Origin of the sequence: Pontibacter coccineus, from assembly GCF_030546575.1 — a bacterium.
In the GTDB taxonomy this organism is placed as follows: domain Bacteria; phylum Bacteroidota; class Bacteroidia; order Cytophagales; family Hymenobacteraceae; genus Pontibacter; species Pontibacter coccineus.
On record NZ_JAUOTN010000007.1, the window covers coordinates 171784 to 229190 of the forward strand.

General features: G+C 51.5%; 55 protein-coding genes (2 of these 55 only partly in view). 20 read left to right on the forward strand and 35 right to left on the reverse strand.

Annotation, left to right across the window (positions count from 1 at the left end; genetic code table 11):
- Positions 1-77: 77 nt before the first annotated feature.
- Positions 78-791, reverse strand: a complete 714-nt coding sequence (locus Q4E40_RS16290; protein ID WP_303413639.1) for a hypothetical protein — start codon at positions 789-791, stop codon at positions 78-80.
- A gap of 10 nt (positions 792-801) precedes the next feature.
- Entirely contained in the window at positions 802-1464 is a 663-nt protein-coding gene (locus Q4E40_RS16295) for an outer membrane beta-barrel protein (protein ID WP_303413640.1), read from the reverse strand.
- Between the two features lie 684 nt (positions 1465-2148).
- On the opposite strand from Q4E40_RS16295, the gene Q4E40_RS16300 reads away from it, so the two are divergent.
- From Q4E40_RS16300 to Q4E40_RS16320, 5 genes are read left to right on the forward strand one after another with little or no spacing between them, the layout of a single operon-like run.
- A complete protein-coding gene (locus tag Q4E40_RS16300; RefSeq protein ID WP_303413641.1) occupies positions 2149-2922 on the forward strand; it encodes a transporter in 774 nt (257 codons plus the stop codon).
- Positions 2923-2934: 12 nt separating this feature from the next.
- Positions 2935-3807 (forward strand): TIGR02587 family membrane protein, encoded by an 873-nt coding sequence (locus Q4E40_RS16305; RefSeq protein ID WP_303413642.1) that lies wholly within the window; start codon positions 2935-2937, stop codon positions 3805-3807.
- 8 nt (positions 3808-3815) lie between these two features.
- Positions 3816-4250, forward strand: a complete 435-nt coding sequence (locus tag Q4E40_RS16310) for a hypothetical protein (protein WP_303413643.1) — start codon at positions 3816-3818, stop codon at positions 4248-4250.
- Between the two features lie 32 nt (positions 4251-4282).
- Positions 4283-5179: a cyanophycinase gene (locus tag Q4E40_RS16315; RefSeq protein WP_303413645.1), complete on the forward strand. Its 897-nt coding sequence runs from the start codon at positions 4283-4285 to the stop codon at positions 5177-5179.
- 21 nt (positions 5180-5200) lie between these two features.
- Positions 5201-5596 (forward strand): hypothetical protein, encoded by a 396-nt coding sequence (locus Q4E40_RS16320; protein ID WP_303413646.1) that lies wholly within the window; start codon positions 5201-5203, stop codon positions 5594-5596.
- A gap of 39 nt (positions 5597-5635) precedes the next feature.
- Here the strand turns inward: Q4E40_RS16320 and Q4E40_RS16325 are convergent, their stop codons facing one another.
- From Q4E40_RS16325 to Q4E40_RS16360, 8 genes are all read right to left on the reverse strand, one after another.
- Complete coding sequence (locus Q4E40_RS16325; protein ID WP_303413648.1) at positions 5636-6196, reverse strand: tetratricopeptide repeat protein; 561 nt, start codon at positions 6194-6196, stop codon at positions 5636-5638.
- Positions 6197-6261: 65 nt separating this feature from the next.
- Positions 6262-6645, reverse strand: a complete 384-nt coding sequence (locus Q4E40_RS16330) for a DUF3037 domain-containing protein (RefSeq protein WP_303413649.1) — start codon at positions 6643-6645, stop codon at positions 6262-6264.
- Positions 6623-7423 (reverse strand): HipA family kinase, encoded by an 801-nt coding sequence (locus Q4E40_RS16335; protein WP_303413650.1) that lies wholly within the window; start codon positions 7421-7423, stop codon positions 6623-6625. The genes Q4E40_RS16330 and Q4E40_RS16335 overlap by 23 nt, the downstream gene beginning before the upstream one ends.
- A 62-nt stretch (positions 7424-7485) precedes the next feature.
- Positions 7486-7914, reverse strand: coding sequence for a hypothetical protein (locus tag Q4E40_RS16340; RefSeq protein WP_303413651.1), 429 nt, complete (start codon positions 7912-7914; stop codon positions 7486-7488).
- A gap of 76 nt (positions 7915-7990) precedes the next feature.
- A complete protein-coding gene (locus tag Q4E40_RS16345; protein WP_303413652.1) occupies positions 7991-8470 on the reverse strand; it encodes an META domain-containing protein in 480 nt (159 codons plus the stop codon).
- A gap of 56 nt (positions 8471-8526) precedes the next feature.
- Complete coding sequence (locus Q4E40_RS16350; protein WP_303413654.1) at positions 8527-9417, reverse strand: DMT family transporter; 891 nt, start codon at positions 9415-9417, stop codon at positions 8527-8529.
- Positions 9418-9774: 357 nt separating this feature from the next.
- Positions 9775-10125, reverse strand: coding sequence for a DUF779 domain-containing protein (locus Q4E40_RS16355; RefSeq protein WP_303413655.1), 351 nt, complete (start codon positions 10123-10125; stop codon positions 9775-9777).
- Positions 10126-10200: 75 nt separating this feature from the next.
- Positions 10201-11760, reverse strand: a complete 1560-nt coding sequence (locus Q4E40_RS16360; RefSeq protein ID WP_303413656.1) for an aldehyde dehydrogenase family protein — start codon at positions 11758-11760, stop codon at positions 10201-10203.
- Positions 11761-11987: 227 nt separating this feature from the next.
- On the opposite strand from Q4E40_RS16360, the gene Q4E40_RS16365 reads away from it, so the two are divergent.
- Positions 11988-12821 (forward strand): helix-turn-helix domain-containing protein, encoded by an 834-nt coding sequence (locus tag Q4E40_RS16365; protein WP_303413657.1) that lies wholly within the window; start codon positions 11988-11990, stop codon positions 12819-12821.
- A gap of 54 nt (positions 12822-12875) precedes the next feature.
- On the opposite strand, the gene Q4E40_RS16370 is transcribed toward Q4E40_RS16365, so the two are convergent.
- The 4 genes from Q4E40_RS16370 to Q4E40_RS16385 all read right to left on the reverse strand — a co-directional run bounded on the left by Q4E40_RS16370 (position 12876) and on the right by Q4E40_RS16385 (position 17880).
- Positions 12876-13397 (reverse strand): nucleotidyltransferase domain-containing protein, encoded by a 522-nt coding sequence (locus Q4E40_RS16370; RefSeq protein WP_425475181.1) that lies wholly within the window; start codon positions 13395-13397, stop codon positions 12876-12878.
- Positions 13398-13714: 317 nt separating this feature from the next.
- Positions 13715-16048 (reverse strand): ABC transporter permease, encoded by a 2334-nt coding sequence (locus tag Q4E40_RS16375; RefSeq protein WP_303413659.1) that lies wholly within the window; start codon positions 16046-16048, stop codon positions 13715-13717.
- 380 nt (positions 16049-16428) lie between these two features.
- Positions 16429-16803, reverse strand: coding sequence for a hypothetical protein (locus Q4E40_RS16380; RefSeq protein WP_303413661.1), 375 nt, complete (start codon positions 16801-16803; stop codon positions 16429-16431).
- Positions 16804-17007: 204 nt separating this feature from the next.
- A complete protein-coding gene (locus Q4E40_RS16385; RefSeq protein WP_303413663.1) occupies positions 17008-17880 on the reverse strand; it encodes a pirin family protein in 873 nt (290 codons plus the stop codon).
- A gap of 176 nt (positions 17881-18056) precedes the next feature.
- Here Q4E40_RS16385 and Q4E40_RS16390 point away from each other — a divergent pair, with 176 nt between their 5' ends.
- Positions 18057-18428 (forward strand): winged helix-turn-helix transcriptional regulator, encoded by a 372-nt coding sequence (locus Q4E40_RS16390; protein WP_303413665.1) that lies wholly within the window; start codon positions 18057-18059, stop codon positions 18426-18428.
- A 153-nt stretch (positions 18429-18581) separates the two neighbouring features.
- On the opposite strand, the gene Q4E40_RS16395 is transcribed toward Q4E40_RS16390, so the two are convergent.
- The 3 genes from Q4E40_RS16395 to Q4E40_RS16405 form a co-directional block, all read right to left on the reverse strand.
- Positions 18582-19106, reverse strand: a complete 525-nt coding sequence (locus Q4E40_RS16395) for a hypothetical protein (protein ID WP_303413667.1) — start codon at positions 19104-19106, stop codon at positions 18582-18584.
- 104 nt (positions 19107-19210) lie between these two features.
- The gene (locus tag Q4E40_RS16400; RefSeq protein ID WP_303413668.1) at positions 19211-19726 is read right to left on the reverse strand and encodes a GNAT family N-acetyltransferase; all 516 of its coding nucleotides are present in this window, start codon (positions 19724-19726) and stop codon (positions 19211-19213) included.
- Between the two features lie 267 nt (positions 19727-19993).
- The gene (locus Q4E40_RS16405) at positions 19994-21448 is read right to left on the reverse strand and encodes a tyrosine-type recombinase/integrase (protein WP_303413670.1); all 1455 of its coding nucleotides are present in this window, start codon (positions 21446-21448) and stop codon (positions 19994-19996) included.
- Positions 21449-21554: 106 nt separating this feature from the next.
- Between Q4E40_RS16405 and Q4E40_RS16410 the strand changes: the two genes are divergently transcribed.
- Positions 21555-21938 carry a hypothetical protein gene (locus tag Q4E40_RS16410; RefSeq protein ID WP_303413672.1) on the forward strand — a complete coding sequence of 128 codons (384 nt, stop codon included), beginning with the start codon at positions 21555-21557 and terminating at the stop codon, positions 21936-21938.
- Between the two features lie 88 nt (positions 21939-22026).
- Here the strand turns inward: Q4E40_RS16410 and Q4E40_RS16415 are convergent, their stop codons facing one another.
- From Q4E40_RS16415 to cphA, 11 genes are all read right to left on the reverse strand, one after another.
- Positions 22027-22350 (reverse strand): 2Fe-2S iron-sulfur cluster-binding protein, encoded by a 324-nt coding sequence (locus Q4E40_RS16415; protein ID WP_303413673.1) that lies wholly within the window; start codon positions 22348-22350, stop codon positions 22027-22029.
- Complete coding sequence (locus Q4E40_RS16420; RefSeq protein ID WP_303413674.1) at positions 22350-23363, reverse strand: NAD(P)/FAD-dependent oxidoreductase; 1014 nt, start codon at positions 23361-23363, stop codon at positions 22350-22352. Before Q4E40_RS16420 ends, Q4E40_RS16415 begins: the two co-directional genes overlap by 1 nt.
- A 141-nt stretch (positions 23364-23504) precedes the next feature.
- Positions 23505-23783 carry a hypothetical protein gene (locus tag Q4E40_RS16425; RefSeq protein WP_303413675.1) on the reverse strand — a complete coding sequence of 93 codons (279 nt, stop codon included), beginning with the start codon at positions 23781-23783 and terminating at the stop codon, positions 23505-23507.
- An 11-nt stretch (positions 23784-23794) separates the two neighbouring features.
- A complete protein-coding gene (locus tag Q4E40_RS16430; RefSeq protein WP_303413676.1) occupies positions 23795-24085 on the reverse strand; it encodes a hypothetical protein in 291 nt (96 codons plus the stop codon).
- Between the two features lie 53 nt (positions 24086-24138).
- A complete protein-coding gene (locus tag Q4E40_RS16435) occupies positions 24139-24426 on the reverse strand; it encodes a hypothetical protein (protein ID WP_303413678.1) in 288 nt (95 codons plus the stop codon).
- A gap of 36 nt (positions 24427-24462) precedes the next feature.
- On the reverse strand, positions 24463-25704 hold the full coding sequence (locus tag Q4E40_RS16440) for a hypothetical protein (RefSeq protein ID WP_303413680.1): 1242 nt from the start codon (positions 25702-25704) through the stop codon (positions 24463-24465).
- A 51-nt stretch (positions 25705-25755) separates the two neighbouring features.
- Positions 25756-26094: a potassium transporter KefB gene (locus tag Q4E40_RS16445; RefSeq protein ID WP_303413681.1), complete on the reverse strand. Its 339-nt coding sequence runs from the start codon at positions 26092-26094 to the stop codon at positions 25756-25758.
- An 82-nt stretch (positions 26095-26176) separates the two neighbouring features.
- The gene (locus tag Q4E40_RS16450) at positions 26177-26485 is read right to left on the reverse strand and encodes a winged helix-turn-helix domain-containing protein (RefSeq protein WP_303413683.1); all 309 of its coding nucleotides are present in this window, start codon (positions 26483-26485) and stop codon (positions 26177-26179) included.
- Between the two features lie 7 nt (positions 26486-26492).
- Positions 26493-27116: a hypothetical protein gene (locus tag Q4E40_RS16455; RefSeq protein ID WP_303413685.1), complete on the reverse strand. Its 624-nt coding sequence runs from the start codon at positions 27114-27116 to the stop codon at positions 26493-26495.
- A 344-nt stretch (positions 27117-27460) separates the two neighbouring features.
- Positions 27461-28426: an isoaspartyl peptidase/L-asparaginase family protein gene (locus tag Q4E40_RS16460; protein WP_303413687.1), complete on the reverse strand. Its 966-nt coding sequence runs from the start codon at positions 28424-28426 to the stop codon at positions 27461-27463.
- Positions 28427-28558: 132 nt separating this feature from the next.
- On the reverse strand, positions 28559-31201 hold the full coding sequence (gene cphA, locus Q4E40_RS16465) for a cyanophycin synthetase (protein WP_303413688.1): 2643 nt from the start codon (positions 31199-31201) through the stop codon (positions 28559-28561).
- 338 nt (positions 31202-31539) lie between these two features.
- Between cphA and Q4E40_RS16470 the strand changes: the two genes are divergently transcribed.
- Positions 31540-32433 (forward strand): hypothetical protein, encoded by an 894-nt coding sequence (locus tag Q4E40_RS16470; protein WP_303413689.1) that lies wholly within the window; start codon positions 31540-31542, stop codon positions 32431-32433.
- Between the two features lie 50 nt (positions 32434-32483).
- On the opposite strand, the gene Q4E40_RS16475 is transcribed toward Q4E40_RS16470, so the two are convergent.
- Entirely contained in the window at positions 32484-32831 is a 348-nt protein-coding gene (locus Q4E40_RS16475; RefSeq protein WP_303413690.1) for an STAS domain-containing protein, read from the reverse strand.
- 487 nt (positions 32832-33318) lie between these two features.
- Between Q4E40_RS16475 and Q4E40_RS16480 the strand changes: the two genes are divergently transcribed.
- The 4 genes from Q4E40_RS16480 (at position 33319) to glgP (ending at position 40440) form a co-directional block, all read left to right on the forward strand.
- Positions 33319-33975 carry a response regulator gene (locus Q4E40_RS16480; protein ID WP_303413692.1) on the forward strand — a complete coding sequence of 219 codons (657 nt, stop codon included), beginning with the start codon at positions 33319-33321 and terminating at the stop codon, positions 33973-33975.
- A gap of 110 nt (positions 33976-34085) precedes the next feature.
- Positions 34086-34979: a pirin family protein gene (locus Q4E40_RS16485; RefSeq protein WP_303413694.1), complete on the forward strand. Its 894-nt coding sequence runs from the start codon at positions 34086-34088 to the stop codon at positions 34977-34979.
- A gap of 736 nt (positions 34980-35715) precedes the next feature.
- Positions 35716-38457: a S8/S53 family peptidase gene (locus tag Q4E40_RS16490; protein WP_303413695.1), complete on the forward strand. Its 2742-nt coding sequence runs from the start codon at positions 35716-35718 to the stop codon at positions 38455-38457.
- 336 nt (positions 38458-38793) lie between these two features.
- On the forward strand, positions 38794-40440 hold the full coding sequence (gene glgP / locus Q4E40_RS16495; RefSeq protein ID WP_303413697.1) for an alpha-glucan family phosphorylase: 1647 nt from the start codon (positions 38794-38796) through the stop codon (positions 40438-40440).
- Between the two features lie 109 nt (positions 40441-40549).
- Here the strand turns inward: glgP and Q4E40_RS16500 are convergent, their stop codons facing one another.
- From Q4E40_RS16500 to Q4E40_RS16525, 6 genes are all read right to left on the reverse strand, one after another.
- Positions 40550-42202 carry a M28 family peptidase gene (locus tag Q4E40_RS16500; protein WP_303413698.1) on the reverse strand — a complete coding sequence of 551 codons (1653 nt, stop codon included), beginning with the start codon at positions 42200-42202 and terminating at the stop codon, positions 40550-40552.
- A gap of 232 nt (positions 42203-42434) precedes the next feature.
- Positions 42435-43067, reverse strand: a complete 633-nt coding sequence (locus tag Q4E40_RS16505; RefSeq protein ID WP_303413699.1) for a hypothetical protein — start codon at positions 43065-43067, stop codon at positions 42435-42437.
- Between the two features lie 547 nt (positions 43068-43614).
- Positions 43615-47409 carry a PQQ-dependent sugar dehydrogenase gene (locus Q4E40_RS16510; RefSeq protein ID WP_303413700.1) on the reverse strand — a complete coding sequence of 1265 codons (3795 nt, stop codon included), beginning with the start codon at positions 47407-47409 and terminating at the stop codon, positions 43615-43617.
- Positions 47410-47901: 492 nt separating this feature from the next.
- The gene (locus tag Q4E40_RS16515) at positions 47902-50202 is read right to left on the reverse strand and encodes a nitric-oxide reductase large subunit (protein ID WP_303413701.1); all 2301 of its coding nucleotides are present in this window, start codon (positions 50200-50202) and stop codon (positions 47902-47904) included.
- Positions 50203-50275: 73 nt separating this feature from the next.
- Complete coding sequence (locus Q4E40_RS16520) at positions 50276-51175, reverse strand: hypothetical protein (protein ID WP_303413702.1); 900 nt, start codon at positions 51173-51175, stop codon at positions 50276-50278.
- A gap of 63 nt (positions 51176-51238) precedes the next feature.
- Positions 51239-51613: a hypothetical protein gene (locus Q4E40_RS16525; RefSeq protein ID WP_303413704.1), complete on the reverse strand. Its 375-nt coding sequence runs from the start codon at positions 51611-51613 to the stop codon at positions 51239-51241.
- Positions 51614-51802: 189 nt separating this feature from the next.
- Here Q4E40_RS16525 and Q4E40_RS16530 point away from each other — a divergent pair, with 189 nt between their 5' ends.
- Positions 51803-52201, forward strand: a complete 399-nt coding sequence (locus tag Q4E40_RS16530) for a cupin domain-containing protein (RefSeq protein ID WP_303413705.1) — start codon at positions 51803-51805, stop codon at positions 52199-52201.
- A 260-nt stretch (positions 52202-52461) separates the two neighbouring features.
- Entirely contained in the window at positions 52462-52944 is a 483-nt protein-coding gene (locus Q4E40_RS16535) for a c-type cytochrome (protein WP_303413706.1), read from the forward strand.
- A gap of 29 nt (positions 52945-52973) precedes the next feature.
- A complete protein-coding gene (gene nosZ, locus Q4E40_RS16540; RefSeq protein WP_303413707.1) occupies positions 52974-54992 on the forward strand; it encodes a Sec-dependent nitrous-oxide reductase in 2019 nt (672 codons plus the stop codon).
- A gap of 90 nt (positions 54993-55082) precedes the next feature.
- Positions 55083-55685, forward strand: coding sequence for a hypothetical protein (locus Q4E40_RS16545; RefSeq protein WP_303413708.1), 603 nt, complete (start codon positions 55083-55085; stop codon positions 55683-55685).
- Entirely contained in the window at positions 55682-56149 is a 468-nt protein-coding gene (locus Q4E40_RS16550) for a nitrous oxide reductase accessory protein NosL (protein WP_303413709.1), read from the forward strand. The genes Q4E40_RS16545 and Q4E40_RS16550 overlap by 4 nt, the downstream gene beginning before the upstream one ends.
- 31 nt (positions 56150-56180) lie before the next feature.
- Positions 56181-57407, forward strand: partial view of a nitrous oxide reductase family maturation protein NosD gene (locus Q4E40_RS16555; protein WP_303413752.1) — the 5' portion only. It continues 24 nt past the right edge of the window; 1227 of the gene's 1251 nt are visible here — the first part of the coding sequence; it begins with the start codon at positions 56181-56183; its stop codon lies beyond the right edge, outside the window.
- Positions 57394-57407 carry the beginning of an ABC transporter ATP-binding protein gene (locus Q4E40_RS16560; RefSeq protein WP_303413710.1) on the forward strand. Its footprint extends 694 nt past the window's final position, so 14 of the gene's 708 nt are visible here — the first part of the coding sequence; it begins with the start codon at positions 57394-57396; its stop codon lies beyond the right edge, outside the window. Before Q4E40_RS16555 ends, Q4E40_RS16560 begins: the two co-directional genes overlap by 38 nt.

Below are 57407 nucleotides of genomic sequence, written 5' to 3' on the forward strand. Positions count from 1 at the left end.
ACCACAGGTATAGGTATAAAGCAGCGGCCTCACTCCGGAATGGGTGAGGCCGCTGCTTATTTACGGGTATAAAGAATCTACTGACCTATAAAATAGGAAAGCCCGAAGTTCAGGTGCATGCTCGAGAAGTCAAAACGCAGCTCATTTCTTTTGTAGGTATCTTCCCAACGTTGCAGCTCATAAGGCGGGTCATTATAAAGCGTGTATTCTCTAAAGGAATCGGTAACAGAGTGGTTGAAAGTGAGCGCGCCCAGTCCCGCCTGAATCCCCAGCTTTTTGGAGGCAAAAAACGTGATACCCGGCGAGAGAGAGCCACTAACCAGAATGGCATCATGTTCATCTATGCTTGTGTATGGATATTGCCCAACCGTATTACTTGCATAAGAAGTGACCTGGTTGCTGATTCCTGCCGAAAGAGTGCCGTGTAGGGCCAGTTTCTCAGTCAGGTACTTGTATTGCCTGGCATACACGCTCACACCTTTGTTGTTTTCCCTCCGTTCCCAGGTACTTTTGTTACTTTCGAAATAGTTTGCATCCTCGTGATGTAACTTATACCTGTACACTGCCACCCCAATTTCCAGCTTGTCTTTGATCAGAAATCCTATAGAGGGAGAAACAGTATAGTTGTATTGTTCGAACTCAGAACGAGGGGTGTTTCTATCCCTGTCATGCTTGGATTTAGACTGTGAATAGCCCAGTTTTCCCGTCAGCACCAGCGTGCCTTTTGTGGTTTGTGCCTGGGCGCTGAATGCCAGCAAACCCGCAATCGCTAATAAAGTCAGTTTTTTCATCATCGTCGGGTTAGCGTGAAATGAAATAACTTAAACCCAGGCTGATGCTGTTTGGAGAAAGATCGGCCCTGAAATAGTTGCTTTTTCTGCTCCAGTCGGAGGCCTGCCCTTCTTTCGCCTTCTCGCTGCTGTTTTCATAGGAGAGCGAGCCAAATGTGGCCGTGACCCCAAGACGTGGCGTGGCAAAATAGGTGAGTCCGGGGTATGCACCTATACCTATATTATGATGAGTGCTCACAACCTCCGATGATGAACTGTGGCTATTTTTAGCATTAGTATTTCCGATCCCAAACGATGCGTAGGCTGTGCCATGCAGATGAAGTTGCTCAAAAAGCGGGATATACTTCCTCACATAGGGGGTGAGGCTGAGCGTCTTCGTTCTGCTGGTAGTCTTAAGTTCCTCTGTTTTACTTATACTGGTCTGATGCCTCAAACCTATACCTGTACCTATTTCGAGGCCATCTTGAATAAAGTAACCTACTGAGGGATACAGATTGATGGAGCGGTAGGTGTTTTTACTTGCAGGTTCATAGCTCGTATTTTCGGAGTTTTCGTTGCTAAAATTCACCGATCCTGATACAACAATGGACCCTTTTGTTGTTTGTGGAATAGTTTGAGCATAAGCCCCGGCACCCAGTAATGCCAGCATGGCAGTGGTAAAGATTTTCTTCATGTTTGTTTTTTTAAGGTTCGCACACATGAAGGGCAATTAATGTGCCAGTATTGTAATATCGGGATATTCTAATGTTATAAATTCGTGATGGCTGGCCAGTCTACAGGTATGGCCGTTATTGTCTGCGTAAAAACACGTACCCTTAAAGTTGGTAATACTGAAAATGCCTGAATAACAACTCATTAGTAGTCTTGCAGGCTACTTCACCAAGCCATTAGCGTATAAGAATACAAAACACGAAAGGCAGTTTGGAGCTTTGGTTTTTGGTTGGTTAAACCATTTGTTCTTACTCCTAATGAGTTTACTGCTGAAACAAACGCTGTTTTTAACATGATCATGGACTTGCCGCTATCTGGGGTGCGTTTAGCGGTTTGTACATGTTTATAGAGGGAGCCGGTATCTGTTATTTAAAATGCAGGCGGTTGGAACCGGCTCCCTTTTTTTCTCCTCTCTCTTATAACTCCCTGATTCAGTATTTAACCCATTCTCCGGCAGGATAAGCCAGGAGTATAGCTGTTTGTGCTGGCCTGCTCAAGGTGCTTGAGTAGATTTTCGGCCTGTGTCAGCCACTTGCGGTAATATACGGCCCTACTACGTGCAAAACGGTATTTGTGCTAGCCTCAGCCTACTCAAGGCATACTTCAGCGTATAAAGCGCAACAAACGCACGGACACGCTCAAGGCTATGAAATTAACAAAAACGTTAGTGCCGGGACTGCTGATTTTGCTGATTAGCGCACTCATGACCTCGGTACAAGCGCAGGGAGAACAAGAAGAGCTGAATACTGACAGACCTGATCAATCCCAGGGGCCCAGTGTTGTTTCCCGTGGGTATGTGCAGCTGGAGGCGGGTTACAACTATCAGAAGCTAAACGCGACTACCAGAACGCATGCCTACCCCACGGCGCTCCTGCGCTTCGGCTTACTGGAGAATGTCGAGCTGCGTCTGCAGGGTGCCGTGAAAGATTCTGTCATCGAGAACGGGACAGAGCGGCACATCAAAGGATGGGGACCATTGGGCATCGGAACGAAGGTGCGGCTTTGGGAAGAAAGCGGCTGGCGCCCGGAGGCTGGTATAAGTGCTATGCTCACGCTGCCCCTGGCAAGTGAGGTATTCAAACCAGATAATGTGGAGCCCCAGTTCGGTCTGGCCTTTAGCAAAGAACTCTCCCAGAAAATGGATGCGACCGGCAACCTGGGCTATGGCTGGACAGGGGGGCACGCCGTGCGCTCTTACGGTGCCAACATTACCCGACAGTTTATCGATAAGCTGACGCTATACCTGGAGGTCTTCGGCAGCAAAGAAAAAAGCGAGCCTGCCGAGCATCAGGCAGATTTCGGGTTGCTATACCTGTTGCTCCCGAACCTGCAGGTCGATGTAGCGGCGGGAAGACGGCTGAACAAGGCGGCACCCCATCATTTTATCACAACAGGTCTGGCATTTCGGTTGCCCCAATAAAATTCAACAGGTATGGCAAACAAGAAGATAAGGCCGGTCCGTAAATCGCTGCAGGAGTATGCCCGGGGTATAGCGGGAGGGCTCCTGTTCAGTTTCCCTTTGCTGTATACCATGGAGGTATGGTGGGCGGGCTTTATTGCCTCACCCGCTCAGTTGCTGATCATGGTCGTTGTCACCTACCTGTTACTGCTGGGCTATAACCGCTACGCCGGTATGCGGCCGGGGGTCTCGTGGCGCAGCGTCTTCATCGACTCGGTAGAGGAGATGGGACTGGGCATTGTGCTGGCCTTCGGCGTGCTGTTTGTGCTCAACCGCATCCAGTTCGGCGGGATGTCCATCGATGAGATCATGGGGAAGATCATTGTGGAGGCCATGGCCGTGTCAATCGGTGTTTCCATTGGAACGGCGCAGCTGGGCACCTCGGATGATGAGTCGGAAGAAGAGAACCAGGTGCAGGCAGAAGCAAAGGAATCGGGCTGGCGTACCGGGCTGCGGAGCAAGGGCAGCCTGGTAGTGCTGGCGCTTTGCGGTAGCATCATAGTGGGCGGCAACGTGGCCCCTACAGAGGAAGTTGTTGTGTTGGCAATTGGGGCCAGGCCTGTGCATATTTTATTAATGGCTGTGCTTTCGCTGGCCATGAGTATGGTGGTGGTCTATTTCAGCGATTTTAAAGGCACGGGGCATCACCAACAAAAGAACCTGGCCTTCGCCATTACACTCGACACCTGCCTGAGTTACCTCACGGCGCTGGTGGCTTCGGCCTTTCTGCTCTGGTTTTTCGGGCGCTTCGAAGGAGTGAATTTTGAGGTAGCCTTCGCGCAATGTATTGTGCTGGGGGTACTGGCCAGTCTTGGCGCTTCGGCAGGTCGACTGCTTATTAAGTAACCGGAAACATGAGAGAACAAAACGATATAAAAAAGGAACAACAGTCGGACAGGGCAGGAGATGATGATGATAAGAATGGACTGGAGTGGACGGTGTTTGGCGTCAGCCTGGTGCTGGTGCTGGCTATACTGGTATACCTGAGTTACGTGGCTATTACCCACAAACCCTCCACGCCCGACCTGGTGGTCACGCATTTTCATGACCCTTCTGCCAACGCGCCGCACCGTTACCGGGTGGTGGTAGAGAACAAGGGCGGTGAAACTGCAGAGGAAGTACAGGTGGAGCTCACCCTAGAAAGTGGAGGAAAGGAAGTGGAGAGCGCCGAGCTAAGCATCGCCTTCTCACCGAAGGAATCGAAGCGGGAAGGCTGGGTGAATTTTAAAGAAGACCCGGCCAGCGCCGATACCCTGGTGGCCCGTGTGGTGAGTTACAAAAGACCTTAACGAGTAATTGCTTTAAGAAAAGGAGAAATATAATGGCGAAGAAAAAAGTATCGGACCGATACAAGCATCACAAAGAGTCTCCTATACCCAGGGGCTGTTTACTGGCCATAGGGGGCCGTGAGGACAAAGGGGAGAAAGAGCTGTCGGAAGAGCAGCACAAAAACACGGACTTCGAAAGCGAGGAGATTCTCAAATACTTTGTAAGCTCGCTCAAAGGCAAAGAACCGATGGTGGCCGTGGTGCCGACAGCCTCAAACGAACCCGATGAAATCTCGAAAGATTACATCGAGGAGTTTCACAAGCTGGGCGTGAAGAACGTGGAAATCCTGGATATACGGAACCGCATGGATGCGTGCAAGCCTGAATTCATGGATATGGTCGAGCGGGCGTCCGGCATCATGATAACGGGGGGCGACCAACTCCGGCTCACCTCCATACTGGGCGGTTCGCCGGTGCTGCAGCTCATAAAGGAACGCTATACCTACGACGAGGGCTTTATCATAGCCGGCACCAGTGCCGGAGCCGCCGCCATGTCCACGCCGATGATCTATGAAGGCGAAACCCAGGGTGGTTACATCAAAGGCGATGTGCGCATCACTACCGGGCTGGAGTTTCTTAAAAACGTAGCCATCGACACACACTTTATACAGCGTGGGCGTATTATCCGGGTGTCGCAGTGCATTGCCACCAACCCAGGCTGTATTGGCATCGGACTGGAGGAAGACACGGCAATTTGTGTCACCAAAGGCTTTGAGGTGAAAGTGCTGGGCTCCGGTCTGGTAACGATCGTAGATGGCATGGGCATCACGGAAACCAACATATACGATATTCAATCGGGCCAGCCCTTTTCGGTGCGGGATATGAAAGTGCATCTGTTGGCGGCAGGCGAGACCTATACCTTGCCCACCTACGACCAGTTGCATATTTAAGAGGTAAATACGTGTAAGTGTTTGGACAGACTTTCGCTCATATCAAAAATACAAGGCGCCTACTGGGCGATTACGGGTATATGGCCGCTCGTGCACATGCCCAGCTTCCTGTGGGTAACTGGTCCAAAGGAGGAACTGTGGCTGGTGCGCACGGTCAGTATTCTGATCACGGTGATCGGTCTGGCACTGTTGGCGGCAGGTATAAAGAAACGGGTGACGCCCGAAATAAAGTGGTTAGGTATAGGCGGAGCCGCCGGGCTTGGGTTTATCGATGTGTACTACAGCCTGAACGATGTGATCCGAAACGTATACCTGCTCGATGCTGTGGGGGAGCTGGTACTGATCCTGCTCTGGATCTGGGCCGGGCAGCGCGGGCTGGTAACCACTTCAGGCAAGGCCCATAGCCAACACGGGTAAATCCAGGCGCCCTGTCTGGTATTCAGAAAGCATAGACTTCTACTCCTTAAAATACACCGCATACGTCTGCAAGGTATCCTGCGTCAGGGCCTGCGCTTTTACACGATCTGCTTCCGCCTCTTTCTCCTGCCCAAGCTTATACCTGGCGGCACCACGGCCGTAAAGCGCGTCGTAATAAAAACTTTTGCCATCGGCAGCAGGTATAATCGCATTGTAATCCTGGAGCGCCTCCTCATACTTGCCTAGCTCCAATCGCATTTCGGCGCGGTGATACAGAAAGCCGGGGTCATCGGGATAAACCTCCAGTGCCTCGTCCAGGGTTTCTTCGGCCAGGGTGAAGTTCTTGTCGTAGCGGTAGCTCCAGTAGAGCAGGTCGTAGGTTTGGCGGTCGCCGTGGCCCTGGTCGATCAGGGAACTGAAGAAATAACTGGCTTCCTTGAACGCGTTTGGGTTGCCCATGATACCTTCCTCCAGCTTCGACTCCGCGTTCTTCCGCATTTTTTTTGTATTCGCGAAAAAGTAAGGGTCGGAGAGGATCAGAACCACAAACACGATAGCGCCGATGGTCAGGACGATTGTGATGATGCGGGGTATGTTCATAAGGGGCCGTTTGGTCTATGCGAATATAACAAAAAGCAGGGCAAGTTGAGTTGCAGCCAGGGTGCCTATAATACCAGTTCCCGGTGCAGCTTATTCAGGGTCTCGGCAGGGTCAAGGCACAGGCCGGGGTGCACGGCCGAAGTCTGCACAATGGTGCTGCGGTTGGCCGTAAGCCAGCGGAAACGGGAGGCCGTGCCCAACTGGCCGATCGGGCCGCCCTCGCGGCGACCGGCGCATACCTTCTCAAAAGCCTGCAGGCGCGCCCGCAGCTCTTCCATGTCCAGCTCACCGAACACAGCCTGCAGGCGTGCCTCGTTCAAGGTATAGCGGATCTGTAGAAAACCCTGGGAACTACAAAGCAGAATAACGCCGACATTCAGAAACTCCTCGCGCTCCACCCGTGGCACCACCCGAATCACGGCGTACTCAAATAAGTGTCTTTCTTGCATCTTGGGCGGCTTTCACAAATATGTCTGATTGGGCTAATCTGATCTCGAAGAAGCGGGCGTAGGCCTGGCGGTGTTCCCCGGCTGTCTCGAACGGCGATTCCACACCGGTCAGCCACTCGTCCGGTATGAGGGCCAGGATTTCGTGGATACGGGCAGGGGTAAGGGTTTCCCGGCCGGCCCTGTCAGCTGCTTCCAGTTCGCTGGCCCGTGGCAGGAGCACATGGTCCTTGATCATGGCAAACGGGCGGTTGGCCTGCTCTTCCCAGTTGTCCCAGGAGTGATGGAAGAAGAGGGAAGCGCCGTGGTCGATCAGCCAGAGCTCTTTCTTCCACATGAGCATGTTGGTGTTGCGGGCAGTACGGTCCACATTGGTCACCAGCGCGTCGAGCCACACGATTCGCGAAGCCAGGCCAGCGTCGATGGTCGTGACCACGGGATCGAAGGTAATGGCGCCTGACAGGTAGTGCGAGCCCAAGTTGAGGCCTTCGCTGGCGCGGAGCAGGTCCTGAATCTCCTCGTCTGGTTCGGTGCGGCCAAAAGCCTCGTCGAGGTGCATGAACACGATCTCTGGGATCTGGAAGCCCAGTGCCCGGGCGATTTCCCCCACGATCAGTTCGGCTATCAGTACTTTAATGCCCTGGCCCGCGCCCCTGAATTTAAGGACGTACAGAAAATCGTCATCTGCCTCCACAATGGCGGGCAGCGAGCCCCCCTCGCGCAAGGGTGTGACGTAACGGACAACGTTGACGGTCCGGATCTCTGGTGATCTGTGATTCATAGGTGCAACTTACGAAATTTCTAAAGCCCCGGCCAGATATAGCGGCGGCAGATGCTTATGCGTTATCGAACTCGGGCTAAAATTAACCGACGAGAAAGCCAGTACGCTATATAAGCCATCGGGAGGTAGGCCACCGTCAGATCCAGCACCGTGAACCAGACAGGGGAGGGGAGCATCAGCACACTGGCTATACCTCCGGCCAGGAAAAAGAGCCCGATGGCCATGGCAAACTTAAACCTGTGCGTAGCCGCAATCGTGGCGGCCAGAAAAGCGCCTGCCAGCGTACCCAGTGCATGGGCCAGAAAGGGAAACAAAAAGTGCTTCGGCTCAAACAAATGCATGGTCGCTTGCAGGCCTTCTGTGGTGGTGACATCAGCCCCGTTTGGCGGCGGAACAATAGAGCCACTCACCGAGATCAGGGTCATGTTGACCATACTGCCAACTATGATGCCTGCCACGACAGCCAGGATATTGCGAAGGATGGGGTGCATAGGGGGTGTGCTTATTTGAGGTATAGAAAAGGGACCAGGTCATTAAATTTTTGAAGGGCGACGTACAGCAGGGGCATTAACGTAGGTATACGGCATGGAACACGGCCAGCGGCGCCCGACGCCCCACGTTCAGCATCAGCGTGTCGCCGTGCAGGGTATAGTTGTCGGCTAGCTCCAACACCTTCAGAAACTCCCCTTCCTTTTCCACACCCGCACAGTACATCATGGTCGTCGCCATCCTCGAAAATCGGATCCGGTTGCCTTCAGAGAGGGCGTAAGTACCGTTCAGAACATTGCACCCACCGTTTCCAGTTACCTTATTGCCCTCGGTATGGAGCACGAAATGTGCCTCGGTTTGCTGCCCTTCGGTCATGGTAACGGGATGGCCCTCCAGCTCAACCAGTTTCCAGCGTTTTTCGGTAATGGTCTGCTCCTGCTGTTCCATACCCGTAGTTTGGGCAGCGCTGCTGTTGGTAGTGTGGTCAGCCTTTTTGGCTGTGCTGCATCCGCTCAGGGTCAGAGCAAAAATAGAGGCAATAACAAGGTATTTCTTCATAGTGTAAATTGTTGTAATGTATTTTTAATAAGATGACTGTCTGCAGAAACGGACGGCTATACCTGTCTGTACCGGCCCAGGATTTTACGCAGTGAGATGTCGCCGGCATAAAAGGTGACCCCAATGCCGGACAAAAGGATCATGCCGCCGGCTATCATCCGCAGTGTAATTTGCTCGTCCAGGAACAGCCAGGCTAGAAACGAAGCCAGCAGTGCCTGGCTGAGCAGGCTCAGGGAGACGCGTGTGGCGCGCATGTGCTGCGTGGCGTAGCTCAGGAGTAGCCAGGCCACCAGCTGGCACAAGATACCCTGCACCAACAGCACCAGCCAGCCCACTTTCGAAAATCCGCTGAAAGGCTCGTTCAGTAGGTAGGACACCACACCCAGAAAAACAGAGGAGGAGAGCAGGTTGATCGTCATAAAGGAAAGGACCGACATGCGCTCCAACACATGTTTGCTCAGCAGGATATACACCGCATAGAAAATGCCTGACAGCACACCGAGCATAAAGGCCAGGTCGAAGCGCAGCTCCAGGAAAAACTCGAGACCCACCAGAACCACCATACCCATCAGGGCAATCACCGTCCCGATCCAGAAGTTGCGCGCTGGCTTGTTTTCCAGAAACAGATAGGAGCCCACACCCACCCACACCGGGGCCAGGTTGGTAAGCAGCGAGGCCTGCGTCGCGGTGGACTTTTGGATGGCGATGTTCCAAACGGCCACATCCGATGCGAAAAAGATACCCGACAGCACGGCCAGCAACAGGATCGGAGTAGGCGGCATTTGGAGGCGCCTGGTCAGCAGCACATAGGGCAGGAGTAGCGCTGCCGCAATAGCCATCCGGTAGAAGGCCGATATCAACCCGGGTGTGAAGTTTAGTTTTACCAACACCGGGAAAATGGAGATGCATATAATGCCGATGAGCAGGGCGAGGCGCGGTTTTGTCATGTATTTAGGCGTTGGACTTCCTGCAAAAGTATACAATTGCGTGCAGCCTCAGCTAGTCAACGCCTCTTTCTTGCTAAGGTCACAAAGTTTCCAAGGCAAGTATAAGGTATGGATTTCACATGTGTCCTGTTAGCAGCTTAAATCTTTATCATAGAAGCGATATTTCCACTTGTTTCTTCCCGTTTCATTTAAGGATTTCAATTTCCCTTCTGCTGTCAGCCACCCAATATTCTATCGCCTTGATGAGAATAAAACAAAAAGAGCCCCTAAGCTTTTCGCCTAGGGGCTCTTTTCAGGTATACTATCCTCAAATCTCTCCCTGAAACATCTTCTCATGTGCATAACATACAGGGCGGACTAGACTATTGCGGCATTTTCCTTTGGTATGAGCGCATGCGTTGTTATACTAAACGCCATGCCCAGCACAGTTTCCAGCGAGAAGCCGCCGCCCATGCCGGGAGCCGCATCTAACAGCAGTTGGGAGTACACGTAGTATTGGTTCTGTTCCTCGGATAGGTAGAATTCACATCCTTCCACCTCGCCGATCAGCACGTCGCGGGAGCCCGTTTTATATTCACATTTCTCGTAGCACATAGGCTGGGAGCCTTCACAGCAGCCGCCGCTCATGTAAAACATCAGCTCGCCGTAGCGCCCCTTCAGCTGGCTGATCACTTCTTTTGCTTTTTCAGTTACTAGTATCTTTTCCATGTTTCTTGAATTTAAAAGGATAAAAAAATCACCTGAGGAAGCCCCAGGTGATTTCAGGTTTATGACAAAATTTGATTAAAAGAAACCTTGCTTCTTCTTGTCGTAGGATATCAGCATGTTCTTGGTCTGGCGATAATGGTCGAGCATCATCTTGTGGTTCTCTCGACCATAACCCGACTGCTTGTAGCCTCCAAACGGCGCGTGCGCCGGATAGGTATGGTACTGGTTCACCCAGACACGGCCAGCCTGTATGGCTCTCGGCACCTGGTACATCTCGTGTGCATCACGGGTCCAGACGCCTGCGCCCAGCCCGTAAATGGTGTCGTTCGCGATCTCAATGGCTTCTTCAGTCGTTTTAAAAGTCGTTAGACCCACCACCGGACCAAAGATCTCTTCCTGGAACACGCGCATCTTGTTGTGCCCTTTCAGAATGGTTGGCTGGATGTAATAACCATCCGCTAATTCACCTTCAAGCTTCTGCGCCTCACCGCCTACCAGCACTTCGGCTCCTTCTTCTTTACCAATCTTGATGTAGTTCAGGATCTTGTCGTATTGCGGCTTCGAAACCTGCGCCCCGATCATCGTCTCGCCATCCAATGGGTTACCGGCTTTAATGGCTTTCACACGTTCGATCACGCGGGCCGTAAAGGCGTCGGCTATACTCTCGTGCACCAGAATTCGGGTTGGTGCGGAACAAATCTCCCCTTGGTTCAGGGCAAAGAAGGCGGCTCCTTCCAGCGCTTTGTCAAAGAACTCGTCGTCGGCTTCCATCACGGAAGGGAAGAAGATGTTCGGCGATTTGCCGCCCAGTTCCATCGTAGAAGGAATGATGTTTTCGGAGGCGTACTGCATGATCAGCTTACCTGTTGCCGTGGATCCGGTAAAGGCAAGCTTGCTGATCCTTGGGGAAGTACCCAGCGCTTTACCAACCTCTGCTCCAAAACCGTTCACCACGTTCAGCACGCCGGCTGGTAATACGTCAGTGAGCAGCTCTACCAGGGCCAATATACTCGTCGGGGTCTGCTCGGCCGGTTTCAGGACGATCGTGTTACCGGCAGCCAGGGCCGGGGCAATTTTCCAGGCGGCCATCAGCAGCGGGAAGTTCCAGGGAATGATCTGCCCTACCACCCCGATCGGTTCGTGCAGTACGATACTGACCGTGTCTTTGTCGTGCTCCGAAATGCCACCTTCCTCAGCGCGGATCACGCCGGCAAAGTAGCGGAAGTGGTCGACTACAAGCGGAAGGTCTGCTGCGCGCGTCTCACGGATCGGCTTACCGTTGTCTATGGTGTCGACTGTAGCCAGGTACTCCAGGTTATCTTCAATGGTCTGGGCTACCCGAAGCAATGTGTTACTACGGTCTTTGGCGGATGTCTTGCTCCATGTTGTAAAAGCCTCGTGTGCCGCATCCAGCGCCAGCTCCACGTCTTCTTTGGTAGAACGGGCTGCCTGCGCAAAAACTTTACCGTTGATGGGTGAAATGTTATCGAAGTATTCCCCCTTCACTGGTGGGACAAATTGCCCACCGATAAAGTTGTCGCGTGGTAGCTCTTTGCCTTTGAGTTGTGGGAATTTATATAATTTCTTCTCGGCTTTCCCGTTTTCTATTCTGGGTTCTAATACTGTAGTGCTCATAATTTTATATCTTTAAATGTGTTTGAATGTATATATTTAAGTGCGGCATGCCACTGTCTCTGCATCTGTTACAAATTTACAACAATACCAGGCGCAGGGGGTAGTACAGACTACCCATAAGGTAGGACAAAAGGGAAATAGTCAAGAAATAGCAAGGTATAGCTTAGGAGCAGGCGCGAGAGTAAGGCCGGGCTAACAATAAAATTTTATGTAACAACTGATAGCCTATGAACCCGGAAAAGGACCTGTTTTTTATAAGCCCGCTAGATGCCCCGCTACAGGTATATTTCGAAAACCCTGAAAGGGAAGATTACTTTGAAATTGCCTGGCTGAAGGATGAGGAGCCCATTCATTTTATAAAAGAGGGTGCCCCCCGTATCAAAGGGGACTGGCTATACCTAATTCCGGCTAACCGCACTCCCCGTCCCCGGAAAACCGGCAAAAAAGGGATGCTGGTTGCCTTTCATAAATCGGTGCTGGACTATGAGGTCAAAGAATTTACGCTGGACGTGATCAGGCTTTTTCTGGGCAAAGGAACTGGTAGTTTCTCTACCATCTTGCTGGAAGAGGACATGGTCGTTACGCTGGAGAGCCTCCTCTGGATCATAAAAGACGAGTACGAGCAGCAGCAAAAGAATTTCCTGGTGCTCAAAACCCTGCTGAAGGCATTTCTATTGAAGCTGATGCAGTATAAAACGCAGACCTTGACAAGACAGGGGCTGCATGAGAAGCGGGTCTACCATTTCCTGCTGCTGCTGGAGCATCACTTCAGGGAAGAGAAATCGGTAACATTTTACGCTGATAAACTCAGCATCACACCCAAACGCCTCAACCAGATACTGAAGCAGAAAACCGGGAAAACAATTACGCAGCTGCTGCAGGAACGCCTGGTGGTGGAGGCCAAGCAGGAACTCGTCCTAAGCGCAAAGAACATACAGGAAATTGGCTACAGCCTTGGTTTTGATGACAGGTCGTATTTCAGCAGGTTCTTCAAAAAAATGACAGGACAGACGCCGGAGCAATTCCAGAAACAGGCAAAAGAGCGGATTTTTCCTGTTTAACGGCTTATATCTAAGGAGGGCAAGGCGTAGCCGGAGTATAGCCTAGGTGCCTGGCTATGGGTAGAAATTCTTTATTTTTTCAACCCACTCTATATTCCCATGGGCGTATCTGATTGAGTTTGCCAGCCAGGCCCGGGCCGCTTTATTCAAATCCGGAAGTACTCTCCGTAAATCATCTGAATCTTTTGGCCTGTTATCCTTAGATTTATAAAGCAGAACAATCTCAGGGGAGAGGATTGGGATTCCGCGACTGGATTTTATAATGGTAGCCTCAAGCGGGTAAGTTACGTGGAGGTCTCTTCTGTATTTCCATAGTCCATCTACAGCCTCATTCAGAAGAATTTCAATCTGGTGTCCAGCACCATCCATGCCATAGACCTCATGCACGGGTAGTTCCAGGTATTCGCCCTTGTCCCAGTTGACTAACTGGCCCAAGCTACTGATGTAGCTGAAACTCCAGTTGCGCAGGTAATGCTTGAATGATAGTTGCTCCCGCCGAAGGATAGCAATCTCAACATCTTGATGTTCTCTTGTTTCCCTGTCCAAAAACAAATCAATAGCCCAGCCCCCGGCAATTCCCCATTATCCGGTATAGTTTTTTAAAATCTCATTTACCTTTTTGGGCGCTTCAAATTCCATTGAACTAACGTCTATTGCCTATAACGTTTGTGTGTCTGCAGTGGTGGGCTCCCGAAGCCGTTTCCTGTCCCATGAAACCAACGTAGAAAGAAGATAAAAAAAATATAGCTTAACTTCACCGCACCATGACGGGGAGATTTTGTTAGCAACATGTGCCCTTCTTTTCGCAACTTGTAGTCAGTCGTCATGGTGTCGCGGAATAGAGTTGATTATCACGCCATCGACATAACCTGCCAATGCATGTTTCACCTTTTTTACTCTGCTTTTAAAACATTTACAGGTTCTATTTGCGTTGCTCGAATGGTTTGGGACAGCACAGTCAGCAGCCCAACTAGGGCAACCAAACCAAAGCCTATACTTACATTTATAAAACTTAGATCAACCAGATTGCTGCCTATATCTTGTCTAATTAAATCACCGCCAAATAAGCCAGCCGGAACACCGATAAGTCCGGCAATCAGGATAAGAATGCCGAAATTTTTGGTAACTATCCACACCAATTCTTTATTGCTTGCTCCCAACACTTTTCTTATACCCAGTTCCTTAACGCGTGTTTCTACGGAGTAACTGGCTATTCCTAAAATGCCCAGACCAGCTATTATCATAACCATAAGGGCTAAGCCTCCAAAAATCTCCATTTCTCCACTGATTTTCTCTGGATACCGGTACTCTTTTAAGTTATAAAGATTTGCTGTTTTTTCAGGAAAATGGTTTTTCCATAAGGATTGAATGGCTTCGGTCACTTCCAGTTCTGTATTTGGCTTTATTTTTATGGTCAATGAGGCTATTTCACTAGGCAAATACCGATATATTAGAGGACGTTGTTCGCCAATTATTTCATTAGGCATGATGCCAATAACCTGTACATTGGCAAAGTCCAGCAATAGCGTTTGGCCCACTAAAGTCTCCGATTCAGACCTTATTAATTTTGCGGCAGCTTCATTCACCAACACATATTGCTCCATATTCTGCGGCATAATAGTAGGGAAATTTTGGCCCGATTTTAAGCTGATACCTTCTGTTTCAATTATTTTGGGGTCAATGCTTACGTTATACATTTCCAGAGTTTTATCTTTTAATGTTACAGAAGATTTGCCCAATTTCATCGGTTCATAAAACCAGTTAGTTGCCAAAGTCGTTTCTACCTGGCTTAACTGGCTTATTTCGTTTTGCAGGTTTTTATAATTTTCACCCTTTAAATCAAGTGTCAGCACATGGGGTGACACGGTTGAGTTAATGATGGCGTTGTTTTTTCTATCGTAATCAGCTACTATGACAACCAATATCATCAGCATGATGGTCACTGAAAACTGTACGACAATCAAAGCTTTGTAAACAGCAATACTCTGGAACAGCTTAATATTCTTCATTTTACGCAAAACCTGTATAGGCTGAAACGCTGACAACAGCCAGGACGGGAGTGCCCCTGCGACTATGCCTGTGATAACTGCGTAGGTCAACAGGCCTAAAATTAAGGTTGTGTCATAGGAAAACGCCGTATCCATTTCGGGTATGTAGTGCGTTAAAATTTCAACACATGGCATTGTAAACAACAAAGCTAATAGCGAAACAAGGGTTGACTCCATTAAAAACTGACCGATAATTTGCCTTCTTGTGGCACCTAGCGTTTTGCGAATTCCTACTTCCCGCGCTCGGGAGAAGGCGCGCGCCAATGTCAAGCTGATGTAGTTGAAAGCAGATAAAAGAGTTAAGGCTAGAATTAAAAACAGCTGTATTTTTATGCCCGTCCAATCGGTGCCTGCATCGCGGTCATTTTTAATGTCGTTGTTTCGGGGGGTAATAGCCTCTATGGGCTGTGCCGAAAACTGAAGATTGCTCTTATCCAATTTCTGATTATAGTTTTGGAGGGTTGTATTGAGCTGCGTCAAATCATCTTCTGATTTCAAACGTGCATAAATCGCTGTACTCTTAAAGTCTCCCCAATTTTGTGAACTATTAAGGATTGCTCCTTTTTTTTCCAGCATTTCGGCAGCATTCATAGAAAGCATTGCCTCAATAGGTAGATGTGTTTTTAAAGGTGGGTCCTGGATAATTCCCGCAACGGTATATGGACCTAACTTTTCAAACTGAACAGTTTGTCCTAAAGCATTGGCGTCGCCAAATATCTTTTCTGCAGTGCTTTCAGTTAAAAAAAGGGAAGTGGGACTATTGGTAAGGCTTTGTGCATTGCCTGACAACAATTTAAAGCCAAAAACATCAAAAAAAGAAGGCTCTGAAAATTTAATGTCAATAGGCACATCGCCTCCGTCGGTTTGCAAATTATGTTTTCCTGCCAGACGTACTTTTACCATTTTTTCAACAAAGGAGATATTTTCTATTTGAGGCGCCAACGGCAATGGAGCTGTTGCCCATTTGGTTTGTTCCACCTCATTTGTTTCCTGCGTGAGTATCCGCACTATTTGATCTAATTTCGGATGAAAATGATCTGTATCGTGACTGGCTTTTAGGCCTGTAAAGAGAACAACACCAACCGCCATACTCAGTGACAAGCTCAGTATATTGACTAATGAAAAAAGTTTGTTTTTCCAGAGTATCCGGATGGCGATTTTCAGATTGTTCTTTAACATGACATATAGTGCTGATTCTTAATGAAAAAGGGGCAGTTACTGAGTGAGATTCGTATCAGTTCTATTGGCAAAATTGGTTCCAGAATACAAGAGTTTAATTATCAATATTTTAGATAATTACTAATGAAACACTGTTCGATTTCGGACATTTGACTGTTCGATTTGATACAGTCAAGCACAAAATATTTTACACCCAAATGAGACTGCGGCAGGGAGATTACTATCAGTGGGTATTTGCCGTGGAGAAGCTTATTTGTAGGATCGTCAAACGCTTCTTTGTTGTCTGGGAGCATTTGTCGGGTTATACGGAAGGGTATTGTTGCTAACGGTCTTGGCTTTGCCATGGCATAGCTATGGTAAAGCTTGTGTTGTACTAAGTTTTACTTAACTAACATAAAGGCAACTAATACAGGAACTACCAGTGCCAAAAACCAAAACAGGAAATTAAATACACCAGGTATCATCAGTCTAATGTTCATTGACCAAAAGGTATCAACCGGTTTCTCTTTAAAAGCTGATAGGTAAGACCAAAATAGTAATCTGTAAATTATATAGGCCATCAATGGGACCATTAAGAGAGGTAAAGTTTTTATCTCTGAACCATATATGTTGCCCAAGGTATGCCCAATTATGAACAAGATTGCTGTTCCTAACCACAACCAGATTTCAAATTTTTTGTCTGTCAATATTTCTCTCTTGTACAGGAAAATGAGTTGTATAAAAAGTCCTAAAAGTGCAAGAAGAAATTCAAACATAATTTTAAATTAAGTGTAACGGACTTGGCTTTGCACTGTGAGGGAAATCGAAGCACCAATGTTCAGCCTAGAACTGCTGCTAATTTAACGAAAGAGGGCTGAAGTGCAAACTTCAGCCCTCATAATGCAAAGCCCTTGTTAGCGGCTGTGGTTTTTGGGTGTTCCGTTACTAATGCAATTGTATCATACTTTTGAGAAGATGTTTTATAACAAAATTCTTTGGCCTTCAGGTACGTTTGCAATATGTCCCATTTTGCCTTGTCTATATTCTTGGTAAAGTCTTGCTAAATCATCTGCGTTGTCCCCAATGAAAGGACCTCTCGCAGCAATAGTATCTCCAGTTGGTTGACCAGCATACAATATGAACCGTATTCCATCTTTACCAGCCATCATTTTCAACTCACTTGAGCCTTCTTCACCTGATATGTTTAGCCAGCCAACCTGATCTTGTGACAAGAGTTGTTCATCTTCGCCAACTTTCGCATTTCCATAAAGAACATATAGGAATGCGTTGTAATCTACTGGTATATCGAGTACAGTCGTAGCACTTGGCTCGAGTGCAATATCTGCTACAATTAACGGAACAAAATTTTGAATAGGTGATGTAAGACCTGCCAAAGTACCACTGTAAAGCGTGATGCTTACCCCGTTTTCGGATAACTTAGGTGTATTGGCCAATGATAAGTCTTGCACTCTTGGGGTGGTCCAACGGTCTTTTTTTGGAAGATTAAGCCACAACTGCAACAAACGCATTCTTGCAATGCGGTCTATCGTTTCTGTGTGAACAATACCACTTCCAGCGGTCATAATCTGGAAATCCCCGCCTTTCATTTTGTGTTTAGTATCGCCCATTTGTCCTTCCAGTAACAGCGAAACAGTTTCAAATCCTGCATGCGGATGCTCGCCACCAACAGGCTCCTCATCTTTTTTGTCAAGCATATCATCCATCAGCAGGATAAATGGGTCAGTCTGTTTAAAATCCCCTCTTACTATATGACGGGCTTTATGGTCAGGTCCTAAAAATCCAGGTTCATCGTTTGGTGTATAGACTCTTACCAATTTTCTGTTTGTTGCCATAATTCTTACTTTTTAGTTCATGATTTTACTAATCGGCACATTACTGCTTTTCTGCCTCCAATTTTTACATGATTATGTAAATTAATACTGCAAATTTACTTACTTTTGCTTACAAAATGTTAGCACTATACAAAAGGTTAGTAGTTACCTTTTAGTTAGTTGATAAAAGTAATGGCATGGCTAAATTGAAAATTAACAATCAGCAACCTTCGGAGGCGGTGTGCAAAGCAAGACTAAACCATATAGCGGATGCCTTGTATGTTATTGGTGGAAAATGGAAGCTAAGAATAATAGTTGCGCTAACCGATGGCAATAAAAGGTTTAACGAGCTACAACGTTTGGTAGATGGTATTTCCGCTAAGGTGCTCTCATCCGAGCTGAAGGAATTGGAGATGAACGGGTTTGTTAAGCGCAATGTATATACCAACACGCCAGTGGTTGTGGAATACGAACTTACGGTATATGCCGAAACGCTCAATGGCGTCTTGCAGGCACTAAGCGATTGGGGCGAAGTGCATCGAGAAAAAATCAGAGAAAGCATGCGGTAGGTCACAAGGCAAAAGAGGAATGGTAAACTTTCCTTCCTCGCTGAACTTTGCTTATTTTCTGTACCTGTTTATGGTTGGGTCTGTTACCATTACCGCTTACGGTTTTGCTATGGTGCGTTTATGCACCATAGGTCTTGTTGGCAGAGGTCATTTTTATTTTATCTGAATCAAGGTTGAGTCAGCTGGTTCTTCTTTATAGTACACTACTGCTTGACTACCGTAAATTCTTAAATCCGCTATCTCGTTTGAAGTGCGCTCTGCCCTAAACTCTCCAATCTTCTTTTCAAACAAGGGAAATTTAGTTTCATACAGGTTGTACGAGCAACAACCACTTAAAAATCCTGTGTATTGACTTCTGATTTGATATTTATCATTCTGCACAATGGTGTCTGGTGGAGCCAAGAGAGCAAAGAAGATAGAGCCTAATAAAGCACCTAAGATTCCGTCAGCTAACCATGAGAAGAAGACTATAATTGGCGAAAGTAAATACAAAGAGGAATAGTAAGTTATGGCGCTTCTGTTTTTGATGGTAACAAAGAACAGTAATACTCCTGTTGCATATATAAGCACCCTAACAAGGAACATCAGTCTATTATCGAACCCCAAGTCAAGCACTACTGAAAGCAACAGATTCAGAAGCAAGAATAAAAACATGCCAATGTGTACTTTCTTAATCATACTGCTGTTTTTCATAATTGTGATACCTGCCAACGGTTAGTGTAAACGACGGGCGAGGCCGCCGGCCGAAGGCTGTCGTTTATGCCTTGTTGCCAGATGTTCTTTTACTTTTCCCACTCTGATTTTAACACAGCCATCACTATTTTATCATGGAATTCACCATCCCTATAACACGCCTGCCTTAAACGTCCTTCAATTTTAAATCCAGCGTTCACATATGCTTTTATGCCCCCAATGTTGGGTTCAGAAACGGTTAACATGATTCTATTGAATCCAAAATCGCTAAATCCTAGTTTGAGGATTTGACGGGTAACTTCTGTTCCAATCCCTTGCCCCCAACATCGCTTCTCCCCTATAAAGATAAAAAATTCACCAGACCTGTTTAATTTTGAAATACCTGATATCCCCGCGTAGCCTATTAACTGATTAGTCTGATTGAGATAGATACCAAGATTAATACTTCTGGTATCCTCCAGCGTTTTCTCAAACCATCTGTCTACCTCTTGGTTTGTATTGATTTCTTTGAAAGAAGATAGGGAGTACTTTATAACTTCTTCATCATTGATCCAGCTATAAAAGGGAGTAACATTTGTCTTTACTAGTGGTGATAGTTTAATCATAGTGTTTATTTTGTTGATTCTAACAAGCTTCAGCTTAGTGATAATAATTCCTATTGATAAATACTATAACCAACATTAGCTTTTGCACTAATCGGTTTTCTTTATCAAGGAAATTACTGGCAACTATAGTATTTACGGCAACATACGCTTATCTGCACTATGAACGCAGTTGCTGAAATGCGCCTTCGCACTCATTTGTTTACTGGATCCAATACTTGTGGCTGAAGTAAGCATAAGTTTATATAGTTAAGCTAATATAGTTGATAACTATAGATTATCCAACGGACTGACAATTTTATCCAGCGCATGGGTGGTGATGTGGGTGTAGATCTCGGTGGTCTTGCTGCTCCGATGTCCTAGCAGCACCTGGATATACCTTAAATCTGTTCCTTGCTCCAGCAGGTGCGTGGCAAACGAATGGCGCAGGGTGTGTGGCGTGGCGGGTGCTTTCACGCCCGCCTTCTCCTTGCTGGCCCTGAACACGCTGCGAATACTCTCCACCGTGTATTGCCCGCCCGTCTGCCCCTCAAAGAGCCACATCTTGGGCTTGTACTGTTTGTAATAAGCCCTCAAACTTTCAAGTAGCTTTTGGGAGAGCAGCGTGGTGCGGTCTTTCTTGCCTTTGCCGCCACGGATCAGCAGCAGGTTGCGCTCTGACTGCACGTCCGTCAGCTTCAGGTTGATCACTTCGCCAATACGCAGGCCTCCCGCATACAAAAGCTGCAGCATGCAGCGGTGCTTCAGGTTCTCGGTCACGGACAGGATTTTCAGCACGTCCTGCTTACTGAGCACCTGCGGCAGTCGCTCGGGCTTTTCGGGCCGCTCCACCTGGCCCAGCTGCACCTCGTGCCGCAATAGCACGCGCTGGTAGTAGAACTTCACTGCATTGATCGACTGGTTCACAAACGATACGGAATAGGTGCCGGCCTGCACCATCTGGCGGTGGTAGTGGTTGATGGCCTCTTCTGAAAAAGCATGTATGCCCTCCAGCCTGCTGTCCCTGTGCGCATTCAGAAAGCGCAGGAGTAGGCCATGATAGGTGCGGATGGTACTGAGGCTGTAGTTCAGCAGGAACAGCTTCTCCACGTAGTGAAGCGGACAGGCAATATAGCCGTCGCCCTTCTGATAACATTGTTCCCAGAGCCGGGCCTGCAGGGCCATGTCCTTTACCTGCATGGTCTGCGCCAGCCATACCTGGGCTACCGCCTCCAGCTCCGTTAGAAGCTTGTGGAAACTATTGCTTTCGGGGTTGATGACAAAGCACTGCATGTCTTGCAGCCACGTGGCCACATTGCTTTGCTTCAGGCAGGTATAGGTTTCCTTGTTGTATTGGTAGCTGAGTTGCACATACTGCCTGCCCTGGTGTTCCAGAGGCTGCAGGCGCACGACGGGACGTACAGGCACCTTTCCCAATGGTTCTGCCACCCGCCTGTCCTGTTGCAGGACAACGGCTCCTTCCGCCGGGCGCAGGCGCCTGGGCCGGTACAGGTACTTTGTGTCCACCTTGGCCAGTCCCTGGAAGTGCTGATGCGTCATCTCAATAGCCTGGCTGCTACGGTGCATCACAAAGCACTTATAGGTTTTGCTGTACTTAATCCAACCAGCCTCCTTCAGTCGTTTGGAGAGGAAGGGATTGGGCTTGTGCCAGATACGAATAAAAACACTACCTGCGTGCTCTAGCGGGTTCAGGTACAAAATAGGTTGTCGATCGGGATAAGCCATGGCAAATGAGACAGTTACTGAAGGCAAAGATAAAACCTTTCTAAACCGTAGCCGTGTTATTACGCGAGTATACACGGATATACGCGGGTATAAACGCGGGTAAGTTATGAGCCAAGCCAGAACATGCATCCAGTGCGGAACAGCCATTGTAGGCAGGAGCGATAAGCGCTACTGCTCTGACCCCTGCAGACACCTGGCCAACAATACGGTCAAGGTACAGAACCAACAGGAACGCAGGATTCTCCAAATCAATGCTGCATTAAGAAAAAACCGCAGCATTCTCAAACAGCTCAGTCCACAGGGCAAGACCACCTTGCCCCGCCAGTACCTGGAGCTGGCAGGCTTTGATTTCCGCTACCTGACCCAAGTCTACCGCACCCAGAAGGGAAACACCTACCATCTCTGCTATGACTATGGGTATATGCTCCTGCCCGACGAAAAGGTGCTGATCGTGAACTGGCAGCCTTACATGGAGCAAAGCAAGGTATAGGAAATCCTTTGCTCAGGTATAGCCAAACAGAAAAGCCATACCCTTTGCAGGTATGGCTTTCCGGTATTTCAGGTATAAGGTATAGCGCTTAAGCTTCCGGCATCAGGCGCACCACCAGTCCGTCCAGGTCGGGGTTGACACGCAGCTGGCACGAGAGGCGACTGGTTGCGGTTGCGTGTGGCAGTGTTTCGAGCATGTAGGCTTCGTCGTCGCCGGGCTCAGGCAGTTCGCCGCTCTGCAGCACCTCCACGTGGCAGGTGGCGCAGATGGCCATACCGCCGCAAATAGCGGGCACATCCAGTTCGTTGGCTTTCATCACTTCCATCACCGAAAGTCCCATGTCAGTCGGGGCTTCCAGCGTCACGCGGCTGCCGTCCGGCAACTCCACGTGAATGTTGATCAGGTCCTCCATTAGTTCAGCTCCTGTATGCCGTTTACGGTGGTATACTTCAGCACAAACTTCTTATCCGGGTAGATAACGTTGTAAGCGCTCTGCGCCATCAAAGCCGACTCATGGAAGCCGCACAAAATGAGCTTGAGCTTGCCCGGATAGGTGTTGATGTCGCCGATGGCGAATACGCCCGGGATGTTGGTGGAGTAGTCCACGGTGTTCACCACAATGGCGCCCTTCTCCAGTTCCAGTCCCCAGTTCTCGAGCGGTCCCAGTTTCGGCACCAGTCCGAAAAGCGGAATGAAGTAATCGGTCTCGATCTGGTACTCGGTCTGGTTATCGATGAGTACTGTTACGCCGTCGAGTTTGCCATTGCCCTGCACCTGCGTCACGTTCGACTTCAGCAGCAGCTTGATCTGTCCTTCCTCGGCCAGGGTCAGCACTTTTTCTGCTGACTCCGGTGCTCCCCTGAAAGTAGAACCTCGGTGTACGAGTGTAAGCTCTTCGGCTACACCGGCCAGGTAGATGGCCCAGTCCAGGGCAGAGTCGCCGCCGCCGGCCAGCACTACTTTTTTGCTGCGGAAAAGCTCCGGGTCGCGCACCATGTAGGTCACGCCTTTGCCTTCAAAGGTTTCGAGGCTTTCGATAGCGGGTTTGCGGGGCTCAAAAGAACCCAGACCGCCGGCAATAGCCACTACCTTGCAGGCAATTTGGGTGCCCTCGGAAGTGCGCACAATGAACGAGCCGTCTTCCTGCTTATCGAGTTCTTCCACGCGCTCTCCCAACGTGAAAGTGGGGTGGAAAGGCTCGATCTGTTTCATCAGGTTGTCTACCAGCTCACCGGCCAGAATGGAAGGGAAGCCAGGTATATCGTAGATTGGTTTTTTAGGGTAGATCTCGGCCAGCTGGCCACCCACCACGGGCAGGGCATCTACTACGTGGCAGCGCATTTTGAGTAGCCCTGCCTCAAACACTGCGAACAGTCCCACAGGTCCTGCGCCCACAATGCATATATCGGTTGTTATTCTGTCCATTTAAAATTGTCTTTTGATCAATCAATTTTCTACCGTAAAGATACGGCCATGTGTTAAGCATCCATAGCAAATTCTATTATAAAATGGGGCGGCTCACAGCATCTGCCGCAAACCGCCCCATTTCTATTGTGCCGGATGTCGTTAAATAAGCGCTTTGTCGAGCATATCGCCTAGGTCGCTCACGCCTAAGGTGAACATGAACAACACGATGGCCAGCGCGATTTTGACGACCATAGGTATAGCGAAACCCAGGTGTCGCTTCAGGTAGGCATTTGCCGGAGGAAGATAGACAAGGGATAGAAGTAAGTAGGCTATACCTGGCACAGGATGCACCAACACCAGGTTCAGTACACCCACTGTTGCGACTACCAGGCCAAAAAACCAGCCGAGTAGGGGATAAGTTAAGGTTTGGGCTTTCATGACGCTACTGCTTAACTTCCTGCAAACGGGGTTCCGAAGATGCCGACAGCCAGCTCCGCCCAAATGAGGAAGAGGACCAGCAAAATAAGGCCAATGATGACGAGCCGGGATTCGGTGTTTTTAACTTTCCGGATCACGAGCTCCGCCATGAGCCCCGTGCCAAGCAGCAGGATGCCCATGATCACAAAATCGCCTAGATCCCAGTCTACCTCGCTCGTAAACTGCATGGCGATGAGGGGAATAAGCAGCAGGCCAACTACTGTGAGTACAATGCCGAAAAGTCTTTTGTTTTGCGTTATCATATCTGTTTTTAGTTTAGAATGTATGTGATTTGTTTTTTTTGATTCCTGAAATGTTAAAAGTCCAGCAGCATCAGGTCGATCTTGTCAAACAACTCGGCCACACCCAGCGCTGACCAGATGATGAAGAGGCCCAAAATGGTCTTGGCTGCCAGTGGAATAGAGAAGCCCGTCACCTCCTGTAGTATAGCCGTCATGGGAGGGAAGTAGGCGAACGATAGCAGGATAATGAACAGGCCATAGCCGGCGTCGTTGCCCCAAAACGTGTTGATGAATCCGATCGCCAGAAAGAGGAAGCCAAACAGCCAGCTGACCAAACTCCCGAGTTGCAATGTTTTTTCCATAAGGTATTTCAGGTATTATGATGAAGAGAAATTGACTTATTTAAATCCGAAAATAAGGGGAAAGAGGAACACGACCACAATCGTCCAGACAAAGTAGACCGGAATGTAGAGCACAATGGACCGCCCGACTTCGGTGATGGCGGCCTTACGGGCGGCCGCTTTGTAGAGCATGACCGTGACAATGAGCAGATGCACCAGCATGAGCACATTTCCGCCCATGACAGCCACCCTGTTGGGCGTGATGCCCCACTCCGAAATGCGGAACGAAATAGCCGACAACGCAATGCCATTCACGATTACCGTCACGACCGAGAGCATGAGCAACACCCACACGCCCGAAGCAGCGCCTGACCGGTTGGAGCTCTCGGCCACCGAGAAAAAGATCAACGCCATCACCCCGATCAGGAGCACATTGAAGAGCAGCAGAAACTCACGGTCGTTGTAAGGGTCTTTGCCGGAATAGATAATGGCTCCCAGGTAGATCACCAGCATCACCAGCACCAGCGGACTGAAGATTTTGGCGATAACGGGCGACACTTTGTTGACCAGCTGCGGATTGTTCTGGGTCAGGTAGGCAGCCACGACCGGAACCGCCGGCAGACCGAAGGCCACAATGTATTCAAAGTAAAACTCCTCGATCCGGAACCCGATCAGCGCGAACAAGCCAATCGTTATACCTGTCATCATGCCACCAGCGATCACGAGCAGCGCCGACATCACCGCCAGATCGCCGTTGAAGCGCAGGAAGCCAAGGCGCTTATCAGCCAGGTGGAGTTCATTTCCGGCATACGATACACCCAGCAGCACCCAGAGCAGCAGCGGCAAGTGAATACAGGCCAGCATCAATGTGTCGCTCTGGTTGTCGGGCAGTAAGTTGATGTAGACGAGGCAGACTGCTGTGATGCCACCGATAAAAGCGATCCGGTTAGCCGGTAGGTTGTTTCTCCAGGCGAAGTAGGCCATCAGGGGCGGGAGCACAAAAAAGCTGAGGTTGCGCGGGTAGTAGAAGTCTTCGCTGATCGGGAAAATGGCGGGCAATTTAACCAGTATACCTGCCACCAGCGCGGCGATCACCACAAACAAAAATTCCCGGTTGAAGCGCCAGAAAACATCCTCCGCCTCGTAGTTCAGTCGCTCGTGCCAGAAGCCAGCCAGCGCATGGTCCCGCACCTGCGGGAAAATGCCGGTGAACTCCTGTTTAAAGCCCGCCTTGTTGGACCGGTACAGCTTCTCCAGTTGTCCGGGGTCGTTCAGGTGCGATAGTATTTGCTCTTTCATGGGGCTATACCTTGGTTTATTTATCAAAGCCATCTGTAGTGTTGTGGTCGCCTAATCCCAGAGTGTGCCTACTAAACCCAACACAGAGCCAAGCCACAGGCCTACCAGGTAAATCAGCACACTGAGTACCACCGCGATGCCCTTGTGAATACCGAGCCTGCGATGATAGTGGAGCAGCATGTAGTTAATGAAACCGCCGAGCGCGCCGGCCATGGTAACGACAAGGAGCGGCCTGATCATCCACAGCTTGCCCCAGGCTGGATCAGGATGCTGTACACCAGCAAGGAATAAAGCGATCAGGGCTAGTCCGAAGGCGGCACCGGTCAGGGCGCGTCTGCCTGCCGCAGCGGCCTGCACAGGTTGGTTTTGATACTCGTTTTGCTGTACCATCTTATTTTTGAGTTAAAGTCTATAAATAGTTTTTGAAAGTCCGTAAAGTACTTTGAACTTCAAAGTATAGCGACAAAAAAAATTAATCGCCTTGCCTGTTGTTTAAAATCAACTGCTCCAAGGCATCCAGGTGACTCTTGAAGGCCTCACGGCCGGCATCCGTTGCCTGGTAGGTAGTGTTGGGCTTGCGTCCGACAAACTGTTTCTCCACTTGCAGGTACCCGGCTTCTTCCAGCGCCCGCAGGTGACTGGCCAGGTTGCCATCGGTCAGTTGCAGGGTTTCTTTCAGCGTGTTGAAGTCCACTCTGTCATCCACCAGCAGCACCGACATAATGCCCAGTCGCGCCTTGCTTTCGAAGGCCTTGTTTATATTTTCCAGGTATTCTTTCACCGGTTTGCTAGCGTTCGTATTTAAAGTACACCAGCGCGCCATACACAATGTGCAACATGCCAAAACCCACCGTCCACAGCATCAGGCCATAGCCGACAAACACGCTGGCAACCAGGCCGAGGATAATTTCGATGATGCCCAGGTAACGAATATCACCCAGGGTATACTTGCTGCCGTTGAGCAGGGCCAGACCATAGAAAATCAGCATGGCAGGTGCTACCAGGTATAGAATGTTGTGGTATAGCAAGATGGCACAAAACACACCACCAGCAGCCAAAGGTATTGCCAGGTTCACCAGTAGCCGCTTCGATTGGTTGTCCCAGGTGCGTTGGTTCTTTTTGCGGGCATTGCGCGCTGTGAAATAGGTGGCCGTGCCAAAGGCCAGCACCATTACCCCAACCGCCACCGCCAATACAAAAAGAACGTCCTCACGACGGAAGTTGCTGGCCAGGTCGTTGTAATAATTGATGTTGTGCTGGCTGAAGTACCACTTGACCACTGCCGCACCCAAAAGTGCTGACAAGCCTGCAAATACACCGGACAACCCGCTCAGGGAGATAAAGCGGGATGAGCGATCCATGATGTTGCGGATCTCTTGCAGGGCTTCTAGCTGGTCTTGCTGCTGGTTCATGTTAAAGTACTTTGAGTTTCAAAGTTAATACAGGTTTACGTAAAGTCAAGCCTTGGGGCTAAATTATTTTGGAAATTTATGAGGTGATGGCATATCCGGATTTATAGAATGTTTAGAGCAGAGGCCATGATATTTCGCTATTTCCCCCTGGCAAGGTATAGCATATGGCAACAAAGTCACTATGGCAGGTATAGCCGAATCAGCTATACCTTCAGAATCAATCACACCTACTCTAATCAACTATACCTGTCTCTGTCAACTATACTTGGAAACTAAAAGGCATTGGCCATATACCCAGGTATACAGCCAATGCCTTGCAGGTATAGCGAGTGCTTTGTCTCAGACTATTTCTCCATCTCCTTTTGCTTGACAGGTTTCTTCAGCTTCTCAGACTCCCACAGGGCCACAAAAGGCTCCTCATCAGCGGCCCAGTAGCCTCGTTTCATAAATCCGGTATTGAACCCGAAAGCCGCCCTGCCCGCAGCGTCCATCGACAGGATGCCCCGGTCGCCCTGCAGCTTGTCAGCGTGCAACTCAATAGCCTTGTCGGTGGCCGCCTGCAGGGAGTTGCCGGCATACTTCATCATGGCGTATACCTCGTGGGCAAGCGCACCCCGCATAATCGACTCGCCTTCGCCGGTGCAGCTTACGGCGCATACCTCATTGGTTGCAAAAGTGCCCCCGCCAATGATAGGCGTATCCCCCACACGGCCTTTCATCTGGTCCGTCAGGCCGCCGGTGGAGGTGGCCGCTGCCAGGTTGCCGTTTATGTCCAAGGCCACAGCGCCTACTGTATCAGTCATGGAGCCCGGCATTCTTTTCTTCTCAGCTCTTTCGAGCTGCTTGTCTAACCAGGCCTCTTTTTTCTCGGTTGTCACAAAATATTCGGGGCCCTTCAGGGGTAGGTTGTTGGCGAGGGCAAATTCCTCAGCTCCAGTCCCCACCAGCAGGCAGTGTTTGCATTTCTGCAGGATCACTTTCGCCAGACTAATGGGGTGCTGTACATAGCGCACACTGCCCACAGCCCCGACCCGGAGGGTATTGCCGTCCATTATGGCGGCATCAAACTCCGTTTCTCCGCGCTGTGTCAGGCTGGCACCTCGCCCGGCATTGAACGCCGGGTTACGCTCCATGCTATTGACGGCCGCTTCTACTGCATCCAGGGCGCTGCCCCCTTTTTCCAGCACGTCATAGCCTTCTTTCAGGGCGTCGGCCAGGCCTTGTCTGTATGCTTCTTCTTTTTTCTTGTCAAGCTCGCTGGGCTTCACTGTCTCAGCCCCGCCGTGAATCGCAATCGCAAATTTTTTCATAGTTGTTCTTATTCATTTAATGGAACCTCTGGTGCAGCGAGGCGTTTTATTCTGTGTCTTGCAGGCCGCACTCCAACGCATCAGCGGCTGCCATCTGGTTTCAGAGGCAGCCGCTGTAGGGGAGAACCTGATTTAAAATGAATCCTGCTCGAGCGAGGAAATGTGCCGGTGCTGGATGATGCGGAAACTCTCCACCATTTTTACGGACTCCGGAATGTCTTCCGAGAACAGGGCGATGAAAGAGCCCTCCGGAGCATACTCCATGGCATGGGCCAGGGCGCGGCTCTCCTGGTTTATCTCCGTCACTTTCATGCCAGGCTTCACCGACATAATGCCCTGCTTGAGCAGGCCGTTGATCTCTTCTCCGGTTCTGCCGCGCAGGTCCTTGTCCTGCCGGATGATGATCTCGTCGAAGGTTTCGGCTGCAATACGTCCGATCTCGATCGTGTCTTCTTCCAGACGGTCGCCCACGCCCGCTATGATGCCAATCTTGTAGGAAGCGTGCACATTGTCGATGAAATCCGCGATGGCCTCCATGCTGGCAATGTTGTGGGCATAGTCGATGAGCACTTCGTAGCGCGGCAGCTTGAAGAGGTTCATGCGGCCAGGTGTAGTTTCGGCGGACGGGATAAACGTGCGCAGGGCAGTCCTGATCTCGGGTATTTCGAAGTGGTTGATATACCCGGCCAAGGTAGCTGCCAGCACGTTCTGGATGTTAAAGCGGGCACGGCCCCCAAAGGTCAGCGGGATGTCGGCCACGCGGTCCACTCTGATCTTGTAGGTGTTCTTGAAGATGGAGATATACCCGTTTTCGAGCACGGCGGCCAGTCCGCCTTTGCTGATGTGCTGCAGGATGCGCGGGTTGTTTTCGTCTAAACTAAAGAAAGCCACTTTGCAGGAAAGCCCGGTCGCCATATCGTAAACCAGGTTATCGTCGGCATTGAGCACAGCATAGCCGTTCTGGCACACCGTACGAGGGATCACCGCCTTCACATCAGCCATTTCCTCCACAGTGTTGATGTCTCCCAGACCCAGGTGGTCTGCCGACACGTTGGTCACGATGCCGATGTCACACTGCCGGAAGGCCAGGCCGGAGCGTAGCATACCTCCACGGGCACACTCCAATACGGCATAGTTCACCGTAGGATCTTTGAGCACAAACTCACTGCTGTAAGACCCGGTGGTATCGCCTTTGATGATCTTCTTATCCTGTATGTAAATACCGTCTGTCGTGGTATAGCCTACCTGAAAGCCCTTGAACTTGAGCATATGCGCCACCAGCCGGGTAGTGGTGGTCTTGCCGTTGGTGCCCGTGATGGCCACAATAGGTATACGGGTCGGGGTGCTGTGTGGGAAGAGCATGTTGATGATCGGCTCGGCCACGTTGCGGGGCAACCCCTCAGTCGGGGAAATGTGCATACGCAGCCCGGGAGCAGCATTCACTTCGATCACCGAGCCCCTTGTTTCGGGCAGCGGGATAGCAATGTCGCTTGTCATCACATCGATGCCGCAGACGTCCAGTCCGATGATACCGGCGATACGCTCGGCCATCAGCACATTGTAAGGGTGCACCAGGTCCGTTACGTCGGTGGCAGTGCCGCCTGTGCTGAGGTTAGCCGTACTTTTCAGGTATAGCACTTCGCCCGCAGGCAACACCGATTGCAGCGTCAGGCCTTTGTCTTTGAGCAGGCTGCGGGTATGCCTGTCTATTTTGATGTGCGTGAGCGCCTTTTCGTGGCCTATACCTCGCCGTGGGTCTTTGTTCACCTCCTTTACCAGCTGCTGTATGGTCGAGATGCCATTGCCGGTGACCATGGCGGGTGTGCGTCTGGCAGCGGCGGTGAACTTGCCATTGATGACCAGCAGGCGGTAATCGTCGCCGGTGATGAACTGCTCCACCATTACCTTCTTCGAGAATCGCTGTGCCTCAGTCAGGGCGCGCATAGCCTCTTTCCAGGTGTTGATGTTGATGGTGGCGCCCTTTCCCTGGTTGCCGTCCAAGGGCTTAACTACTACAGGGTAGCCAAGTTCCTCTACTGCGGTTTCCAGTTCGTCTGCATCGATCACAATGCTGCCACGCGGCACCGGTATACCTGCCTCGTCCAGGATGAGCTTGGTGGCGTTTTTGTTACCGGCATTCTCAACAGCAAAAAAGGAGGTGCGGGACGTCATGGCAGCCTGTATGTGCTTTTGGTGGATGCCGTACCCCAGCTGGATAAGCCCGCTGCGAAGGTTGTTGATATAGGGTATACCTCTGTTCACGGCCTCCCTTACAATGGCCTCCGTGGTCGGGCCAAAATACTCATCCTCCCGGATCTGGTGCAGTTTAACGATGTCCTGCACAATACTCGGCTTCTTGCCTTTGGCCATCAGTTCGGCAATGCGCACCGCGGCGTGGGCCGCATACTCACCGGCGCGTTCCTGCTGGTAGGAAAACAGCACATAGTCCACACCCGGTGCAGGGCCGGCGTAGCGCCTTCCGTAGCCACTGTTCATGCCGGCCAGCGTTTGCAGCTCGAGCGCGATGTGCTGTACTACTTTGCTAAACGTGGTGCCTTCGCGCACGAGCTTGAAAAAACCACCAGGTGTACCTTTGGAAGAGCGATGCTCATACATACCCGGGAAAAGCTTTTCCAGTCGCTCCGGAAATTGCGGTACTTCATTCGTGAGGACGTCCTGCAGGTTTTCCAGATCGAGCTTCAGGACAATAATTTTAGGATGCTTGATGGACCAGTAGTTTGGTCCACGCATGATCCTCATTTCAAGTATTCTCATTGCTTTCAAGCTTCAGGTTTGAGCCTGTACAAAACAGGTCGCGTGCCGCAAGGGCCGTGCATAAGATTTGTACGGATAAGGCGCCGAATGGGAGAACGTTGGCGTCGCAAATAGGTCTTCAAATTCTCAAAAATGAGTAGTTCGGCCAGGAATGAGTAGTTAGCCAAAATAAAAGGCGGTTAGTACAGGGGCAACTTCCGTATTAGTACGCCTTTTACTAAAATGGCTGCCTTAAGATCATCTATTAAAAACCCCCGCTTACTTCGATCGTTTAATAAGTGTGTGTTTTGTCTAAAAACATATTTAATAAGTTATATAAGGATATTTAATACAACGCTATGGCACGAGATTATCAGGATGACTATGGTAGTGGCGATTACCGCTCCCACCAGGAGAACCAGGGGTTTTTTGACCGAATAGGCGATAAAATCAGCAATGCATGGGAGCGTATAAGAGGCGATGAGGACGAGCGGCGTCAAAGTCGCAGTGCGCATTACCCTTATTCAGGAGAAAGTGATCGCGGAGGCTACCGCTCGTCGGCTTACGGTTCGGGGGATTCAGCAGGCCATGAGCAGGACACCCGTTACGGGCAGTCACAGATGGGCAGGTATAGCCCGCAGCGCTCCGAAGGCAGCAGGTATGGAGACACCTCCCGATCCGGGCAAGGCTGGAGCAGCAGCGGTTACAGCGGACGTATGTCTGATTACGGAAGTTCCTCGCAGCAGCACGGCCAGTCGCAGGGCGGAGGCGGTTATGGCAGTTCGCAGGGTTATGGCCACACTTCGTCTCAGGGTAGCGGCTATGGACAAAGCGGTTCTCCTTACGGAGCAGGCGCCAGCGGCGGTGAGTACGGCGCTTCCGATCCGGCAAACTATGGCAGCACCCAGCGCGACTACGGCAGCTCTTCTGGCTACGGGCGTAGTTCTATGGGCTTCCCGCGCGGTTCTGATTATGGCAGTGGCGGATCCGGCTCTATGGGTGGCGGCTATTTCGGGAGTGGGGCAGGACCCTGGAGCGGCGGACCTTACGGCGAAACCGGCACCGCGGGCTACAGAGCGGACAGCGGTTCGCAGCGAGGCATTGGCGGCAACTCCGGCCTGAGCCAACAGGGAAGGAGCGGACACATGGGCAGCGCAGGCGGCTACAGTAGCTCTGACTATGATTATTCCCGCCGGGAGCAGTGGCGCCGGGGCCATCCGGACCAAAGCTACGGCAGTGACCGGGACCGATAACGCACTTAGTATAGGAAATAAAAAAGGGATCGCTTGCAGCGGTCCCTTTTTTATTTGGCAATCATCTGTCTGGCATCTTCTACCGTTTCTGCCGACTTGATCAGGCGGTCGAGCCCCAGGATCTCAAACACGTTCCGGATCTTAGGCTGCATGTTCACCATCACCAGGTCCATCTCCTTCAGTTTACATGCCTGGAAGGCAGCCAACAACACGCCCAACCCGGCCGAAGAAATATAGGTCAATTCACCGCATTCGATCAGCACAAAGCCCGATGAGGCAGCAATCGCCTCTTCAAGTGCATTGTCGGCGTACACAGACGAACTGGCGTCGAGCTCTCCCTTGAACCGAAGCAATGCACCCTTGCCAATTGTATCTGTCGTCACGCTAAAAGTTTTCATTTATCGTCGTTTTCTTCTTGTATTCAATCACCAGGCTCCCGGGCAGTTCAGCTACCGAAAAAAAGTGATTGGTTTGTGTTATTGCCTCTCATACGCAAAAATGTAACTCAGGCTGTCCTGCCTCCGGGGCACATGCCTTTCAAAGGTATAAGAAAAATTTTCCTTTCAACGCCATGCCTGCCAGTCTACGCCTGGTTGGTGATTAATTCCGCTTATAATCGTAGTAAATACGTATACGATTCTGTAGTAAATACTGAATTTTTACTAATGCATCAGTTTTAAGTGTCATGTAGGGCGGGTGCAATTGTACATTCAGTTATTTATGATGAAAATTGTTGGCAGATGGGCGTCTGGTTCAATCCATGTTAGACCAATTGACGTCCATTTTTGACCTTCTGTGCAGCATACCCGGCTCTTTTCTACTTTTCCTGCCCTTGAGATTGCCAGACAGAGAGGTCAGTTGTGACCTTTGATACGAACTTAGAACATGATAAAACTTATAATCACCGATGACCATAAAATAGTACGTGATGGCTTGAAAGCGCTGCTGAAAGACCATGGTGCTGTGCATGTGGTTGGTGAGGCTGCCAGCGGCAGCGAATTGCTTGATTTATTGCCTGAAGTTGACGCGAATATTGTACTGATGGACCTCAGTATGCCGGGAATGGATGGTTTTGATACAGTAGCTCATATCCTGGAGCATTATCCTGCGCTTAAGGTGGTAGTGCTCTCGATGCTGAGCCATGAAAAGTATGTGAGCCGCATGATGGAACTTGGCGCTTCGGGCTACATCCTCAAAAATGCGGGCAAAGAAGAACTCTGCTGTGCCCTGCAGATCATCGCGCAGGGGTGCTGCTACATCAGCCCGGAAGTGACGCTGGAACTGCTGCGGAAAGTAAAGCAGCTGCCAGGCGAAATGCTGTCTTCAAACGGAAGTGCGGAGGAACACCGCGAACTTTCTAAGCGTGAACTGGAGGTGCTCTCCCTGATCGGGGAGGGCTATACCAATGCCGAAATAGCTGAGAAGCTGTTTACAAGCAAGCGCACCGTCGAAACCCACCGGCAGAACCTGCTCGACAAAACGAAAGCCCGGAACACGGCGGCGCTTATCAAATACGCCCTGCAACGCGGCCTGATTTCCTGATTCGCTAAAAAGAAAAGCATAGGCAAGCGCGTCTGCCCGCAGAAGAGCCATCTCAAAGTTGATTTCAGGTATAGCAGCGCTCCGTGCCTGCGGTATTTTCGTATCTTGAGATGAAATCAAAGCCACACAGTGCCATGCCTCAGAACCGTACCGTTGCGCGACTCCTTTTTGCTGAAGAAACAGACATGGGTGGCCTGCCGCTGCGGCAGCCACTGCCCACCAGTCAGGTAGAACAGCACGATCCGTTTCTGTTGTTGCATCATCTTACCACCACTGTCCAGCAGTCGGATTACCCATACAAGCTAGGGGTAGATCCGCATCCGCACCGTGGCTTTTCGCCGGTCACGTTCGTGTACCAGGGAGGTGTGCACCACCGCGACTCCCGCGGTAACGACAGTGTGGTGTGGGCGGGCGGCACGCAGTGGATGAACGCAGCCCGGGGCATCGTACACAGCGAGCGCCCGCCCCGTGAAATGCAGGAGCAGGGGGGCGTGCAGGAGATCGTACAGTTGTGGGTGAACACCCCGAAGTCGCTTAAAATGGAACAGCCTGCTTATTTTGCCCTGCAAGCAGAAGATACTCCTGTGATCTCTGAAGACGAGGGGGGCGTGCAAATAGCTGTGGTGGCGGGAGAATACAAAAGCACAAGAGGACCTGTCAACTCCCCAAGCACTGCGATGGTGCTCCGGCTCACGCTGCAGCCGGGTGGGCGGTGCACCCTTCCTATACCTGCCGATCACAACGCCATGCTATACCTGCTCGATGGCCAGGTGATGCTGGAAGGCTACGGACTGGTGGATGGCCAGCACTTGGCGCTCCTGAACAGAGAGGGCGAGTCTTGCACGATCACTGCCCGCCAGGACACGCGCCTGCTTTTACTGTCAGGGAAGCCGCTGGATGAACCGCTGGCCATGCACGGGCCTTTCGTGATGAACACGCAAACCGAAGTGATGCAGGCCATGCGCGACTACCAGATGGGCAAAATGGGGATGCTGTTCGAGTAAGTGGATCAAGTGGTTCTTACTGGTGCAGGACCTGCCAGTCTCACTGCGTTGCGGCATCACCGGCTGGGTTATTGTTTCCCAGGCCTTTCAATACTAATTTATATAATGAGGATTTCCCGCTTCACCATCTGGTAGAAAGCGGATCCTTTACCATTTCTTTTCAAAAGAATCATGTAGGCGTATCCTGACCGGGTGTTGTGCGACAGGTATAGGACCAGATTCCACTATTATCTATTCATTTAACATAGAGGTACTGTTCCATGCGCCCGATCTTGCATGCCCGATCAGGTATAGCAGCATCAGCAAGGTATAGCAACTAAGATATTACCTTGCCCTTAAGTGCAGATAAAGCGAACCGACACATCTTTGTAGTTGCCCTGCACCAGACTTTTTTAATCCATCCCATGGGAAGACACTTCGCTGTGGGGTGCTAGTCATTACAGCATGAGAGATGTAAGTAACGTTTACATACCGATGCTGTAACACCATTCATGATATCATTATTCAAAGGTATAACATTGGTCGAACTAGCGTGATTTTAATGATTTTTTCTGCTTTATGTGCTATACCTTGTTTTTTTAATTTAATTATTCTGTGATAGTGCTTCGTATTATACTCTTTATAACGACGCCTTCATTAACCCATTTTTTTCTCCGCCCTACTGCCTTCCTTTTGGGTCAGGCAGTTTTTTTACCTTAAAACACCTTATGTAACACGTTTAACTAATCCTTATTTTATGAGAAAACTCTTCGCAGTAGTTGCAGTCAGCCTCCTGACATTCAGCAACGTTTTTGCACAGGCCTACATGGACAGCAAGCTCCGGGCTGCCATTAAAGACAAAACCAGCCTCGTACAGGTGGTAGTAACTTTCAAAGGTGAAAGTGCCCCTTCGCTGCTTGACCTATCCGCACTCACGCAGGCTGGTATCACCAAAGGCCTCACGCTTAAATCGCTGCCTATCGCCGGTGTGCTGGCTACAGGCTTGCAGGTAGAACTCCTCTCCAAAAGCCCCCGTGTGCTCTCGCTATACCTGAACGAATCGCTTCGATACGAAAGTAACGCAGCCACCGCCCTGACCGGGGTAGACAAGCTGCGCACCGAGCCGATTTTCATGAGCCGTAACGGTGGACTGCCGCTCACCGGCAAGGGGGTAGGCGTTGTGGTGAATGACAGTGGTGTGGACGGAACGCACCCTGACCTGCAGTTCGGTCGCAACCTGAAGCAAAACGTCACAGCGGCTACCAACCTCAATGCCGTGTCCTCGCTGCTGCCCTACCTGATTCTGGAGAATGTGCCGAACACGGATGCCACTGGCGGCCATGGTACGCATGTGGCAGGTATAGTAGGCGGCACCGGACAGGCTTCGCAAGGCTTGTATGAAGGAGTGGCTCCGGGTGCTGACCTGATCGGTTACGGCTCCGGTGCGGCCCTGCTGCTGCTCGATGTGCTCTCCGGCTTTGACTACGCCATCACCAACCAGGCTCGCTACAACATCCGCGTGATCACCAACTCATTCGGCACCACCAGCGACACCGGCACTGACGTGAACCCGGCCGACCCGATTACGCTGGCCACCAAGCGCTGCGTGGACCGCAACATTGTGGTTGTGTTTTCGGCAGGCAACTCAGGCCCGGGATCCGGCACCATGACGGGACAGTACAAAAAAGCGCCGTGGGTAATTGCCGTGGCGGCTGGCGACAAGTCAGGTCGTCTGGCGGACTTCTCTTCACGAGGAATCAAGAACAAGGGCGGTTCTTTCACGCTGGATGGCAAGACCTATACCTGGGAAGACCGTCCGACCGTGACCTCTCCGGGTGTGGACATCATCGCGGCCCGTGTGATAGCACCGGTATCATCGCTTTCCATTGACAAGGATGCTACGGAACTGGATCCTGCGCACGTGCCTTACTACACTCACATGAGCGGCACCTCCATGGCGGCCCCGCATGTGGCAGGTATAGTGGCCCTGCTATTAGAGGCCAATCCGACCCTGACGCCTTACCAGGTAAAGGAAATACTGCAGCAGACTGCTACCAACATACCGAACCGTGAGAAGTGGGAGGCAGGAGCAGGCTATGTGAATGCTTACGCTGCCGTAGACAGAGTTTATCGTTCGTCGGCTCCTTACGGATCTACCCTGAACATGAACCGCACTTTCCGCAGCAGCGTGAACACGAACAACGTGGTGGAGAACTTCACGATAGACTACAACCCTGCCACTGCCGCCACCAACGACTATACCTTCCAGGTGGCAGAGGGCACCACGGCGATCGAAGCGAAGATCAAAACAACAGGACTGCTGGGTGAAACAGGCAACCCTGTAAACCTGGCGCTTATCTCCCCATCCGGAGCCGAAACCCGCTCGGGCATACCGGTACTTTTTGCGCTGAGCTATGACCGTGGTGTGGCAGTGGCCTCACCGGAGCCGGGTACCTGGACGGTGCGCATCTCCGGTTTGAACGGAGCCGCTTTCCCGGAGCAGATCAACGGTGCCGTGAACATGATGACGGCAGCCGGCACCTCCGGGCTAAATGATATAGCTGGTCACCCGGCCGAAGCCTCGATCATGCTGGCTGTGAGTGCCCGCCTGGCCGACGGTCTGAGTGGCGGCAGCTTCAAGCCGGATGAGTTGCTCAAGCGTATTGACATGGCTGACTACCTGATGATGGGTGAAGGCATACGCCAAAACCTGCCAGCAAATGGCGCCTATACCCTGACCGATGTGAAAGAGCGCAATCTGATCGCAGAGTCGGTAACAGCTATGGGTGCTGCCCTGCGTGATCAACTGCATAAGCAAAACGGCATTATGCTGGCGGCGGCCCCGGGCAAATTCAACCCGAATGGCAAAGTGAACCGCGCTGAAGTAGCTTACTCGCTCGTACAAGCCCTTGGCTTACAGGCCTATGCGCTGGAGCGCAACGGCAAAACGCCTACCGTGGAGTACAATGGCAAGAGCTACCCGATAACAGATGCCGCCACTATACCTGCCGGTCTGGAAGGTTATGTGAGCGTGGCGCTGGAGCTGAACATGATCAATGCCTTCTTCACAGCGACCCAAGGCCCGTATGATCTGAAGCCAGTGCTGCATGCCAGTTTCAAACCTTTGCAGGATGTGACACGCGCTGACTTTGCCGTGATCGTAACCCGCACGCACGGGCTGTGGAACAGCGGAGAGCAGCCACTTGCCGCAGAAGGCACCTCCAACCTGGCTATTTCAGCAGAAGGTAAACTGGTAAGCTATCCGAATCCATTCACAGAGGTGACCACCATCCGTTACGCTGTGGAGCAGGAAGGCCCTGTAACTGTAGAAGTGTTTGACATACTGGGCAAGAAAGTGCGCACGCTGGTGTCAGAAAACAAGACGGCCGGAGAGCATCAGGTCGACTTCCGAGCCGGCACTCTGCCTGCCGGTACCTACATCTACAAAGTGGAAGCAGGCCAGCGGGTATACTCCAACAAGATGCTGCTGGCTAAATAACGCCCCGCACATCTGCTAACAAAAGAGGCTCTCCTGATTGGGAGAGCCTCTTTTGTTAGGGTGGAGTCAGTTGCCCGGAAATTAACTGTATCACTTTGGCTGTGTTATAAGTATATTGTACTTAAGCTTTTTCGGGCGTACAGCCACTTGTGGCTTTCTTGGTGATTTTACATCATGGTGCCAGCCGCTCGAAAACAGCACACAAGCAGTAGAACGGGCGATACTTCCAATTTGGTTGTATTTCGCTGTTCACTGCTTTTATTTTAAATCATAGCAGAGCATTGGGCAGTTTTACAACAAGACTCTGAAGAAATATAAAACAAGTAACATTTAAATATGAAAGCATACAGCAAGTGGTATCATCCGTACGAGATCAATGAGAAGTATCAGAAGCGCGTGGCCTATTTTAGCATGGAGTTCGGTATACACCAGGCGCTCAAGACCTACTCAGGGGGCCTGGGTTTCCTGGCCGGTTCGCACATGCGCAGCGCGCACGACCTGCGGCAGAACATGATCGGCATCGGGATACTTTGGAAGTACGGCTACTACGACCAGACCCGCAACGATGACCAGACCATGCGGGTGCAGTTTCAGAAGAAGTACTATACCTACCTGGAAGATTCCGGCATTATGGTAACCGTAAACGTGAACGGCCACCCGGTAAAGGTGAAAGCCCTAGTGCTGCGCCCTGAAGTGTTTGGCACGGTGCCTATGTATTTCCTGACCACCAATATTCCGGAGAATGATCACCTGGCACGCACCATCACCTTCCATTTGTATGACAGGGAACCGTCAACCCGTATCGCCCAGAGCATTGTGCTGGGTATAGCCGGTGCCAAAGTAGTAGAGGAACTGGGCGGAGCCGACATTTACCACATGAACGAAGGGCACGCCCTGCCACTGGCCTTTTACCTGCAAGAGAAATTCGGGAACGCGGAGGAGGTACGAAAGCGTGTAGTGTTTACGACCCATACCCCCGAAAAAGCCGGTAATGAAGTGCACGACATCCATCTGCTCAACAAAATGTCTTTCTTCAACAAAAGCTCACTGGAAGAGGCCCGCCACATGACCGGCATGCATGGTAACTTCTTTGACTATACCCTGTCTGCCTTACGGATCGCCCGGATAGCCAACGGCGTATCGCAACTGCATGGCCAGGTGGCGCGCGACATGTGGTACGAGAACGAAAACGTGTGCGAGATCAAGGCCATCACCAATGCGCAGAACGCCCGCTTCTGGATGGACAGCACCATGCGGCAGGCATTGGAGCGCGACGACACCCAGGCCCTGGTACAGCGTAAGGCTGACATGAAACAGGACCTATTCGAATTGGTGGCTGACCAGACCGGTAAACTTTTCCGGAAGGATGTGCTCACTGTGGTTTGGGCCCGCCGCTTTGCCGCCTACAAGCGAGCTGACTTGCTGGTGCATGATATCGAACGCTTTTTTGAAATGATTTCCAATAAGTCGCAGCCTGTGCAGGTAATCTGGGCCGGTAAGCCTTACCCTTTTGACGAGGGAGCTGTAAGTGTGTTCAACAGCCTGGTGAACCTCTCGTATCAACGCAAAAATTTCGCGGTACTGACTGGCTATGAAATTGGCTTGTCCCGGAAGCTGAAACAGGGGTCTGACATTTGGCTGAACACACCACGTCGTCCGCGCGAAGCCTCAGGAACCAGCGGTATGACCGCCGCCATGAATGGAGCCGTGAACCTTTCGGTGCTGGACGGCTGGCTGCCGGAGTTTGCCCGACACGGTGAGAACAGTTTTGTGCTGCCGGTGGTAGACACCAGCCTGCCTGATTCGATGCAGGACGAGATCGATCACAAAAACCTGATGAGCATCCTGGAGAATGATGTGATACCGACCTACTACAAGGACAGGGGCAAATGGATGAATATCGTGAAGCAGAGCATGCGGGATGTGATGCCGTTCTTCGACTCAGACCGGATGGCGCATCAGTATTACGAGCAGATGTATTAACGCTGCGCTTAATGAGTAATGATGAATGAATAAAAGGCGAAGCGAAATGGATAATCAATATCCATTTCGCTTCGCCTTTTATTAACTATTACTTTTTACTCATTATTCATTACTCCTTCTCTCTTCCAAAGCGACTTCCAAAGAAATCACCTGGCTTCCAGCTGGGGCGCTCGGTTGCATTCGCTATCTGGAAGCTGATCAGGAAATTCAGCTGCACGTACTTTTTGCCGGCATCGAAATCGAAGGTACTGGTAACCTCGTCCTGCGGCAGGTGGTAGTGCACCTTGCGCCATTGCTCCACTTGCTTGTTCAGGTTGTTTTGTCCGTCTTTGGTCTTGTTGCCATACTTGATGTGCAGGGCAGGTATACCCTGCATCACAAAGCTGTACTGGTCGCTTCGGATAAAGCGCATCTGCTCCGGCTCCGGGTCTTCCTCCACCGTCATACCCAAATGATGCGCGGCAGCAGCCACTTCGTTCTCCAAAGTAGAGTGGTTTGCGCCCAGCCCCACCACCGATAAAAGCGGTGCGATAATGGTCGGCATATCGGTGTTGATGTTAGCTACGATCTGCTCTACAGGCACAGTCGGGTAGCGGGCGAAGTAGGCGGAGCCCAACAGTCCCATTTCCTCGGCAGTCACCATCACCAGGAGAATAGAACGCTTCGGTTTTTCTTGCAGTCTGGAGTAGATCTTCCCGATCTCGAGCACACTGGCCACGCCGGAGGCATTGTCGTGAGCACCGTTGTAGATGGAGTCGCCGTTTACGGCACGACCTATGCCTACGTGGTCGAGGTGGGCGCTGTGCACTACGTATTCATTTTTCAGCTGCGGATCAGCACCGGTGATCTTGCCGATCACGTTGTGGCTCTCAAAATCGTTGTAGTGGGAGGTATAGCGGGCGCGCAGGGTATGGGCGAGTGGGGCAGAGGCGGGCTTGCCTTGCTTCAGTTGGTCTCCCAATTTGGCCATTTCTATACCTGTTCCTTTCAGCAGCTGTTCAAAAGTAGCGGCGTTGACGTTGGCCAGCACGCGGATTTTATCCGATACATAGTTGCGTGACACGGCTACCTTTCCGTTCGGACCCATTACACTGTACGTGCCGCGCTCCAGGTTGGCAACACCGGCTTTTGGATTGTCCGTTGCCACAATGACGCCCAAGGCACCTTTTTCGGCCGCGATTTTCAGTACCGTCATCATATCGCGGCTGTAGGCCGACACGGTGGAAGGGAAGCTGGCAGGGGCACCGCGCATCACCACCACAATTTTGCCGGTCACGTCTATACCTGCGTAATCATCATAACCCAAATCAGGGGCGCTGATGCCGTAGCCGGCAAACACAAGCGGAGCTTCTACGCTCACCTCCGGCTCTTCGGCGTGCGGGTATACCGAGAAGTCTTTGTTATAAGTCAGTTGTAGCTCTGAGCCCATCGAATCGGCAAGGGTCATACTGGCCTCTTTGCCGGGGAATGATTGGCGCAGGCGCACCAGCTGCAAATAGGTGCCGTCCTCGCCACCGGGTTCTATACCTGCTTTTTTGTAATGCTCCACCACATAGTCCACGGCCATCTGGTAGCCCTCTGTGCCAGGCTTACGGCCCAGCAGACGGTCATCAGCTAGGTAGTTGATGTGGGCTTTTATATCGTTTGGCTTTACTTTTTTAAGCGATTTTTCAACCGGTTTGTCAAGTGTCAGCTTTTGGGCGGAGGCACTCCCTTGCAGCAAAAGACCGCAGGAAAGGGCTAGGAAGAGGAAGCGTTTCATTCAGATCAGTTTGGTTTAGTCACCAAATATAAGGGAAATGTAGGTATAGCGCCTCGCCTATACCTGAACAACAGGTATAGGTCAGGGCTTTGGGGATCGTTATTTGCGAGATTTCTTTCGCTCTGCCCACCTCAGGTATAAGGTCAGCATGGTTAACAAGGTCAGGAAGAGCAGTAGGCTTAGGATCTTCATACCGCAGGATTTACTGTTTCAGGTATACGTATACCCTATTTTATTCGACTTTCGCTTCTTTCTGATGCACCAGGTAGCTGGTGAGTTTGTCCCACTGCAGTCCCTGAAATCCGGCCCAGCCACCTTCTGCTATCAGTGTATTCAGCATGGAGCGGGCACCGGACTCCTCCCCCTTGTTGTTGATGTATTCGTCCCTGCCAATCTCGGAGGCAATCAGTGTGGTGCCTTGCAGCTCCACCCGGAAAGTACTGCTGGCTTCTTTGGTGAAAAAGTGCTTTGTCACCGCCTCCTCATCAGCCGGCGGATTGGGCTTTTCGCTGGGGTGTACCGTAAACTCAGCCAGCTTGTCTTCAATGCGGATGCCGGATACATTTACCCAGTTTTCTACATTGGAGGCCGGCAGCGTGATCTTTACGAAGTAGCCGATATCAGGCATTTCCGCCGTAGTTTTCTGTCCCCGCGCATCGTGCAGCTCGAAAGTGGAGTTAATGCCCTCCAGCTGCGACCAGAGGTTCACGTTGAAAAGCTTTTTCTTTGATTCCTCGAAGGCCGCCTGTGCGCTGGCCACATCCGGGTAGTCCTGTTCGTTCCGGTAGCGCTTGTCTTTTGACTCTTCGCCCCTCAGTACCTTTACTTCTTCTTTTACTTTATTTACGATCTTCTTAATGCCCATATTGTCTCGTTTTGGTTAGATATCTGAATTAAAGGTATACGTTATACCGGTGGGACGGTGGGGGACGTCTATTTCATTCTGTCAAATTTTCCCCTTGAGGACAGGCCGGGTTCATTCTCCTTTTTTGTCATCCCGGAGGGATCTTGAGGGTCAGTGGCGAGGGCTTACCCTTTCTTCCAGGATCGTAGACTGAATGACCGCAGGGTGTAGGTCTGTTTTCTAAGATTGAAAATCCCTGATCCCGATTGGGCAAGCATCTTAACTTCATAATTTACACCCCTATTGACCAGGGGTCACAAGTTCCGAATTCGCGTTCTCACTTGCCCTCAAGGGGATGGTTTGCGATAGAACTTAACGGCACTGCGGTGTAGCGGTGGGCATGTCTTTCAACGGATGCTTAACCAGTTAGGATAGTAGCTGAGAATGAAGCAGCCCTCGAAACAGAGGAGAGCATCCGCGCGGTTGATCGCACGAATACCTTTAAAAAAAGAACAGCACCGTCCGCATAGCGGGCAGTGCTGTTCGATAGTTACGATTCTACCGGGAATCAGTGCCTGGAGAGTTTTACCTTGTAAGACGTGCCTTGCCGGTCGGTGCAGTACAGCATGTAAATGCCCGAGTTCAGTTTTAGTGCGGTAAGGTCGAGCTCCAGTTTACGATCAGCAACGGTCACTGCGGAAGCCGACCGGTATACCTGCCTGCCTGCCATGTCATAGATGCTCAGTTGCTGAACTTCCGCCATACCTGGCGGCAACAGAAGTGTGAGTTCATCCCTGAAGGGGTTGGGGTAGGCACTGATCTCCTGCCGGAGCTGCCTGTCTGCTAAGCCGGCTACAGCCTGCGTCGAAGTGGCATTTATACCTGATGAGGTATAGGGCGAGAGCCTGCTGCCCGGTATAGGCCGTTCCAGCGTCCCGTTCGGCAGTTGCCAGCCCACGGCCAGGTGGTCGCCGCCACCGCCCTCCAGGTGCAACGCTTCTATGTAATACCGCTTGCCAGCCTCCAAGGTAATTTTAACCGACTGCTGACTTGATGCCTTTGTCCATTCGCGCTCGTAGGTCCAGCCGGGCACGGAGGCGATGCGCACTTTCTGAGCGGGATTTTCCGAAGTGCTCAGGTATAGCTCGGCCACATCGTCACCGGCGATCCAGAAGGTATACTGACCAGAGGCAGGAGCTGTCACGTAGCCCCTGATGCGGGAGCCGTAATTGGTGCCAACGTTGACAGGAGCTTCAAATATGCCAAGCTCTGTGACAGAAGTTGGGGTACTGTTGACAGGAACAGCGCTCACAGTGGAGCCGTACACATTTGCCCAGAAGTCGCGGGTGATCTTGCCGGACGCAGTAGGTGGCGTGCTGCCAAAAGGCGAGAGCCTGCTACCCGGTATAGGCCGCTCCAAGCTGCCGTTCGGCAGTTGCCAGCCCACGGCCAGGTGGTCGCCGCCGCCGCCCTCCAGGTGCAGGGCTTCGATGTAGTAGCGCCTGCCCGCCTCGAGCGTGATCTTAACGGATTGCTGGCTCGGATACTTGCTCCACTCCCGTTCGTTCGTCCAGCCGGGCACCGAAGCGATGCGCACTTTCTGAGTCGGATTATCGGTCGTGCTCAGCCACAGCTCCGCAAAGTCATCGGCCGCGATCCAGAAGGTATACTGTCCTGACGCCGGCGCTGTGATGTAACCGCGCACCCGCTGACCGTAGTTGGTGCCTACATGGGAAGGTGCCTCAAAACTGGTGAGCTCACTAACGCTGGTAGGTGTGCTGCTGACAGGTATAGCCGCTACACTGTTACCGTGCACATCCGCCCAAAACTCCCTGGTGATCTTACCGGATCCTGGCGTCGTGGTGCCGCCCGTGACGTTGACCGTGATTGGATTGGAGATGGACGTGTGTCCGCCACTGTCGGTGGCTCTGGCTGTAATGCTGTAGCTGCCAGTCGTGGTCGGCACCCAGGTATAGGTGAAAGGCTGGGTGCTCGAGCTGCCGATGACGGTGGTGCCGGCCAGGTATTCTACTTTCGTCCAGGTGCGGGCCAGGTCGGTGAAGGTGACTTTCAACTCCACATTGCTGCCGGCGGCGAAAGAGGAATTGTTGGCAGGCGAGGAAATAGCAACCGGTTTAGTAGTGGCAGTGCCGCAGTCTGGGTAGAGGTCCACGAAAGTCGAAGCTGACAAGCCCGCTGGGTCTGTCACTTTCAGATTGATGCGGTAGAAGTAGGTTTCGCCGTCACAACCCACCGGCGTGATGGTGGCCGAAGTGGCCGGGTTGGTGTCGATAGCTCCGGGGTGGGTGTGCGTGTTGTGATGCAGAACCGTCTGCCATTCGTATTTGAGCTGCGTTGCTGCGTGCTCCTTATCTGTTACATTGGCAGCCAGCTTGTACACGGTGTTCTGCGTCATCGGGTATTTTGTGCCGGCGGCCGGGCTGGTGATCTGCACCGTCGGAGGCGTGTTGTTCACCGAAATGGTTAGGTTGGCAGTCGTGCTTAGGCCTCCTGCATCGGTTACCTTCAGCACGACCTGATAAGAGGCAAGGCCGGTCGCGTTGAAGGTATGGCTCGGATTCGCCTCGGTGGATACGGCCGTGCCGTCGCCGAAATTCCACTCGTATTTGAGTGCCTGTCCCTCCGGATCGGAAGAGCCGCTGCTACTGAACCGGATGGTGAGTGGGCTGGGGCCAAAAAGCTTATCGGCCGAAGCAGTAGCTTTTGGAGGCTGGTTGGTGCCGGCGCCGTAGCTGATCTTACGGAGCTGAGCGGCATAGTTGATGTAGTAAAGGCCTCCTGAAACAGGGTTGGTGGCAATGGCTACGACTGCAGCGCCGTTATCGACGAAGTTGCTGATCGATTTAGGGTTATCAGACGCATCGAACGTGGAGGTTTTGATCCAGCCACCCACATAATCGCCAAAGAAATACGTGTTCTTGTACTGCGCCGGAAAGTCGTTGCCAGTATACCACACGCCGCCCGTCACGGAGCCGCCCCCGAATTGCGGACCAGAAACCGGAGAACCAGCAGCGCCGATGTTCACCACAGTAGCATCCTCTCCGTTGAAAGTGCCGGTACGGGATCCGCCTCCTTTCTGCACATGCAGCCAGTCGAAGGCAGGGCGGGCGTGCACAAACAGCCTGAAGGTAGAGGCAGGTATAGCCACGTTCCAATTGCAGGGGTTACCAAAATAAGGCTGCGTCGTGCGTCTCGTCTGCAGGATGAGTTCGCGGTACAGGAAATACTGCTGCGTGCAGCCGCCCTGTCCGTAGAGCGGATTTTGTGCTGTCTGGGTGTTGTAAACCAGCCGGTGGAAGTGCCATTCCTGTTGCTCCAGCCCCTCGTAGATGGGCCAGCCAAAGTTCATACCCGGCTTGGGCGCCACGTTTATTTCCTCATAGTTATACCAACCCACATCGCCAATGTAGAGCGTGCCGGGGTTGCCGGCGCCCCCAGATCCCGGTTTTATGGTAAACCGGAAAGGGTTACGGAATCCCAGCGCCCATACCCTGGAGGCAGGGGCCCGCGGATCGGCGGAATTGTAGAAGGGGTTAGAGGATAGTCCGTTGCCGGTGGCCGGATCCACACGCAGAATTTTACCGTTGAGCGAGTTGACCTGCTGCGCCCGGTAGGCACCGATGTTGTCTTTTTCTGTGATGATGCCGTCCCGGATCGCCTGCGGTACATAGGTATCGTTCGGGTTGGCCGGGTCGTAGCCCGTGTCCACGTATCCGGCTGAACCCGCATCGCCTGTGGAGATCAGCAAGGAGCCGTCCTCCCCGAAGATCAGGGAGCCCACTCCATGGCCCATGTAGAGGATGGGTATACCTTTGGAGATCGATTCCCCGATCAGGATTTTGCGGGTGCTCAGGTCTGTGGTTTTGCGGTTATCAGTTGAGCGGGCGGTATAGCGGGTCAGGCGGCCGATGGTGGCGCTGTTATAGTCATTGGCAGCTGCACTGTAGCTGCCGGTGCCGTAGTAGAGCAGGTGGTGCCGGTCCACTACATATAGCAGGTAGAAGTAGCCATTGGATTCGAAATTGGGGTCCAGGGCAAAGCCGAGCAGGCCATGGTCCACCCAGTTGCCTACTTCTTCGCTGATGTCGATCAGCGGCACAGGAAGTTTCTGCCCGTTCTCCACGATCCATACCTTGCCGCCTTTTTCCCAGACGTAAATCCGGTTCCCGTCTTTCGAGAAGGTGAGGCCTACCGCAGCATCCCAGTTGCCGCCGATCTGCACATTGGTAAACCCGGAAGGTTGCGCGTAAAGTCCTGTAGAGGCGGTTGTAAGGAGGATCAGGTATAAAAAGATGTTAAGAAACCAGGAATTGCGACGTTTGTTGGTGTAAGTATTGCGCATACACACCGGAGCACAGCTTCTGCGAAAGCTGCTGAGTTTGTACTTTTCAAGCATAGGGAAGAGTTTAAGCTAATGTAAGAGGAGGGCAGACATGAGCAAACGCTGTTCGTGCGGCCAGGCAGAACAGAATCGCCTTACTATACCTGACTTCAGTGTCAGGAGTGGAGTTTGATAGCTAAGAAACTACTTTGTAGAGTTCCGAATCACCATTTTGGAGTCATTCCTAATTTTAGCTATTTGTTCTAATAGTTTAAGTTACTATTTAAATAACACCAATATTTACGATGTTATAGGGCGATAGTTTCGGCGGTAGCTGCTTCTCCGGCAGTTAATTTAAGCTGGTCTGGCTGACAGAGAAGCACGGTGAATGGAGTGCGTTGATTACGAGGGATATAGCAAAAAAGCAAGCCCTTCGCCAAAGGCAGAAGGGCTTGCTGGGAAAGGGTTTAGGTATAATGTTCGGGTGCTCGGGGCGCTCTTCTTAGGTATAGCTTAAGCACGCGTTTGTTTTGCCGGAGCTTCTTCTTCAATTAATGGTGACACGTCCTCGTCCTCTTCCAAAGACCAGCCGGTTTTGAGGCCGATGATGAACCAGGCCAGGGCCAGCACACCACCCGCGAAGATCGTGTCACCGATCACACGCAGCCAGCGCAGGACGTTCATCGTGTCCGTCTGCATGAACTCCATAGAGCGAGCATACCACAGGCCGTACTCCACACTCGCCCAGGTCTGCATCAGACCGATTGGCAGCACGCTGATGAGCACCATCAGGATCAGGCCGATGTTGATGGACCAGAAGGCAAAGCTGATCACCCCGTCTTTCCAGCGGCGGCGGGCAGACAGGCCTTTGAGCACGAACAGCATCAGGCCGATACCCAGCATGCCGTATACCCCGAACAGGGCGGTGTGGGCGTGCACCGGTGTGGTGTTCAGACCCTGCATGTAGTAGAGGGCGATCGGCGGGTTGATTACGAAACCGAATACACCGGCACCTATCAGGTTCCAGAAAGCCACCGCTACGAAGGAGTAGATCGGCCACTTGTAAGCTTTGATCCAGAGCGTTAGCTTGCTGATCTGCAGGTTGTGGTAGGCTTCGAAACCGATGAGCACCAGAGGCACCACTTCGAGCGCACTGAAGGTTGCACCCAGGGCCATGACAGCAGTCGGCGTACCACTGAAGTAGAGGTGGTGGAAGGTGCCAATGATACCGCCGAAAAGGAAGATAATCGTCGAGAACAGTACTGTTGCTGTCGCCATTTTGGTATCGAGCAAGCCCATGCGTACGAACAGGAAAGCGATCACCACCGTAGCAAACACTTCAAAGAAGCCTTCTACCCACAGGTGCACCACCCACCAGCGCCAGTACTCGGCAATGGCCAGGTTGGTATGCTGTCCCCACATCAGGCCGGAAGCGTAGAAAATGGCGATGGCAGCCGAGGAGATCAAGAACATGCCCAGCAGGTGACGTCCTTCCACATCATTTTTGAAGGCAGGCAAGATGGCACGTACCATCAGACCCAGCCACAGGAACAAGCCCACCAGCAGGAAGATCTGCCAGAAGCGGCCCAGGTCCACGTATTCATAGCCCTGGTGACCGAACCAGAAGTTCTCAGTATAGCCCAGCTTCTGCATGATGCCGTACCACTGACCAGCCAGCGAGCCGGCCACGATGATGAGCAGGCAGACGAATAGGAAGTTCACACCCAGTTTCTGGAATTTCGGCTCGTGGCCCGACACGGCTGGTGCTATATACAGACCCGTCGCCAGCCAGGAAGTAGCGATCCAGAAAATGGCCAGCTGCACGTGCCAGGTACGGGTGATGGAGTAGGGGAGGTACTCGGCCAGCGGGAAGCCGTACAATGCTTGCCCTTCCACACCGTAGTGTGCCGAAACAACCCCGAGTGTCACCTGCACCAGAATCAGGGCGGTCACGATCCAGAAGTACTTCAAAGTCGCCTTCATAGAAGGCGTGGCTGTAAGACCTAACAGAGGATCTTGCTTCGGTAGTTTGGAGTGGTCGATCTCCTCCTCACGGTTAGAGGCATAATAGTAAGCCAGCATACCTACACCCGCAATCAGGATGATCACCGAGAAACCGGTCCAGATGATGAGGTCGGAGCTTGGCTCGTTGGCTACCAGTTTCTCGGCAGGCCAGTTGTTGGTATAGGTGATCTTTTTGCCCGGACGCTCGGTTACGCAGGCCCAGGAGGTCCAGAAGAAGAACGTATTCAGTTTCTCCATGCGCACCGGGTCTTCCACGGTATTGTCCTTCATGGCGTAGGCGTCGCGGTGTTTGGCGAGCGCCGGGTCGTTCATGAACAGGCCGGTGTAGTGCTTGCCCACTTCTGCAATCGCCTCGGCACGCAGGTCCGACACAGTCAGTATACCTGTCTCAGGGTCATAGGTGTTAGCACGAATCTGCTTCTGCAGACGAGCCTCCAGCATGGCCTTTGTCTCTTCGTCCAGTTCTTCATACAGCACGCCTTTTTCCTGCTGTGCCCAGTAGTCCAGGAAGTACATGGCCTCCTTGTGCAGCCAGTCGGCACTCCAGTCAGGTGCTATGTAGGCGCCGTGTCCCCAAACTGAGCCCAACTGCTGTCCGCCCGTGGACTGCCATACGTTCTGCCCGTCCTTGATATCATCTCCTGTGAACAGGACTTTTCCGGATGTGGTGACCACCTGGACAGGTATAGGTGGTGCCTCTCTGTAAATCTCGATACCGTAGTATCCGAGAACGGCGAAGGAGCCGACTATCACGGCAATGAACCCCAGCCATAGGTTTCTGTATTTCATAAAGGGTAAAAATTTGAGTGGTTTATATTGAATTAGATTTGAGATTTAAAGCCGGGATTCCTGCCAAGGTCTTCTAGAACATGTAGGTAAGGTTTACCATGCTGCGTCGGTTGCCTTCGGTGTGGTGGTGCGCCTCGGTGCTGCTGACAGGCAACTGCAGCGTGCCGCCCACCGCAATGTTTTTCACATACACGCTCAGGCCCAGGTTGGTGAAGAAAGAGTCGCCACCTTTCTGTAGGTTGGGAGCACCTTCAATCTGGTCACCATCGGCATGCTCGTAGTACACGCCTGCGCTCGGTAGCAGGGAGATGCCCTTCACATTTTGCCAGTAAAACAGGTTAGAGGCAGCGCTGACGCGGTTTCCGAAACGATAGCCGCTGCTGTTCTCGGTATTGAAGCGGTAGGTAGCGTCGTTACTCAGGCCCAGTTGTTTGTAGCGGATGGTGTACATGCCATTCACCAGGTAATCAGTGGTACCGGTACCGGGCTGCAAGTTGGGGGTCAACTGCTCGCCGTGCTCCTGGTTGCGGTAGGCACCTGTGGCGAGTTTCACACCACCACCCACCTGCAGCGTGTGCTTCAGGTTGCGGTCGATTCTGTCGCCGGTGTTGATCAGCGAGTAGTTGGCCATCAGGGTCACATCCCCAAAACCTCTACTGGTAATAGTGTGGTGTCCGCCTGTCTGCTCATTGAGCATGTAAGGCACAAAGGCAAAAACCTGCACATTTTTGGCCGGCACGAAGCGGCCCCACAGCTCGGCGGTGGCAAAGTGCTCCTTTGTCACCTGCACGTGGGCACCGTGCGTGGCGGTAGTGGTATAGGAGCGCGTGGTATAGCGCAGACCCACAAAGTTTTTATGGAATTGGGGCAGAATGCCCATGTAGCTGCCGCCCATGGTGCAGCCTTTGTCGCAGGCCTGGCTGCTGACGTTGATCGATAAAAGGGCAATGACAAGTAAGAATATCTTTTTCATGACTTAGTTCTCTTGAAATTTTAAATAGAAAGGGTGACACCGAAGAGGCACCGGGGTGAGGAACTAAGCGAGGAAGCTTGGGGGATGAAAGATGGAGAAATCCGGTGAGGCATAAACCCTGGCCAGGTATAGGCAGCGTTCATTGTCCTCTTCCAGCGGTATAGCTGGTGCCAATGGAAGCAGTGTTGTACCGAAGGCGATCATATCGATCGTGCGCTGCTGCTGGCGTGGCGCCTCCTTTTTACGCTCCGAGTCTTTTTGGAGCTCCTTGCGGAGGTGGCATTTGCCCTGGCAGTCAGAACCAGGTAAGAACCTGTTCTCGCACAGTTCGCTGGCGATGTATGCTTTGTTAAGTTGATATACCATCAGGATACCCTGCTTGCTCAAGGGCTGCACCAGCACACACAGCACACACATTATGACAGCAAGCCGTTTCATGGCATCTTCTATTGGGTTGTTTTTGAACTGCTGCAAAGGTCATACAGGGACGTAAGGAGAAAAATGACCTATGTCATTAATAAAAGAGACAAAGGTCTTCTATAGAATTCCAAGCCCGCGATACCTTTGTGCAGGGTTAAGGCTACTGAAAGCGGCTATACCTGAACCACTCTTATATAATATGGAGATATGAAAGAAGCAGGCGAGGCATCTCAATCCGGTAGCTCCCAGGAGATAGCTTTACTCACTACGAATCTTACCACCCTGGCCCTTGAACTAAAGGGCGAGGAGAACTGGCAAAAAATAGGGCGGGGGTCCAGGACGATCCTCAAGTCCGAAGCGTTGCGCATCCTGCTGAACGTGATGCAGGCAGGTTCCGAAATAAAGCCGCACCAGGCTCCGGGTCCCATCAGTGTACAGGTAATCGAAGGCCGCATCAGATTCAGCACCGATGAGGAGTCGGTGGAGCTTGCCAAAGGGCAGATGCTGACGCTGCAGCCACATGTAAAGCATCGTGTGGAGGCACTGGAAGAGGCAACCTTCCTGCTGACCGTTTCGCCGCATCCTTCCAAAGCTGAAGCAACATGATCTTCGGCCTAAAAGGATTCAAAGCCCCACATGCATTTTTTAAATACTAAAACGCAAAAGATGACAAAGGTCACTATTAAAAGAGATAAAGGTCTTTTATTAAAGAGCACACCAGGAATACCTTTGTATTGTAAATGAAAGCCAAACAGTACCCAGTAAAGAGGAGTTCAGCACTTGAAAAAAGCACCAAAAACAGGATCTGGCCCTCACAGTGCAAAACAGTAAAAACCATGAAATCCAAAAAACAAAAAACAACCATCATGAGATCAATCAAATCCGCTGCTTTACTTTTCCTTGCTGCTCTGGTATTCTACAGCTGCTCTTCTGACAACACCGCCACTACTGAAACAACACAGGAGTCAGGTCTGGCCCATCAGGCACCAGCCGCCCCAGTAGAGGATGACGGAAAAGGTATAGGACCCATCACAACAGTTGAAGTAGGCGCAGAAGTAGACGAGGCACTGGCCGCTGAGGGTAAATCCATTTTCGAGGGCAAGTGTTCTGCCTGCCACCAGCTGTCTGACCAGAAGATTGTAGGCCCTGGCTTGCTGGGAGTTACAGAAAAACGCAAGCCGGAGTGGGTGATGAACATGATCATCAACCCCGAGGAGATGACCAAGAAAGACCCTACCGCCAAGAAACTGCTGGCTGAGCACTTAACCCAAATGACCAACCAGAACATTAACGAGACAGATGCCAGAGCACTTCTGGAGTTCCTGCGTCAGAACGACAAAAATTCATAATTAAAAAAACAGCATAAACCATAACCACGATGAAATCATTATTCACCACCATCAAAAAAGCGGCTCCTGCTGCGGTGTTTACGCTGGCACTGGCCGGCGGAGCGGTCCTGCAGGGTTGCAGCAGCGGACCCGGCGAAGGTAGTGCCACGGCGGCTGGTGTTGCGTCGGATGCTGCGCAGGCAGTGTACGTAGCACCTGGCAAGCACGACGAGTACTATGCTTTCCTGTCAGGCGGTTTCAACGGACAGATGTCTGTATACGGTCTGCCTTCCGGCCGATTGCTGAAGATCATGCCAGTGTTTACGCAGCACGGCGAGAACGGCTACGGCTATAACGAAGAGTCCAAAGCCATGCTCAACACCTCGCACGGTTTTGTGCCTTGGGATGACCTGCACCACCCGAAACTGTCACGCACCAACGGTATGACCGACGGTCGCTGGCTGTTCGCCAACGGTAACAACACCCCGCGTGTGGCCCGTGTCGACCTGAGCACCTTCGAGACAGTAGAGATCATGGAGATCCCGAACTCTGCCGGTAACCACTGCTCGCCATACCCAACCGACAACAACGAGTACGTGATCGCAGGTACACGCTTCTCTGTGCCACTCGATATGAAAGGCGGAACGGCTGACGTGAGCATGGACGAGTACAAAGACAAGTTCCGCGGTTCTATCTCCTTCATTAAAGTAGACCAGGAGAAAGGCGACATGGAGCTCGACTTCCAGATTCTGGTACCAGGCTTCGACTACGACCTGGCAAACGGTGGCAAAGGCCCGTCTTCTGACTGGGTGTTCTTCACCACCTATAACACAGAACGTTCAGGTTCTTTGAAAGAGCTTGGTGCCTCGCAGAACGACCGCGACTACCTGGCTGCTGTGAACTGGAAACTGGCTGCCAAGTATGCCGCAGAAGGCAAGGCGAAGGAAATGCCAGCGTACTACTACCACAACAAAATGGACAAGGACACACACATCGCCAAGTCTACCATCAAGAAGACGGTTCGTTACCTGCTTCCGGAAGACTGCCCGGGCATGATGTACCTGATCCCGGCGCCTAAGTCACCACACGGCATCGACGTGGACCCAAGCGGTGAGCACATGGTAGTAAGCGGTAAACTGGCTGCCACCATTCCAGTGTTCTCTTTCTCTAAAATGCAGGATGCCATCAAGAACAAGTCTTTCGACGGCGAGATCAACGGTATCCCAGTGTTCAAGTACGAGTCTGTGCTGAAAGCAGAAGTGCCAGAGCCGGGTCTTGGACCATTGCACACCGAGTTTGACGGAAAAGGCAACGCCTATACCTCTATGTTCGTGTCTTCTGAGATCGTGAAATGGAAATTGAGCGACTTCACAGTGGTAGACAGAATGCCGGTATACTACTCAGTTGGTCACTTGATGATCCCGGGTGGTGATACCCACACACCGGACGGCAAGTACCTGGTAGCCATGAACAAGATCACCAAAGACCGCTACCTGCCAACAGGTCCTGAACTGGCACACTCCGCTCAGTTGATCGACATCAGCGGCGAGAAAATGCGCATGCTGCTTGACTTCCCGACCGTAGCTGAACCGCACTACGCACAGGCTATTAAAGCGGAGAAAGTAGCACCGAACAGTGTGAAATTCTACGACCTGGCCAAGAACAAGCACCCACATGCGGTGAAGAAAGAGGCTGACGCCAGCGTGACCCGCGAAGGCAACGTGGTGAGAGTGAAAATGACGGCCATCCGAAGCCACATGACCCCGGACAACATCGAGGGTGTGCAGGTAGGCGACACCGTACTCTTCCACGTGACCAACCTGGAGCAGGACTGGGACGTACCGCACGGATTCGCGGTGATGGGCGCCAACACAGCCGAAACCCTAATCATGCCAGGCGCTACGCAAACACTGCGCTGGGTACCGAAAAAAGCCGGTGTGTTCCCATTTTACTGCACCGACTTCTGTTCTGCACTCCACCAGGAAATGCAAGGCTACATCAGAGTATCTCCTAAAGGCTCTCCTGTACCGATTTCCTTCTCAACAGGCAAAAAGAAGCCTGCCGCTTAACCAACTGGGATAAGCCGGGCAATACAAAAGCGGAGGTTGCCCAAAGCAGCCTCCGCTTAATTTTTAAATTTCACCTTAAACCAAACAAGGATGAAAGCTTACCACAAAGTGCTGATGATGATAGCCTCGCTGTCTCTCGGTTTGTTATTCCTCTTCCCGATGTGGAAGATCTACCTCAAAGCGCCACAGTACCCAGAGGGACTGGAGATGCACATCTGGGTGAACCAGATTTCAGGTGACACAGATGGAGCAATCCAGAACTTCAATATTCTCAACCACTACATCGGCATGGAGCCGATCCACGCCGACTCTTTCGCCGAACTCAAGATCATGCCTTATATCGTCATCTTCTTTATGGTGGCAGGTATACTGGTGGCCCTACTGGGCAATAGAAAACTGGTGCTTTCCTGGGTTGTGCTGCTGATGATAGGCGGTGCGGTAGGTATAGCCGACTTCTACATGTGGCTCAACAAGTTCGGTACCAACCTCGACCCGACCGCTCCGATCAAAGTGCCTGGTATGACCTACGTGCCGCCACTGCTGGGAAACAAAACGCTCCTGAACTTCGAAGCCTTGTCGCTGCCTGCATTGGGTAGCCTTGGAATAGGGCTGGCAGTACTGTTAGCAGGCCTGGTATATTACTTCAGCCGCAATACGGTGCAGGTGAAAACAGCTAAAAAAGTAATGGTATGAAATCGCTTCGCCTATACATGAGCTGCCTGGTGCTACTGGTCATACTACTGCTGGCAGGTTGCCGGGTAGAGCCAAAGCCCATTGCCTATGGTGAAGTGAACTGCACCCACTGCCAGATGACCGTGTCAGACAACCGGTATGGCGCAGAGATGGTCAACGACAAGGGCAAACCGTTCTTCTTCGATTCAGCCGAGTGCCTGGCCCTATACCTGCACCAAAACCCGGATCAGGTGGAGAATGCCGCCTATGTGCTGGTGACCGACTTCACAAAACCGAATGAATTGATTGACGCCCGTAGCGCCAATTTTATACAGAGCAAAGAACTTCCAAGTCCAATGGGCATGTTCCTGACCGCTGTGTCGGACCAGGCCACGGCCACTAAAATGCTACAGGAAGTAGGCGGTCGCCTGCTGAACTGGGAAGAGGCTCTGACAGCCGTACAGAATCATGAAAAACCTGAGTAAATACCTAGTAGTTTGGACAGCATGCACTTTGGTGTGGTTGCTAAGTAGCCCTTCGGCACTCGGCGACACGCTAAAGGTGTGTACCACCTGCGAGTACCACTCCGTTAAAGAGGCCGTGCGCCAGGCGAAAGCCGGTGACATCGTGCTCGTGGACGGGGGTGTGTACAAAGAGTCAGGTATAGAGATCACTCAGCCCATCAGTTTAATCGGGCGCAACAATCCAGTTATTGACGGCCAGAACAGCGGCCAGATCATCACCATCAAATCTTCCAATGTGAAGTTGGAAGGCTTCACGGTACAGAACGTAGCCGTGAGCTACATGCGCGACGATGCCGCCATTCGGGTGGCAGACCACGAGAACATTCAGATCCTCAACAACACAGTGCTTAACACCTACTTCGGGATATACCTTCAGAACGCTGACAACAGCGTGGTGAAAGGCAACGTGGTGAAAGGGGAGAGCACCGGCAAGATTGAATCGTCGCTGGGCAACGCCATACACGTGTGGCGCACCGACGGAGCCGAAATAAGCAACAACAAAGTAGAGGGTCACCGCGACGGCATCTATTTCGAGTACGTGACCAACAGCCGGGTTCACCAGAACATCAGCGAGCGCAACAACAGGTATGGCCTGCATTTTATGTTCTCGGACGGCAACGTGTACACCCACAATATTTTCAGCAAGAACGGGGCCGGTGTGGCGGTGATGTATACCCGCAACGTGCGCATGGAGCACAACACCTTCGAGGACAACTGGGGGGCAGCTGCCTACGGACTACTCCTGAAGGATATCTCGCAAAGTGTGATCCTTAACAACACGTTCCGCCGAAACACCACCGGCATCTACATGGAGAGTTCCAGCCGGCTCGATATCTCCAGCAACGATTTTGACCGCAACGGTTGGGCCATACGGCTGCTGTCGAGCTGCATTCAGGATACCTTCCGGCTCAACAACTTTACCGGCAACTCCTTTGATGTGAGCACCAACGGAAGCCCGACCATGAACCTGTTCGAGCACAACTACTGGGACAAATACGGTGGCTACGACCTTGACAAAGACAAAACAGGCGATGTGCCTTACCGGCCGGTGAGTCTGTACTCCATGCTGGTAGAGCGGGTGCCGCCTTCGGTGATGTTTATGCGCAGTTTTATGGTAGACCTGATGGACAGCATCGAGAAAGTTCTGCCGAGTTTTATACCTGAGAGCCTGGTTGATGACCGACCTCAAATGAAGAAGATAAATCATGATAGCGATAGA

Excerpts from the sequence above, each read along its gene's own strand:
- Q4E40_RS16290 (WP_303413639.1), bottom strand. The coding sequence starts at position 791 with ATGAAAAAACTGACTTTATTAGCGATTGCGGGTTTGCTGGCATTCAGC.
- Q4E40_RS16295 (WP_303413640.1), bottom strand. The coding sequence starts at position 1,464 with ATGAAGAAAATCTTTACCACTGCCATGCTGGCATTACTGGGTGCCGGG.
- Q4E40_RS16300 (WP_303413641.1), top strand. The coding sequence starts at position 2,149 with ATGAAATTAACAAAAACGTTAGTGCCGGGACTGCTGATTTTGCTGATT.
- Q4E40_RS16305 (WP_303413642.1), top strand. The coding sequence starts at position 2,935 with ATGGCAAACAAGAAGATAAGGCCGGTCCGTAAATCGCTGCAGGAGTAT.
- Q4E40_RS16310 (WP_303413643.1), top strand. The coding sequence starts at position 3,816 with ATGAGAGAACAAAACGATATAAAAAAGGAACAACAGTCGGACAGGGCA.
- Q4E40_RS16315 (WP_303413645.1), top strand. The coding sequence starts at position 4,283 with ATGGCGAAGAAAAAAGTATCGGACCGATACAAGCATCACAAAGAGTCT.
- Q4E40_RS16325 (WP_303413648.1), bottom strand. The coding sequence starts at position 6,196 with ATGAACATACCCCGCATCATCACAATCGTCCTGACCATCGGCGCTATC.
- Q4E40_RS16330 (WP_303413649.1), bottom strand. The coding sequence starts at position 6,645 with ATGCAAGAAAGACACTTATTTGAGTACGCCGTGATTCGGGTGGTGCCA.
- Q4E40_RS16335 (WP_303413650.1), bottom strand. The coding sequence starts at position 7,423 with ATGAATCACAGATCACCAGAGATCCGGACCGTCAACGTTGTCCGTTAC.
- Q4E40_RS16340 (WP_303413651.1), bottom strand. The coding sequence starts at position 7,914 with ATGCACCCCATCCTTCGCAATATCCTGGCTGTCGTGGCAGGCATCATA.
- Q4E40_RS16345 (WP_303413652.1), bottom strand. The coding sequence starts at position 8,470 with ATGAAGAAATACCTTGTTATTGCCTCTATTTTTGCTCTGACCCTGAGC.
- Q4E40_RS16350 (WP_303413654.1), bottom strand. The coding sequence starts at position 9,417 with ATGACAAAACCGCGCCTCGCCCTGCTCATCGGCATTATATGCATCTCC.
- Q4E40_RS16355 (WP_303413655.1), bottom strand. The coding sequence starts at position 10,125 with ATGGAAAAGATACTAGTAACTGAAAAAGCAAAAGAAGTGATCAGCCAG.
- Q4E40_RS16360 (WP_303413656.1), bottom strand. The coding sequence starts at position 11,760 with ATGAGCACTACAGTATTAGAACCCAGAATAGAAAACGGGAAAGCCGAG.
- Q4E40_RS16365 (WP_303413657.1), top strand. The coding sequence starts at position 11,988 with ATGAACCCGGAAAAGGACCTGTTTTTTATAAGCCCGCTAGATGCCCCG.
- Q4E40_RS16375 (WP_303413659.1), bottom strand. The coding sequence starts at position 16,048 with ATGTTAAAGAACAATCTGAAAATCGCCATCCGGATACTCTGGAAAAAC.
- Q4E40_RS16380 (WP_303413661.1), bottom strand. The coding sequence starts at position 16,803 with ATGTTTGAATTTCTTCTTGCACTTTTAGGACTTTTTATACAACTCATT.
- Q4E40_RS16385 (WP_303413663.1), bottom strand. The coding sequence starts at position 17,880 with ATGGCAACAAACAGAAAATTGGTAAGAGTCTATACACCAAACGATGAA.
- Q4E40_RS16390 (WP_303413665.1), top strand. The coding sequence starts at position 18,057 with ATGGCTAAATTGAAAATTAACAATCAGCAACCTTCGGAGGCGGTGTGC.
- Q4E40_RS16395 (WP_303413667.1), bottom strand. The coding sequence starts at position 19,106 with ATGATTAAGAAAGTACACATTGGCATGTTTTTATTCTTGCTTCTGAAT.
- Q4E40_RS16400 (WP_303413668.1), bottom strand. The coding sequence starts at position 19,726 with ATGATTAAACTATCACCACTAGTAAAGACAAATGTTACTCCCTTTTAT.
- Q4E40_RS16405 (WP_303413670.1), bottom strand. The coding sequence starts at position 21,448 with ATGGCTTATCCCGATCGACAACCTATTTTGTACCTGAACCCGCTAGAG.
- Q4E40_RS16410 (WP_303413672.1), top strand. The coding sequence starts at position 21,555 with ATGAGCCAAGCCAGAACATGCATCCAGTGCGGAACAGCCATTGTAGGC.
- Q4E40_RS16415 (WP_303413673.1), bottom strand. The coding sequence starts at position 22,350 with ATGGAGGACCTGATCAACATTCACGTGGAGTTGCCGGACGGCAGCCGC.
- Q4E40_RS16420 (WP_303413674.1), bottom strand. The coding sequence starts at position 23,363 with ATGGACAGAATAACAACCGATATATGCATTGTGGGCGCAGGACCTGTG.
- Q4E40_RS16425 (WP_303413675.1), bottom strand. The coding sequence starts at position 23,783 with ATGAAAGCCCAAACCTTAACTTATCCCCTACTCGGCTGGTTTTTTGGC.
- Q4E40_RS16430 (WP_303413676.1), bottom strand. The coding sequence starts at position 24,085 with ATGATAACGCAAAACAAAAGACTTTTCGGCATTGTACTCACAGTAGTT.
- Q4E40_RS16435 (WP_303413678.1), bottom strand. The coding sequence starts at position 24,426 with ATGGAAAAAACATTGCAACTCGGGAGTTTGGTCAGCTGGCTGTTTGGC.
- Q4E40_RS16440 (WP_303413680.1), bottom strand. The coding sequence starts at position 25,704 with ATGAAAGAGCAAATACTATCGCACCTGAACGACCCCGGACAACTGGAG.
- Q4E40_RS16445 (WP_303413681.1), bottom strand. The coding sequence starts at position 26,094 with ATGGTACAGCAAAACGAGTATCAAAACCAACCTGTGCAGGCCGCTGCG.
- Q4E40_RS16455 (WP_303413685.1), bottom strand. The coding sequence starts at position 27,116 with ATGAACCAGCAGCAAGACCAGCTAGAAGCCCTGCAAGAGATCCGCAAC.
- Q4E40_RS16460 (WP_303413687.1), bottom strand. The coding sequence starts at position 28,426 with ATGAAAAAATTTGCGATTGCGATTCACGGCGGGGCTGAGACAGTGAAG.
- cphA (WP_303413688.1), bottom strand. The coding sequence starts at position 31,201 with ATGAGAATACTTGAAATGAGGATCATGCGTGGACCAAACTACTGGTCC.
- Q4E40_RS16470 (WP_303413689.1), top strand. The coding sequence starts at position 31,540 with ATGGCACGAGATTATCAGGATGACTATGGTAGTGGCGATTACCGCTCC.
- Q4E40_RS16475 (WP_303413690.1), bottom strand. The coding sequence starts at position 32,831 with ATGAAAACTTTTAGCGTGACGACAGATACAATTGGCAAGGGTGCATTG.
- Q4E40_RS16480 (WP_303413692.1), top strand. The coding sequence starts at position 33,319 with ATGATAAAACTTATAATCACCGATGACCATAAAATAGTACGTGATGGC.
- Q4E40_RS16485 (WP_303413694.1), top strand. The coding sequence starts at position 34,086 with ATGAAATCAAAGCCACACAGTGCCATGCCTCAGAACCGTACCGTTGCG.
- Q4E40_RS16490 (WP_303413695.1), top strand. The coding sequence starts at position 35,716 with ATGAGAAAACTCTTCGCAGTAGTTGCAGTCAGCCTCCTGACATTCAGC.
- glgP (WP_303413697.1), top strand. The coding sequence starts at position 38,794 with ATGAAAGCATACAGCAAGTGGTATCATCCGTACGAGATCAATGAGAAG.
- Q4E40_RS16500 (WP_303413698.1), bottom strand. The coding sequence starts at position 42,202 with ATGAAACGCTTCCTCTTCCTAGCCCTTTCCTGCGGTCTTTTGCTGCAA.
- Q4E40_RS16505 (WP_303413699.1), bottom strand. The coding sequence starts at position 43,067 with ATGGGCATTAAGAAGATCGTAAATAAAGTAAAAGAAGAAGTAAAGGTA.
- Q4E40_RS16510 (WP_303413700.1), bottom strand. The coding sequence starts at position 47,409 with ATGCGCAATACTTACACCAACAAACGTCGCAATTCCTGGTTTCTTAAC.
- Q4E40_RS16515 (WP_303413701.1), bottom strand. The coding sequence starts at position 50,202 with ATGAAATACAGAAACCTATGGCTGGGGTTCATTGCCGTGATAGTCGGC.
- Q4E40_RS16520 (WP_303413702.1), bottom strand. The coding sequence starts at position 51,175 with ATGAAAAAGATATTCTTACTTGTCATTGCCCTTTTATCGATCAACGTC.
- Q4E40_RS16525 (WP_303413704.1), bottom strand. The coding sequence starts at position 51,613 with ATGAAACGGCTTGCTGTCATAATGTGTGTGCTGTGTGTGCTGGTGCAG.
- Q4E40_RS16530 (WP_303413705.1), top strand. The coding sequence starts at position 51,803 with ATGAAAGAAGCAGGCGAGGCATCTCAATCCGGTAGCTCCCAGGAGATA.
- Q4E40_RS16535 (WP_303413706.1), top strand. The coding sequence starts at position 52,462 with ATGAGATCAATCAAATCCGCTGCTTTACTTTTCCTTGCTGCTCTGGTA.
- nosZ (WP_303413707.1), top strand. The coding sequence starts at position 52,974 with ATGAAATCATTATTCACCACCATCAAAAAAGCGGCTCCTGCTGCGGTG.
- Q4E40_RS16545 (WP_303413708.1), top strand. The coding sequence starts at position 55,083 with ATGAAAGCTTACCACAAAGTGCTGATGATGATAGCCTCGCTGTCTCTC.
- Q4E40_RS16550 (WP_303413709.1), top strand. The coding sequence starts at position 55,682 with ATGAAATCGCTTCGCCTATACATGAGCTGCCTGGTGCTACTGGTCATA.